General features: G+C 70.1%; 54 protein-coding genes (2 of these 54 only partly in view). 17 read left to right on the top strand and 37 right to left on the bottom strand.

Going from position 1 to position 56,429, the window contains the following annotated elements:
- The 5 genes from ACFY3V_RS08215 to ACFY3V_RS08195 all read left to right on the top strand — a co-directional run.
- Nucleotides 1-26 carry part of the coding region annotated (locus ACFY3V_RS08215; RefSeq protein WP_389771189.1) for a hypothetical protein on the top strand (this coding region is incomplete at its 5' end). The annotated region extends 699 nt beyond the left edge of the window, so 26 of the 725 annotated nt are shown.
- Between the two features lie 156 nt (nt 27-182).
- Nucleotides 183-716 (top strand): hypothetical protein, encoded by a 534-nt coding sequence (locus ACFY3V_RS08210; RefSeq protein ID WP_389771186.1) that lies wholly within the window; start codon nt 183-185, stop codon nt 714-716.
- A 112-nt stretch (nt 717-828) separates the two neighbouring features.
- Complete coding sequence (locus ACFY3V_RS08205) at nt 829-2,004, top strand: sensor histidine kinase (RefSeq protein WP_389771183.1); 1,176 nt, start codon at nt 829-831, stop codon at nt 2,002-2,004.
- A gap of 4 nt (nt 2,005-2,008) precedes the next feature.
- Nucleotides 2,009-2,695 carry a response regulator transcription factor gene (locus ACFY3V_RS08200; RefSeq protein ID WP_362926317.1) on the top strand — a complete coding sequence of 229 codons (687 nt, stop codon included), beginning with the start codon at nt 2,009-2,011 and terminating at the stop codon, nt 2,693-2,695.
- 35 nt (nt 2,696-2,730) lie between these two features.
- Entirely contained in the window at nt 2,731-4,014 is a 1,284-nt protein-coding gene (locus ACFY3V_RS08195) for a hypothetical protein (protein ID WP_389771180.1), read from the top strand.
- 30 nt (nt 4,015-4,044) lie between these two features.
- Here the strand turns inward: ACFY3V_RS08195 and ACFY3V_RS08190 are convergent, their stop codons facing one another.
- A complete protein-coding gene (locus ACFY3V_RS08190; protein ID WP_389771177.1) occupies nt 4,045-4,767 on the bottom strand; it encodes a hypothetical protein in 723 nt (240 codons plus the stop codon).
- Here ACFY3V_RS08190 and ACFY3V_RS08185 point away from each other — a divergent pair.
- The gene (locus ACFY3V_RS08185; protein ID WP_389771173.1) at nt 4,756-5,532 is read left to right on the top strand and encodes an HNH endonuclease family protein; all 777 of its coding nucleotides are present in this window, start codon (nt 4,756-4,758) and stop codon (nt 5,530-5,532) included. The two genes, ACFY3V_RS08190 and ACFY3V_RS08185, sit on opposite strands and share 12 nt — an antisense overlap.
- Before the next feature lie 41 nt (nt 5,533-5,573).
- Here ACFY3V_RS08185 and ACFY3V_RS08180 read toward each other — a convergent pair whose 3' ends face one another.
- Entirely contained in the window at nt 5,574-7,031 is a 1,458-nt protein-coding gene (locus ACFY3V_RS08180; RefSeq protein ID WP_362903391.1) for an RICIN domain-containing protein, read from the bottom strand.
- A 655-nt stretch (nt 7,032-7,686) separates the two neighbouring features.
- On the opposite strand from ACFY3V_RS08180, the gene ACFY3V_RS08175 reads away from it, so the two are divergent.
- Nucleotides 7,687-8,070, top strand: a complete 384-nt coding sequence (locus tag ACFY3V_RS08175) for a VOC family protein (RefSeq protein ID WP_362903393.1) — start codon at nt 7,687-7,689, stop codon at nt 8,068-8,070.
- Between the two features lie 15 nt (nt 8,071-8,085).
- Here ACFY3V_RS08175 and ACFY3V_RS08170 read toward each other — a convergent pair whose 3' ends face one another.
- The 12 genes from ACFY3V_RS08170 to ACFY3V_RS08115 form a co-directional block, all read right to left on the bottom strand.
- Nucleotides 8,086-8,790 (bottom strand): helix-turn-helix domain-containing protein, encoded by a 705-nt coding sequence (locus ACFY3V_RS08170; RefSeq protein ID WP_362903395.1) that lies wholly within the window; start codon nt 8,788-8,790, stop codon nt 8,086-8,088.
- Nucleotides 8,791-8,875: 85 nt separating this feature from the next.
- The gene (locus ACFY3V_RS08165; protein WP_389771168.1) at nt 8,876-10,387 is read right to left on the bottom strand and encodes an FAD-binding protein; all 1,512 of its coding nucleotides are present in this window, start codon (nt 10,385-10,387) and stop codon (nt 8,876-8,878) included.
- A gap of 27 nt (nt 10,388-10,414) precedes the next feature.
- Entirely contained in the window at nt 10,415-11,296 is an 882-nt protein-coding gene (locus ACFY3V_RS08160; RefSeq protein WP_362903398.1) for an amidohydrolase family protein, read from the bottom strand.
- 52 nt (nt 11,297-11,348) lie between these two features.
- Complete coding sequence (locus tag ACFY3V_RS08155; RefSeq protein ID WP_362903399.1) at nt 11,349-11,771, bottom strand: MaoC/PaaZ C-terminal domain-containing protein; 423 nt, start codon at nt 11,769-11,771, stop codon at nt 11,349-11,351.
- Nucleotides 11,768-12,205 (bottom strand): MaoC family dehydratase N-terminal domain-containing protein, encoded by a 438-nt coding sequence (locus ACFY3V_RS08150; protein ID WP_362903401.1) that lies wholly within the window; start codon nt 12,203-12,205, stop codon nt 11,768-11,770. The genes ACFY3V_RS08155 and ACFY3V_RS08150 overlap by 4 nt, the downstream gene beginning before the upstream one ends.
- Complete coding sequence (locus ACFY3V_RS08145; protein ID WP_389771163.1) at nt 12,202-13,935, bottom strand: AMP-binding protein; 1,734 nt, start codon at nt 13,933-13,935, stop codon at nt 12,202-12,204. The genes ACFY3V_RS08150 and ACFY3V_RS08145 overlap by 4 nt, the downstream gene beginning before the upstream one ends.
- Nucleotides 13,928-15,100, bottom strand: coding sequence for an acyl-CoA dehydrogenase family protein (locus ACFY3V_RS08140; RefSeq protein WP_389771161.1), 1,173 nt, complete (start codon nt 15,098-15,100; stop codon nt 13,928-13,930). Before ACFY3V_RS08140 ends, ACFY3V_RS08145 begins: the two co-directional genes overlap by 8 nt.
- 22 nt (nt 15,101-15,122) lie before the next feature.
- Nucleotides 15,123-16,322: an FAD-dependent oxidoreductase gene (locus ACFY3V_RS08135; RefSeq protein ID WP_362903406.1), complete on the bottom strand. Its 1,200-nt coding sequence runs from the start codon at nt 16,320-16,322 to the stop codon at nt 15,123-15,125.
- A complete protein-coding gene (locus tag ACFY3V_RS08130) occupies nt 16,322-17,470 on the bottom strand; it encodes an alpha/beta hydrolase (protein WP_350942200.1) in 1,149 nt (382 codons plus the stop codon). Before ACFY3V_RS08130 ends, ACFY3V_RS08135 begins: the two co-directional genes overlap by 1 nt.
- 54 nt (nt 17,471-17,524) lie before the next feature.
- Nucleotides 17,525-18,025, bottom strand: coding sequence for a VOC family protein (locus ACFY3V_RS08125; protein WP_362903408.1), 501 nt, complete (start codon nt 18,023-18,025; stop codon nt 17,525-17,527).
- Between the two features lie 79 nt (nt 18,026-18,104).
- On the bottom strand, nt 18,105-19,202 hold the full coding sequence (locus tag ACFY3V_RS08120) for a zinc-binding dehydrogenase (protein ID WP_362903410.1): 1,098 nt from the start codon (nt 19,200-19,202) through the stop codon (nt 18,105-18,107).
- Between the two features lie 31 nt (nt 19,203-19,233).
- Entirely contained in the window at nt 19,234-20,736 is a 1,503-nt protein-coding gene (locus tag ACFY3V_RS08115; protein ID WP_389771157.1) for an aldehyde dehydrogenase family protein, read from the bottom strand.
- 164 nt (nt 20,737-20,900) lie between these two features.
- Between ACFY3V_RS08115 and ACFY3V_RS08110 the strand changes: the two genes are divergently transcribed.
- Nucleotides 20,901-21,902, top strand: a complete 1,002-nt coding sequence (locus ACFY3V_RS08110) for an aldo/keto reductase (RefSeq protein ID WP_362903414.1) — start codon at nt 20,901-20,903, stop codon at nt 21,900-21,902.
- Between the two features lie 128 nt (nt 21,903-22,030).
- Here ACFY3V_RS08110 and ACFY3V_RS08105 read toward each other — a convergent pair whose 3' ends face one another.
- Genes ACFY3V_RS08105 through ACFY3V_RS08085 form a run of 5 tightly spaced genes read right to left on the bottom strand, consistent with a single transcriptional unit; the run spans nt 22,031 to nt 26,901 of the window.
- The gene (locus ACFY3V_RS08105; protein WP_350942209.1) at nt 22,031-22,912 is read right to left on the bottom strand and encodes a CoA-transferase; all 882 of its coding nucleotides are present in this window, start codon (nt 22,910-22,912) and stop codon (nt 22,031-22,033) included.
- Entirely contained in the window at nt 22,909-24,495 is a 1,587-nt protein-coding gene (locus ACFY3V_RS08100) for an AMP-binding protein (protein ID WP_362903416.1), read from the bottom strand. The genes ACFY3V_RS08105 and ACFY3V_RS08100 overlap by 4 nt, the downstream gene beginning before the upstream one ends.
- Nucleotides 24,496-24,508: 13 nt before the next feature.
- Complete coding sequence (locus tag ACFY3V_RS08095; protein WP_362903418.1) at nt 24,509-25,288, bottom strand: alpha/beta hydrolase; 780 nt, start codon at nt 25,286-25,288, stop codon at nt 24,509-24,511.
- Entirely contained in the window at nt 25,285-26,133 is an 849-nt protein-coding gene (locus ACFY3V_RS08090; RefSeq protein WP_362903420.1) for an alpha/beta hydrolase, read from the bottom strand. Before ACFY3V_RS08090 ends, ACFY3V_RS08095 begins: the two co-directional genes overlap by 4 nt.
- Before the next feature lie 6 nt (nt 26,134-26,139).
- A complete protein-coding gene (locus ACFY3V_RS08085; RefSeq protein WP_362903422.1) occupies nt 26,140-26,901 on the bottom strand; it encodes a CoA-transferase in 762 nt (253 codons plus the stop codon).
- A gap of 227 nt (nt 26,902-27,128) precedes the next feature.
- Here ACFY3V_RS08085 and ACFY3V_RS08080 point away from each other — a divergent pair, with 227 nt between their 5' ends.
- The 6 genes from ACFY3V_RS08080 (at nt 27,129) to ACFY3V_RS08055 (ending at nt 32,032) form a co-directional block, all read left to right on the top strand.
- The gene (locus ACFY3V_RS08080) at nt 27,129-28,019 is read left to right on the top strand and encodes a DUF6282 family protein (protein WP_362903424.1); all 891 of its coding nucleotides are present in this window, start codon (nt 27,129-27,131) and stop codon (nt 28,017-28,019) included.
- Nucleotides 28,020-28,115: 96 nt separating this feature from the next.
- Nucleotides 28,116-29,045 carry a hypothetical protein gene (locus tag ACFY3V_RS08075; protein WP_389771149.1) on the top strand — a complete coding sequence of 310 codons (930 nt, stop codon included), beginning with the start codon at nt 28,116-28,118 and terminating at the stop codon, nt 29,043-29,045.
- Entirely contained in the window at nt 29,042-29,809 is a 768-nt protein-coding gene (locus ACFY3V_RS08070; protein ID WP_389771146.1) for an HpcH/HpaI aldolase/citrate lyase family protein, read from the top strand. The genes ACFY3V_RS08075 and ACFY3V_RS08070 overlap by 4 nt, the downstream gene beginning before the upstream one ends.
- On the top strand, nt 29,806-30,216 hold the full coding sequence (locus tag ACFY3V_RS08065; protein ID WP_362926304.1) for a lipocalin-like domain-containing protein: 411 nt from the start codon (nt 29,806-29,808) through the stop codon (nt 30,214-30,216). Before ACFY3V_RS08070 ends, ACFY3V_RS08065 begins: the two co-directional genes overlap by 4 nt.
- Nucleotides 30,213-31,085, top strand: coding sequence for an amidohydrolase family protein (locus ACFY3V_RS08060; protein ID WP_389771141.1), 873 nt, complete (start codon nt 30,213-30,215; stop codon nt 31,083-31,085). The genes ACFY3V_RS08065 and ACFY3V_RS08060 overlap by 4 nt, the downstream gene beginning before the upstream one ends.
- A 164-nt stretch (nt 31,086-31,249) precedes the next feature.
- On the top strand, nt 31,250-32,032 hold the full coding sequence (locus tag ACFY3V_RS08055) for an amidohydrolase family protein (protein ID WP_389771138.1): 783 nt from the start codon (nt 31,250-31,252) through the stop codon (nt 32,030-32,032).
- Between the two features lie 207 nt (nt 32,033-32,239).
- On the opposite strand, the gene ACFY3V_RS08050 is transcribed toward ACFY3V_RS08055, so the two are convergent.
- The 10 genes from ACFY3V_RS08050 to ACFY3V_RS08005 form a co-directional block, all read right to left on the bottom strand.
- Entirely contained in the window at nt 32,240-33,127 is an 888-nt protein-coding gene (locus ACFY3V_RS08050) for an SDR family oxidoreductase (protein ID WP_350942227.1), read from the bottom strand.
- A gap of 13 nt (nt 33,128-33,140) precedes the next feature.
- The gene (locus tag ACFY3V_RS08045) at nt 33,141-34,700 is read right to left on the bottom strand and encodes an ABC transporter substrate-binding protein (protein ID WP_362903438.1); all 1,560 of its coding nucleotides are present in this window, start codon (nt 34,698-34,700) and stop codon (nt 33,141-33,143) included.
- A gap of 184 nt (nt 34,701-34,884) precedes the next feature.
- Nucleotides 34,885-36,075 carry an epoxyalkane--coenzyme M transferase gene (locus ACFY3V_RS08040; RefSeq protein WP_350942230.1) on the bottom strand — a complete coding sequence of 397 codons (1,191 nt, stop codon included), beginning with the start codon at nt 36,073-36,075 and terminating at the stop codon, nt 34,885-34,887.
- On the bottom strand, nt 36,072-37,109 hold the full coding sequence (locus ACFY3V_RS08035; protein WP_389771133.1) for a peptidyl-alpha-hydroxyglycine alpha-amidating lyase family protein: 1,038 nt from the start codon (nt 37,107-37,109) through the stop codon (nt 36,072-36,074). The genes ACFY3V_RS08040 and ACFY3V_RS08035 overlap by 4 nt, the downstream gene beginning before the upstream one ends.
- Nucleotides 37,106-38,362, bottom strand: a complete 1,257-nt coding sequence (locus tag ACFY3V_RS08030) for an amidohydrolase family protein (RefSeq protein ID WP_389771131.1) — start codon at nt 38,360-38,362, stop codon at nt 37,106-37,108. Before ACFY3V_RS08030 ends, ACFY3V_RS08035 begins: the two co-directional genes overlap by 4 nt.
- Before the next feature lie 82 nt (nt 38,363-38,444).
- On the bottom strand, nt 38,445-40,925 hold the full coding sequence (locus tag ACFY3V_RS08025) for a CaiB/BaiF CoA transferase family protein (protein ID WP_389771128.1): 2,481 nt from the start codon (nt 40,923-40,925) through the stop codon (nt 38,445-38,447).
- Nucleotides 40,922-41,950 (bottom strand): ABC transporter ATP-binding protein, encoded by a 1,029-nt coding sequence (locus ACFY3V_RS08020; protein WP_362903448.1) that lies wholly within the window; start codon nt 41,948-41,950, stop codon nt 40,922-40,924. The genes ACFY3V_RS08025 and ACFY3V_RS08020 overlap by 4 nt, the downstream gene beginning before the upstream one ends.
- Nucleotides 41,943-42,974, bottom strand: a complete 1,032-nt coding sequence (locus tag ACFY3V_RS08015; protein ID WP_362903450.1) for an ABC transporter ATP-binding protein — start codon at nt 42,972-42,974, stop codon at nt 41,943-41,945. The genes ACFY3V_RS08020 and ACFY3V_RS08015 overlap by 8 nt, the downstream gene beginning before the upstream one ends.
- Complete coding sequence (locus ACFY3V_RS08010) at nt 42,971-43,828, bottom strand: ABC transporter permease (RefSeq protein WP_389771123.1); 858 nt, start codon at nt 43,826-43,828, stop codon at nt 42,971-42,973. The genes ACFY3V_RS08015 and ACFY3V_RS08010 overlap by 4 nt, the downstream gene beginning before the upstream one ends.
- Nucleotides 43,825-44,760, bottom strand: a complete 936-nt coding sequence (locus tag ACFY3V_RS08005) for an ABC transporter permease (protein ID WP_389771120.1) — start codon at nt 44,758-44,760, stop codon at nt 43,825-43,827. Before ACFY3V_RS08005 ends, ACFY3V_RS08010 begins: the two co-directional genes overlap by 4 nt.
- A gap of 405 nt (nt 44,761-45,165) precedes the next feature.
- On the opposite strand from ACFY3V_RS08005, the gene ACFY3V_RS08000 reads away from it, so the two are divergent.
- Entirely contained in the window at nt 45,166-46,503 is a 1,338-nt protein-coding gene (locus tag ACFY3V_RS08000) for a helix-turn-helix domain-containing protein (RefSeq protein ID WP_350942242.1), read from the top strand.
- Nucleotides 46,504-46,581: 78 nt separating this feature from the next.
- On the opposite strand, the gene ACFY3V_RS07995 is transcribed toward ACFY3V_RS08000, so the two are convergent.
- The 8 genes from ACFY3V_RS07995 to ACFY3V_RS07960 all read right to left on the bottom strand — a co-directional run bounded on the left by ACFY3V_RS07995 (nt 46,582) and on the right by ACFY3V_RS07960 (nt 54,741).
- On the bottom strand, nt 46,582-47,508 hold the full coding sequence (locus ACFY3V_RS07995) for a VOC family protein (protein WP_350942243.1): 927 nt from the start codon (nt 47,506-47,508) through the stop codon (nt 46,582-46,584).
- Between the two features lie 77 nt (nt 47,509-47,585).
- Complete coding sequence (locus ACFY3V_RS07990; RefSeq protein WP_389771116.1) at nt 47,586-48,578, bottom strand: carbohydrate kinase family protein; 993 nt, start codon at nt 48,576-48,578, stop codon at nt 47,586-47,588.
- Between the two features lie 40 nt (nt 48,579-48,618).
- Nucleotides 48,619-49,485, bottom strand: coding sequence for a formyltetrahydrofolate deformylase (gene purU, locus ACFY3V_RS07985; RefSeq protein WP_362903458.1), 867 nt, complete (start codon nt 49,483-49,485; stop codon nt 48,619-48,621).
- Nucleotides 49,482-50,723, bottom strand: a complete 1,242-nt coding sequence (gene metK, locus ACFY3V_RS07980) for a methionine adenosyltransferase (RefSeq protein WP_362903460.1) — start codon at nt 50,721-50,723, stop codon at nt 49,482-49,484. The genes purU and metK overlap by 4 nt, the downstream gene beginning before the upstream one ends.
- A complete protein-coding gene (locus ACFY3V_RS07975) occupies nt 50,720-51,841 on the bottom strand; it encodes a hypothetical protein (RefSeq protein WP_389771112.1) in 1,122 nt (373 codons plus the stop codon). Before ACFY3V_RS07975 ends, metK begins: the two co-directional genes overlap by 4 nt.
- The gene (locus tag ACFY3V_RS07970; protein ID WP_362903464.1) at nt 51,841-53,331 is read right to left on the bottom strand and encodes a hypothetical protein; all 1,491 of its coding nucleotides are present in this window, start codon (nt 53,329-53,331) and stop codon (nt 51,841-51,843) included. Before ACFY3V_RS07970 ends, ACFY3V_RS07975 begins: the two co-directional genes overlap by 1 nt.
- Nucleotides 53,321-54,304, bottom strand: a complete 984-nt coding sequence (locus ACFY3V_RS07965; RefSeq protein WP_362903467.1) for a methylenetetrahydrofolate reductase — start codon at nt 54,302-54,304, stop codon at nt 53,321-53,323. Before ACFY3V_RS07965 ends, ACFY3V_RS07970 begins: the two co-directional genes overlap by 11 nt.
- Nucleotides 54,301-54,741 carry a methylenetetrahydrofolate reductase C-terminal domain-containing protein gene (locus ACFY3V_RS07960; protein ID WP_389771107.1) on the bottom strand — a complete coding sequence of 147 codons (441 nt, stop codon included), beginning with the start codon at nt 54,739-54,741 and terminating at the stop codon, nt 54,301-54,303. The genes ACFY3V_RS07965 and ACFY3V_RS07960 overlap by 4 nt, the downstream gene beginning before the upstream one ends.
- A gap of 696 nt (nt 54,742-55,437) precedes the next feature.
- On the opposite strand from ACFY3V_RS07960, the gene ACFY3V_RS07955 reads away from it, so the two are divergent.
- Nucleotides 55,438-56,295, top strand: a complete 858-nt coding sequence (locus ACFY3V_RS07955) for an SAM-dependent methyltransferase (RefSeq protein WP_362903471.1) — start codon at nt 55,438-55,440, stop codon at nt 56,293-56,295.
- A 37-nt stretch (nt 56,296-56,332) separates the two neighbouring features.
- A protein-coding gene (locus ACFY3V_RS07950) for a multicopper oxidase domain-containing protein (RefSeq protein WP_389771103.1) crosses the window boundary here: on the top strand, nt 56,333-56,429 show its start. The gene runs 251 nt beyond the window's last position; 97 of the gene's 348 nt are visible here — the first part of the coding sequence; its start codon is at nt 56,333-56,335; its stop codon lies off the right edge, out of view.

Below are 56,429 nucleotides of genomic sequence, written 5' to 3'. Positions count from 1 at the left end.
CCACGGTCAATGAGCGGCCTACATGATCACGGTGTGATCAGCACTGTCGGCGGGTGACAGGCACTCGCCGACGTCGAAGACCACAGCGCGGATCATGATACGAGCCTATTGGAGTTCCAGGTGTGTCGGTCGGTTCACCATTGGTCACGACGGATCGACCGGCCGGTAAGGAGCCTGGACAATTGCCTGACATGATGGGGATTTCCGGCTTCGAGCCGACCTTTCTCGTCGGACTCGAAGCCGTCCGTGAGCGACACGGGCCAGGTCTGGCCACACTTGGTGGCCGACGTCTGACGGGATTCGCGCTCGTGCGTTTTGTCGAGGACGGGGACTGGTACGCCGATTGCCCGATCGTCCTGGACTTCGACGGTGTCCAGGTCGAGATCTGCCACTCGAAGTTCGATGAGCTGTCGATCGGCTGGAACACCATCGACACGACGGTCGCCATCAGTGGCTGGGAGTGGGACGAGCTCACCCCGGTGTGGTCCAGCGCCGACGAGCGGCTTGAGCCGTTCGTCGGCCTGGAACTGCGCGAAGTCGCTCTGCTCGAGTGGCGGCCGTCATCATGTCATGACCTGGCGGACGGCACCCTCGCTGTGGAGTTCGCCTTCGATGCCGGTCGTTTCCACATCGCCAACGCTCTTGATGAGAACAGCATCGATGTCGGCGATGCCCATCCAGAATTCGTGCGGCACCGATTGGTATCTGACGCGTAGCCCTCCCAAGAGAGGTGCCCGGACCAAGGGGTAGGACCCTGCAGGCTGCGTGGCGGGAATGATCACTCTTGAGAGTGAGGGCAGCGAGCGGACGGATCCGGATAATGGGCGGATGTTTGCGGCGGGCCGGACCGACAGGATGGTTGACGGGGCGCTCGCGGTGGGCGTGGTCCTGGCCACGGTGATGCCGCTTGTTCTGCCCGATCCCGATCCGTGGTGGATCATCGGGCTGGGGCTGCTGGCGTCGGTGCCGGTGGTGTGGCGCAGGCGGGCGCCGATGGTGGTGGCGGTGGTGGTCGGGGCGGCGATGTCGGTGTTGGTGACATGGGAGAAGCCGTTGCTGCCCTTCGGGCCGCTGCTGGCCGTCTACACGATCGCCGACCTGAGTCCCACGTGGAAGAGGCTGGCGGCGATTCCGGCGATCGTGGCGACGGTGGGGACCTCGTTGGTGCTGCCGGGGGAGAACGGCGAGACCTTCCGGCTGGTGGGGACCGCCTTCGTGGCCGCCTACGCGCTGGGCACCAGTGTCAGGGCGAGCCGCTCGCGAGCCGCCGAGCTGACCGAGCGGGCGCGGCGGCTGGAGCAGGAGCACATCGCGGCGGCGGCCGAGGAACGCACTCGGATCGCGCGCGACATGCATGACATCATCACCCATTCCGTTGGGCTGATGGTGGTCCAGGCCGAAGCCGGGCCGGTGGTGGTGCGCGGCGACCCGGACAGGGCCGAAGCGGTTTTCGACGCGATCGCCGACATGGGAAGAGGTGCGCTGGCCGAGCTCCGGGGGGTGCTCACCACGCTGCGGACCCCTGGCGAAGGCGGCGGACCGGTGTGCGGCCATGACGGCGACGGCGGACCGGTGTGCGGCCATGCCGACGATGGCGGACTGGTGTGCGGCCATGCCGAAGAGCGCCTGAGCGAGTCACTGTTCCAGCCGCGTCTGGCCAACCTCCCCGCGCTGCTCGACCGCAGCGGTCTCGATGTGGTGAGTACGACCGCCGGTATCCCGCGCCCGGTCGCCGAGAGCGTTGAGGCGGCCGTCTACCGGATCGTTCAGGAGGCGCTCACCAACGTGCGCAAGCACGCCGGCACGCGTTCCGTACACCTCGCTCTGACCTGGGGGGAGCGCCTGACGGTGGAGATCGCCGACGACGGGCGAGGGCCGGGCGAGCGCGGCGGGTACGGGCTGGCCGGGATGCGAGAGCGGGCGGCGGCATGCGGCGGGACGCTCAGGGCCGAGGCGGGACGGGGCGGGGGGTTCACGGTGAGAGCCGAATTTCCGCTTGAATAGCCGCATGTTGCGGGTGCTCATCGCCGACGACCAGGACCTCTTCCGTGCGGCGTTCGGGCTGATCCTGGGGGCGCAGCCGGACATGGAGGTGGTCGGCGAGGCCGCCGACGGTGAGGAGGCGATCGCCGCGGCCCGGCGGCTCCGGCCGGACGTGGTCCTGATGGACGTGCGCATGCCGGGCAGGAACGGCATCGAGGCGACCAGGGAGATCTGCGCCACCACCGCCGCCAAGGTACTCGTGCTGACCATGTTCGATCTCGACGAGTACGTCTACGACGCGGTCCGGGCGGGGGCGAGCGGCTTCCTGCTGAAGGACATCCGGCGCGACGAGCTGGCCCACGCCGTCCGTACCGTCGCCTCGGGTGAGGCCCTGCTGGCTCCGGCGGCGACCAGGAGGCTGCTTGAGGACCTGGTGCGCAGACCCGCCCACGGCGTCGCACCCCGGCTGACGGCCAGGCTGGACGCACTGACCGAACGCGAGCGCGAGACGCTGAGGCTGGTCGCGCACGGCCTGTCGAACGCGGAGATCGCCGCCGCGCTCGTGGTCACCGAGCACACGGTCAAGACACACGTCAGCCGCATGCTCACCAAGCTGGACCTGCGGGACCGGGTCCAGGCCGTGGTGCTCGCCTACGAGTCCGGGCTGGTGGTCGCCGGCAGGAGTGACAACGGAGATCACACCCGCGAGTGACGCGCACGCGGGGTGGGGAAAGCACGATCATCGGCATGGAACGCATCCTGCTCACCCTCGCCTCCGCCGTCCTGACGCACTTCGGCACCGGCCTCCATCCCGTCTGGTGGCTCACCTGGCTCGCGCCGCTCCCCGTCCTGTTCCTGGCGCGCCGGGCGGGCGGGGGTACGGCTTTCGTTGCGGGGACACTGGTCTGGCTCGTCGGCCAGGCGCGGATGTGGCCGTACTTCACCGGACCTCTTGAAATGCCACCCGCTCTGGCCGCCGCCTTCATCGTCGGCCCCGCGCTCTGTTACGGCTTGGGCGTGCTGCTCTTCCGCACCCTGATCGTGCGCGGCAGGCCGCTCCTGGCGGCGTCGGCCGTACCGGCCGTCTGGGTCACCGCCGAGTACGGCATGAGCCTCGCCGCGCCGCACGGGGCCTGGTGGAGCCTGGCGTACACGCAGGCCGACGTCCTGCCCGTGCTGCAGACCGCCTCGGTCACCGGGGTCTGGGGCATCACCTTCCTCCTGCTGTTCGTGCCCGCCTCCGTCGCGGTCCTGCGGCCACGCGCGGTGATGGTCTCGGGTGTGCTGGTCGCGCTCACGCTCGGCCACGGTCTCGTACGGCTCGCGACGCCCGCCGACACCGGGGGGCGGAAGGTCGCGCTGGTCGCGACGGACGACTCCGAGCAGCTCGTCCGCCGGTACGGCGAGGCCGTGGACGCCGCGGTGGCTCGCGGGGCGGAGATCGTGGTGCTGCCCGAGAAGGTTTTCAAGACCGTCGACCTGCCGTTCGCCCGCCCGGGCGTGGAGGTGGTCGCGGGGATCGCCATGGAGACCAACAGCGCGGTGAGCTACCCCTCCGGCGTGCGCTACGACAAGCACCACATGATCCCCGGGGTGGAGCGCGAATTCCGGCCCGGCACCGGCCTGGCCTTCCTCGACGGCAATCGGCTCGGCCTCATCATCTGTAAGGATTTGGACTTCCCCGGCCTGGTCAGGGAGTACAGCAAGGCCGGGGTCGCCGCCCTGCTCGCGCCGGCCTGGGACTTCGGCGAGGACGCGCGGCTGCACAGCCGCATGGCGGTGCTGCGCGGTGTGGAGAGCGGCCTGGCGGTGGCCCGCGCCGCACGCGGGGGATGGCTCACGGTCAGCGACGGCCGCGGCCGGATCCTCGCCGAGCGGCACACCGGCACGACGGGCATGACCACGGTCATGGCCACCCTGCCTCAGGAGGGTTCGGCCACCCTCTACACCGTCCTGGGAGACTGGGCCGCATGGGCCTCGGCAGGATTGCTGCTGCTCGCACTCGGTGCGTCGGCCCGGACGAATCCGTGAAGTCGGAACGCCCTCTTTCGTGCCTCCGTTCTAGTGATCGTCGCAACACCCCGGCTTGAAGGGGGTGCGATCTTGCTCTGGCAGGTAAGGGCTGAAATGGTCGGCGACGATCCCCGCGATCGTGGCGGCGTCGCGGGAACCGTCGACTTCGATCACGCGGATGCCGAGCCGGTGGGCGGTGCGGACGGCGTCCTCCGCGACGAGGCGGTCCCGGGTGAGGCGGTTGGCCTGTGCGCGGGCCGGATCGCTGACGCGGTGCCCGAGTGAGGCGGCGCGCGGTAGTTCTTGGGACTGGCGTCGGCGGAATTCCGGCGTGGGCACCATGACGACCATCCGGCGTGGTGAGTCGATGATGGGGGCGACGAGTTCAGGGCGGAGTCCCCAGCCTTCGGCGATGATCGGGTGGCCTGAGACGAGCGCTCGCAGGTCGTCCAGGGCCCATTCGAACCGGTCGGGGAAACCGGCCAGGGTCGTGGTGGCCATCTCCTCCGGGGTGGTGTGGACCCACATCTTGTCCGGGTCGGGCTCGGTGGCGGGCTCGCCGAGGGCGACGCGACGGGCGATCCGACGATCGTTGTGACCGCGGGCGTCGTGGTGGTCGTAGTGGTAGACGGTGATGCGATATCGGACGGCCAGGAGCCGGGCCACGGTCGACTTTCCGGCCCATTGGCCACCGCCGATCCACAGTGCGCGGCGCAACGTGCCGAAGGGATCCCGGACTTCGCTGTCCGCAGGGGAGTCATGGCTGGTCATCCGGTGTCCTCCTATGGTGAGGTCGGCGTCGACAACCTCATGTCACTCGCCCACACGGACATGTTCCTGCCGATTGCCGGGTCGGGGAGGTCGTCGGGTATAGGTAAAGTCATGATCTACCTGAGACGTGCAGCGCACACCGCCGTACTCACCTTCGTGCTCGTTCCGATCACCGCCGTCCTCACCACCCCGCAGGCGGCGGCCGAACCGCGTAAACGATCACAGGCGGAGTCCGCGGCCCTCGCCCGGCGCATGCTGGCTCAGCTCAAGGTCGCCAGGCCGCTGTCCATCCGGGGCTACGGCCGCGAGCGGTTCCAGTCCCGATCGGCGCACCGCAAGAGCAGGTGCAACACGCGGGAGCTGGTCCTGGCCCGCGACGGGCGGAACGTGCGCCGCAACGCGGCCTGCCATCCGGTCAAGGGGCGCTGGTACAGCCCGTACGACGGCAAGTGGCTGAAGAGCGAGAAGTACGTGGACGTCGACCACCTGGTGCCGCTCGCCTACGCCTGGCGTTCGGGCGCCAAGCGATGGAGCCAGGCCAAGCGGCGCGCGTTCGCCAACGACCTGGTCCGCCCCGAACTGCTCACCGTCAGCCACTCCGCCAACATCGCCAAGGGCGGCAAAGGTCCGCAGAGCTGGCGCCCGCAACGTCGCGCCCACTGGTGTCAGTACGCGACCTCGTGGATCACGGTGAAGCGCCACTACCGGCTCTTCGTGACCCGCAAGGAGAAGGTGGCCCTGCTCAACATGCTCCGCACCTGCTGAGGTTGGCGTTCGCCGGGGCCACCTTCACGTCGAGACGATCGTCAGACGGCCGTGCGCGACCACTGCTGGTTGGTGCCGCTGTTGCACGGATACTGCTTGAGGATCACGCCGTCCGCGGTCGATGCGGCGGGCACGTCCACGCATTTGTTGCTGTGTCGTGCCCGGAGCTGGAAGTAGGTGCCGTTGCTGACCATCTGGAAGTGCTGGTTGTTGCCGAGGCCGCAGGTGTACTGGACGAGCTCGGCGCCGTCGGCGGTCGAGGCGCCCACCACGTCAAGACACTTTCCGCTGTGGCGGCTGACGATGCGCCAGTAGCCGCTGCCGACGTCCTGGAACTGCCACTGCTGCCACGCGTTGCCGTTGTAGGTGTACTGGCCGACGCGCGCACTGTCGTTGGTGCTCGCTCCTTGGACGTCCATGGCCTTGCCGCTGTGGCGCGCGTTGATCCTGTAGGTCACCGTCGGCGGAGGGGTGACGTCGCCGACGGCGTCGCCCCAGGCGTACCGGACCCGGTTGGCGCCGTGGCCGTTGCGGACGGTCACGCTGAGGTTGGTGCCGCTGCCGCCCATGACGTACATCGAGTACCAGTCGTAGCCGATGGTGCCCGGCTTGCCGCCGAGGGCGGGCCAGTAGGTGCCGCCCATCTGGTTGTCCCGCATGACCTGGGCCATGGCGCGGAGGTAGCGTACGAAGTTGTCGGTGCTGGTCGGGTCGGCGTAGTTGAGGCCGGTGGACATCGGCGCGCCGAACTCGGTCGCGACCGCGCGGTGGGCGCAGTTGCCCAGACGTGTCTGGATGTGGTTCCGGAACTCGTCGTAGGTCATCGGGCCGTAGAAGAAGGCGTAGTAGTGGAAGGACAGCAGCGTCGAGTTGAAGCGGCTGTCGTTGCAGATGTCCCGCAGGTCCTGGCTGAAGCCGGTGCCGCCGATGAGCACCCGGCCGGGCACCGCCGAGGTGTGATAGCCGAGCCAGTTCGCCGCGACGTTGCGCCACTCCGTCGACGAGTAGCCGTGCGGCTCGTTCATCGGCTCGAAGTAGACGTTGCTGTTCGAGCCGTACGTGTTGATCACGCTGGACCACATCGTGTTCCAGGCGGCGAGGTTCGTGATCCTGCCACCTGAGGCGGCGCCGTCCTCCCAGTAGGCGAGGATGACCTTGAATCCGCGTTCGGCGGCGGCGTCGATGGCGCCGCGGTAGGAGTTCCACCAGGTCGTGTTGGCCACGGTGTGAGTGTTGATGGGCAACCGGATGGTGTTGATGCCCATGATGTATTCCATGTGGTCGTAGAGCGAGTTGGCCTTCGCGCGAACCGTCGCGTTGCTGTCGGACTGGCTCAGTCCCTGCACGACGAGCGTGCCGGTGCTGAAGTTGTCACCCAGTACGGCCCAGTTCATGCCTCGGAACTGGCTGGTCTCGGCATTGGCCGACGGTGCGGAGACGACGAGGCTGGTCGCCGCGGTGAGCGCGGTCACCACGAGGGTGATCAGTAATCGGCGCAACGACCGAATGCGCCGCGAGGATCCTGACGAGTAACCATCAGACGCCATGATCAGTGCCATGAATGTCCAATCACTGGAGGGGGAGGGACGCCGCGGGTGTCCTTCCCGGGAATCAGTAAGGAGACGGAGAGGGGCGACATCACAGCTGCGCGCTCACGGCTGGGCTCAGAGGTAAGGGGGCGTATCGGCGGACGCACGGAGAATTGTTAGCGATAACATCTCTTCGTGCATCTCGTCCCTGTGGGCTTGGCGGTGGGGGGATTGGTCCTTGATGAAGGCCCGACGATCGGGTCGCATTCGTGTTTCTATTGTATTTCCGCAAAGTGTCAGGGTTCGCAAGGTGGGATGTCAATATCTCGTTATCAGAAATTCGTCCCCATGCGGTCGACATTCCGCGGCGGCGACGATGCCGGTCTCCGGGTCGGAGACGGCTGTATCGCCTGTTCAGCCCTCTTCGGTGCTTGGCGGCCGGAATCTCCGTGGCCACTCACGACGAGGGCGCCCTCGTCGTCCGGACGGCCACCACGCGACCGGCGAAGCTCGGGCACCACCGCCTGGGAACGCGCCGCGGAGTCCGGCGGGGCACCCGAGCGGCCGTTACGGCCTCAAGATCACCGGAGCCTGCCTGCGAGGTGGGACGGGCATACTGTCGGCCATGGCTTCTCTTGTGCACCACGTGAGCATCGACTGTGCGGACACCTACCGGCTCGGAACCTTCTGGGCCGAGGTGCTGAACACCAAGATCGGCGAAGACGACCACCCCGGTGACCCCGAGGCACTGGTCGAGACGGAGGGCGTCTCGCTCCTGTTCATCGCCGTCCCCGAGGGCAAGACGGTCAAGAACCGGATCCACTTCGACATCCAGCCCACAGACCGCACTCGCGACGAGGAGGTCGAGCGCCTGCTCTCCCTCGGTGCCACCCTGGTCGCCGACCGCCGCCGTCCCGACGGCACCGGCTGGGTCACCCTCGCCGACATCGAGGGCAACGAGTTCTGCGTCGAGCGCAGCGCCGCCGAGCGCGCCGCCACCGCGTCCTGACTCGGGGACAGCCCGTCACTCCCGGGTGGTGATCTCCTTCGCGGTGGCGAGGAGGCGTTTGGCGGTGTGTTCGACGTCCAGGTCGACCATCGACACGATGCCGAGGCTCGCCTCGAGTGAGCGTCCCTCGCCGTCGTAGAGCGGCACGGCGATGCCGACCGCGCCCGGTGTCAGGTTTCCGCGCGACACCGCGTATCCGCACTTCCGCGCCTCGACGACCGCGGCCGGGTCGTCGGCCCTGGGCGGCCGGGCGAGCATGATGGCGAGGCCGCTCGCCCCCTGGTCGAGCGGATGCCGGGCACCGCTGCGCTGGGACAGATGGAAGATCGCGTCGGACGGCTCGACGACCGCCAGCACCACGGCGTCGGCCCCCTCCGACATGACGCACTGCGTGGTGACGCCGAGCTCTTCGGCCAGCGTGCGCAGGTAGGGGATGACCGCGCGCTGGAGCTGCGGGTTGGCCTGCCGGGCGAGCTGGATCACGCCCAGCCCGAGCCGGTAGCGCCCCGAACTGCCCTCGGCGGCGAGGCGGTGACTGCGGAGCGTGGTGAGCAGCCGATAGACGGCCTGCCGGTGCATGCCCAGCGCCGTGGCCAGCTCCGCGACGGTCATGTCGCGGTCTTCCGCGGCGAGCAACTCCAAGAGCCTCAGGCCGCGATCCAAGGTCTGGGATCCGTTGCCCTGACCGGCGCCGTCTCCGGCGCGATCTCCAGCGCTCACGCCGAGCCACCTCCACCGCTGTCGGTTTTCCTAATGCGCACTGTATCTATATTGAACAAAGCCGATGTCACTTGTCGCATGGGAGTCAACTTATGACGGTCCGATCGGCTGCGGCATTACGTCCGGCTATCCGGCCGAACGCGAGACATTCGGCGATACTGCCGCCGCCTGTCGGATAAAGCAGGCCATGTATTGATCCTAGCTCACCGGCGGAGTAGAGATTGTCTATCGAACCTCCGCGAATCGCGGCCACGCGTGCTTTCGCGTCGCGGCGCGGACCGCCGACCGTATGCGAGCCGCCCGGCCATAGCGGAACCGCGAAATAACGGTCGCCGCCGAGCGGGGTCAGCGTGACGGGGTCGCGGCCGAAGTCGGCGTCGACGCCCGCCGCGCAGTGCTGGTTGTAGCGGGAGACCGTCTGCTCAAGCACGACCGGATCAAGTCCGCAGGATCGGGCCAGATCAGGGATTGACCTGGCCGAATGGATCCAGCCACGCCGCAGTTCCGCCTCGTTGTCCGCACTCCAGGCGTAGTCTCGCACCGGTCCGGCGGGGCCCGAGTAGGTCGGGACCAGTGTCGCCCGCTCGAAACGGGCTTGATCGAATATCCACCACGTCGGAATCCTCGGGTAAGTGAGCTGATCGGCGTCCATCGCCAAAAGCGCCAGATGGGCGGCGTGCTGCTTTCCCGGTTCGCGGATGAATCGCCGGCCCGAACCGTCGACGAAGATCGAACCCGGTGCGGGCTCGCCCTCGGCTGGCCCGAACCGGCCTGATCCCCACAGATCGACGGCCGTTCCCCCGGTGTATCCGTCGCCGGGGAATCTCGCTACGAAATGCCCTGGCCAAACATTCATGTGCCACAGTTCGGCGCCGATTTCCGTCGCCATGACGATGCCGTCCCCGGTGTTGTGCTCGGTGCCGTAGAAATGCACCGGAGTGACCGGAAGGTAGTGTGTTTTGAGCCGTTCATCGGCCTCGTAGCCGCCGACCGCGAGCACGACGCCGCGGCGTACGCCGATCCGTCGGACCCCGTCGGCGCCGTCGGTCTCCACCCCGACGACCGCGCCTCGCGCGTCGGTGAGCAGCCACCTGGCCGCCGTCGCGTACCGGACCTCGATCCCACGCTCGGTGACCAGGCTCCGCAGGAAGCCGTGCATCGGGCAGCCGGTGTAGCCGTCGGGCCCGCTCGTGGGCTGCGCCTTGTAGACGCGGATCGACTCGTGGCCGGGCAGGGTGGGGTGCTCGCCGCGGATGTCCAGTTTGAGGTACTTGCCGCCGTGCCGGTCGAGCCAGGCCGGGGTGGCCGCCGTCTCCTCCGCCCAGGTGCGGATCAGGTCGGGGTCGATCGTGGCCAGCTCGCCGTTGACCGCGTACAGCGCGGACAGGTACTCCACCGCGCCGTCGACGTCCTCGGGCACGAGGAAGAAACCGGCGGCGTAGCGGCTGTTGGGCCGGTGGTCGTCGGCGGGCTGCTTCTCGATGACGAGCACTTCCGCGCCCTCGTCGTGAGCGGTCACCGCGGCGACCGCGCCGGCGTCGCCCAGACCGAGTACGACGACGTCGACGGTCCGATCAAAGGGACCGGTGTGGTGCATCGCGACCTCCTTGGCCGGGGGCTGTCGTCACGACTGTCCGGTGAGTCCGAACAGCTTGGCCGCGTTCTCCTTGAGGATCTTCGGGCGGATCTCGTCCCGGATGTCGATCTTGGCGAAGTCGGCCAGCCAGCGCTCCGGAGTGATCATCGGGAAGTCCGACCCGAAGAGCACCTTGTCCTTGAGCAGCGTGTTCGCGTACTGCACCAGCTGGGGCGGGAAGTATTTCGGCGACCACCCTGACAGGTCGATGTACACCTTCGGCTTGTGCATGGCGACCGAGAGCGCCTCGTCCTGCCAGGGGAACGACGGGTGCGCGAGGATGATCTGCAGGTCGGGGAAGTCGGCGGCCACGTCGTCGACGTGCATCGGGTTGGAGTACTTCAGCCGCAGCCCGCCGCCGCCCGGGGTGCCCGCACCGGCGCCGGTCTGGCCGGTGTGGAACAGCGCGGTGAGCCGGTGCTCGGCGATGACCTCGTAGAGCGGGTAGGCCATCCGGTCGTTCGGGAAGAAGCCCTGCGTGGTGGGATGGAACTTGAAGCCGCGGACGCCGTGCTCCTCGATCAGCCGCCTGGCGGCCCGCACGCCCGCCGCGCCCCGATGCGGATCGACGCTCGCGAACGGGATGAGCACGTCGCCGTGCAGTGCCGCCTGTTCCGCGATCTCCTCGTTGGTGGGCGTCTGCTCCCGGCCGCTGACGTGCATCGAGTCGACGCCGAAGACGATCGCCGCCATGTTCCGCTCGCGGTAGTACTCGGCGATCATGGGGACGGTGAACCTCTTGACCGCACCGGCCTTGAAGTAGTCGGCCATCGCCGCGAAGTTGTCGTTTCCCGGCTTCGGCGCCTCGTGGACGGAGAGCTGCACGTGGGTGTGCACGTCGATCGCGTCGAGCGCGGCGATGTCCATCATGTCGCCTCGCCTTCGTCGGAGCTGATCGCGGTGGCGGTGTCTGACATGTTCGTCACGTCGCCTCGCCCTCGTCGGTGACGATCGCGGTGGCGGTGCCGGACAGCACCTCCACGCCCGCCGCGTTCACCGCCGAGACGGTGAGCTCGGCGCGTCGTTGCCCGTCGACCGTGTCCACCGAGGTCACGGTCGCCGTCGCGGTGATCGTGTCGCCGGGCCAGACGGGCGCCTTGAACCGGGCCCGGTAGCGCCGGATGTTCTCGTGCCCGAACCAGTCGGTCAGCACGCGGCCGGCCAGGCCCATGGTGAGCATCCCGTGCGCCATGACGGTCGGGTTGCCGGCGATCTGGGTGGCGAACGGCTCGTCGGTGTGCAGCGGGTTGAAGTCGCCACCGGCACCGGCGTACATCACGATCTGCGTCCGCTTGAGGTCCGTCACGACGACCCGGCGTACTTCCTGGTCGGTGGTCACGGTCATCGGCCCGCCTCCGGGGTGTCGTCGCTCTTGGGGGTGACCGTAACGGAGACCGTGGTCGAACGGGCGACCAGCTCTTCCTCGGCGTCGAAGAAGTCGACGTGCCGTTCGGCGAAGTTGAGCACGCCCTTCCCACCGGTCTTCTGCCACGTCTTTCCCTCCCGCTTGCGGGCCGTCAGCGTCTCGCCGATCCGGAGCGGGCGGAAGTACTCGAACTCCTGCTCGGCGTGCAGGCCGCCGCCTCCGCCGGACGACACGCCGGGTCCGGACCCGGAGCCGTTCCAGGGCCGGTCGGGGCGCATCCGCAGCCCCCAGTCCGGGTCGAACTGGGCGAAGGCGATCGGGAAGGTCGGCGGGACCACGTCGGCGTCCTCGCCCAGGGCGCGGGCGAAGGCCCGCACATGGCCCTGTTCGATCGGGAACGGTATGCCGGTCACGAGGCTGTCTCCTCTGCTTGCAGGTGGCGGGTCGCCACGTCACGGGCCGACGCGCGGTTGATCTTTCCGGCCGGGCTCCGAGGGAGCGAGTCCACCCTGACGATCCGGCGCGGGCGCTTGTAACCGGCGAGCCGCTCGGCCACGTGCCTGCTCAGTGTCTCGTCCTCGATGTCGCCGAGCGCGCTCGCCGGGGCGACGACGGCGGTCACGATCTGGCCCCAGCGGGGGTCGGGAACGCCGACGACGACGGCGTCGGTGATCTTCGGGTGGGTGAGCAGCGCCTCTTCGACCTCCTCGGGGAAGACCTTCTCTCCCCCGGTGTTGATCACGCCGTCGCCCCGGCCGAGCAGGATCAGCCTGCCGTCGGCGTCCAGCGAGGCGAGGTCACCGGGCGCCGAGTAGCGGACGCCGTCGATGACCCGCCAGACCCGCGCCGTCCGGTCCGGGTCCTTGAGGTACCCGACCGGCTGGGGTCCGGCGCTGGCCAGGATGCCGATCTGCCCGGTGCCCGGGGTGATGTCCTCGTCGTTCTCGTCGAGCACCCGGGCGACGGGGGCGAGCGTGAACCGCCCGTCCACCAGGTCGGCCTCCGAGCGAGCCAGGGCCATCCCGAAGGGGCCGCCCTCCGAAGCCGAGATGTTGTCGATCAGGGTGAGGTCGCCGCCGTGCCGCAGCAGTTCCCGCTTGACGCCGACGCTCCACACGACGCCGGAGCTGGTCATCTTGCGCAGGCTGCCGATGTCGTACGGCTTGCCCGCGCTCTGGGCGGCGGCGAGGGAGTCCACCAGCGGGCGGCCGAACGCGTCGCCGACGATGACCATCTCGGTGACCGCGTTCTGCTGCACGGTCCGCCACACCTCGTCCGCGTCGAGGGATTTGGAGGTGCAGAAGCAGATCGTGCCGCCGCCGTACAGGGAGCGCAGCGTCTGCAGCAGGCCGGTGCCGTGGATGAGCGGCGACATCGGCAGCACGACGGGGGCGGTGAACCTCTCGTGCAGTTCGCGTACCCGCGCCCGCACGTCGTCCGGTGTCCTCGGCGCGTCCATACCGTGCTGGCGGAAGACCGACGCGATGATGCCCAGCAGCCCGTCACGGTCCCAGACGACACCCTTCGGCCGGCCGGTCGTGCCGCCGGTGAGCAGGATGATGCCGTGCGGAGAGTCGGTGTCCGTCTCCCGGTGGACCGGGCCGTGCTCGGCCGCCCACTCGAAGGACAGCGCCGGTGCGGGCGGCTCGCCTGCCGATCCGACCTCCATGAGCAGGTTCAGGCCGGGAAGGTCGTCCATCCGCCGAACCTGGTCGGCCAGGCCGGTGTCGTAGACGAAGGCGACCGCGTCGGTGTAGTCGAGCACGTAGTGCAGCTCTGGGGCGAGATAGCGATAGTTGATGTTGACCGGCTGCGCGCCCAGCTTGAACGCGGCGAGGATGGTCTCCAGGTACGCGAACGAGTTGTACAGGGAGATGGCGACGGTCGAGCCGACGCCGACCCCGTGTTCCGACAGCACCCCGGCCAGGCGGGCGGCGCGGGCCTCCAGCTCGGTGTAGCCGATCGACCGGTCGCCCTGGATCATCGCGGGCCGATCCCCCGCGGCCTCCGCCGCGGCGCGCAGGGCCGTGGCGATGCTCATCTTCCGCTCGGTGAAGGAGCCGGTGAGGGAGTCGGTGAGGGAGTCGGCGGGCGAGCCGGCTGGCGAGTCGGCGGGGGAGGAGGTGGGGATGGGATCAGGCAAAGTGGCCTCCGATTCGGGTGTGACCGCGTAGCAGATCGCGCGAGATGATGAGCCGCTGCACCTCGTCGGTGCCTTCGAAGATGCGCATCGCCCGGACGGCGCGATACCAGCCTTCGAGGGGAAGCTCCTTGGTGTAGCCCATTCCGCCGTGGATCTGCAGTGCCCGGTCCACGACGCGGCCGACCATCGCGGTGCAGAAGAGCTTCGCCATCGCCGACGCGTGTCTGGCGTCGGCCCCCCGGTCGACGTCCCAGGCGGCCCGGAGGGCGAGCCATCGGGCCGCTTCGAGCTCGGTCTCCGAGTCGGCGATCATCCACTGGATCGCCTGGTTCCTGCCGATCTTGCGGCCGAAGGTCTCGCGCAGGCCGGCGTAGTCCACCGCCATCGTCAGGCAGCGCTCGGCGATGCCGACGCAGTGCGCGGAGATCACGTAACGTCCCTTGCCGACCCAGCGCATGGCGAGCTGGAAGCCGCCGCCGACCTCGCCGAGGACTTTGCCGGCCGGCACCCGTACGTCGTCGAAGGAGAGCGAGGCGGGCTGGTGCCAGCTGCCCATCGTGCTGATGGGCGAGGAGGTCCATCCCGCCTCCCGGTCGACGAGGAACGCGGTCGCCCCGTGGTGGGCACCCTTGTCCCGGTCGGTGAGCGCGATGACGATCGCGTAGTCGGCGTCGTGGCCGTTGCTGATGAAGGTCTTCTCGCCGCTGATCAGCCAGTCGTCGCCGTCCCGCCGCGCGTACGTGCTGATCGCCCCGGCGTCCGATCCCGCGCCCGGCTCGGTCAGCGCGAAGCAGCCGAGGCGCTCGCCCTCGATCGTCGGCTTCAGGTACTCCTCCTGCTGGGCGGCGTCCGCGCCGTACAGGATGTTGTCGGCCTCCCCGCCGAAGCGGAATGGCACGCAGGTCTTCGCGAGCTCGATGTGGATCAGCGACTGGGTGACCGCGGGGAGCGCCATCCCGCCGTACTCCTCGGGTGTGCTGAGTCCCCAGAAGCCGAACTCGCGTGCCTTGGCCCGCAGCCGGCGCTCCTCGTCCCTGGGCAGCCTGGCGCCGCCCTCGCGCACCAGCCTGAGGAAGTCCTCCTCAAGCGGGAGGAGCTCCTTGGCGACGAAGGCGCGCACGGTGTCGCGGATGTCCCGCTGTTCGTCACTCAGCTCGAAGTCCATCGGGTCTCCTTCGGTACGCCGGTCATCGGGCCCGAGGCGGCAGGTCGTGGGCGCGTACGTTGGAGATCATCGCGGCGTCCATCATCCAGGTGTGGGCCCGCAGCGGGTCCGCCACGATCTCCGACATCTGGAGCTGGAACCTGCGCCGCTCGGACTCGTCCTGCTCGGCCATCGCGGTGGTCGTGCGGTGGGTGATCTCCTGCACCGCCTCGACCGCGGCCTTGCGCCTGCGGTGCGCCCAGGCGTCCAGCACGTCCGGGGCGGCCTCGCCGCGGAGCACCGCGCTGAGCTGGACGGACAGGTCGAACGCGTCGTGGATGCCGCCGTTGAGCCCCATGCCGCCCATGGGGCTGTTGACGTGCGCCGCGTCGCCGAGCAGCAGCACCCGGCCCCGGCGGAAGGTGTCGGCGACCCGCTGGTGCACGGAGTAGACCTTCCGTTCGCGCAGCGGCAGCTCGGGGTGGTCGCCGAAGACGCCGCGCAGCCGGTCGGCGACGTACCGGTCGGAGACGGCCTCCTCGCCGGTGACGTGGGGCGGCACCGAGACGACGAGCCGCCAGACATCCGGCACCCGGAGGATCAGCAGGTGCTCCACCGGGTCGGCGATGTAGTTGACGTCACAGATCCCCGGCAGCAGCGTCTCCACCGGATAGTCGATGCTCAGCACGAGATAGCGATGCTCGTAGGTGAGCCCCTCGAACGAGCTGCCGAGCGCCTTGCGGACGGTGCTGCGCGCACCGTCGGCGGCGAGCACCCAGCGGGCCGCGACCTGCTCCCCCGACGCGGTGGTCAGCAGCGCGTCGTCCTCGCCCTGACGCACGTCCGTCACGCCCGTGGCCAGCCGCAGGTCGACCGGGGCGGGACACTCGCTGATCGCGTCCTTGAGGATCTGGGTGTACTTGTACTGTTCGAGCTGCAGTCTGAAGGGATAGTCGGTCTCGTCGGCGAGTGTGCCGAAGTCGAACTCCGCGATCAGCCCGTCGCGGCGGTCGTGCACCTGGTACTTCCGCGCGACGATGCCGGCCTCCAGCATCGTCGTGACGACGCCGAGGTCGCGGGCGATCTCGATCGTCGGCGGGTGGAAGGTCGAGGCCCGCCACTCGGTGCTGAGCCGGTCGCTCTCCTCGAAGACGGTGACGGACGCGCCGCGCCTGGCCAGCGCGAGGGCCGCGGTGAGCCCGACCGGGCCGGCGCCGACCACGGCCACGTCGAGGGTGCCCATCAGTTGCTCCACTCGGCGATGTGGTCGCACATGACCCTGGCCAGGTCGGGACGGCCCTGGAAGTAGTGGTCCGCCTCCTTGATCTCGACCAGCTCGCGCCTGTCGTGCGCGACGGCCTCGTACATGGTGCGGGCGTGGCTGGGGAAGGCGGCGCAGTCGGCCGATCCGTACACGACCATGACGGGCGCCTGCACCTGGGGAAGGGCGACGTAGGCGTTGGCCCGGCTGTGGTCGTAGCTCCACTGGCTCAGCCAGGAGCGCAGGCTGGTGAGGTGACCCAGCGACGCCGGCTGGAAGTTGGCCGCCCAGGGGCTGCCCCACAGGGTGCCGGTCCGCCGGTCGGAGGGGTCGAGGGCGAGGTCGAGGAAGCGCGGGTCGGCCGCCGTGCCGTGCACGACGAAGGGCAGGTCGTCGGGTGCGACCTTCTCCCCGTCCGCCGACTCGCGGATGTGTCCGCGCAGCGCTTCGAGCTGTTCGGTGACCCAGCCGGAGATCCGGCGGTTGCGGTCGATCTGGGCGCGGCGGTAGCGCTCGACGAACTCCTCGCCGTAGGCCGGCCCGTTCGCGGGGTTGAACATGTCGAGCGAGTCGTCCCGGTCGAAGGGCCGCTGCTCGTCGGTGACGGCCGGGTCGAGTCCTTCGGTGTAGACGACCGCCCGGCCGGGGTGCGCCATGGCCATGACGACCTTGTCGGCCGGGATGAGCCCGGCGCCGGCGAGGTCGACGGGGTCGCCAGCCGGGGTGTGGGTGATGGTCGGGTTCTCCGCCTGCGCCTGGTAGAGCGCGGCGAGGCCGCCGCCGCCGGAGTTTCCGACCAGGACGATCCGCTGGTAGCCCAGCTCGCGAAGGTGCCGGATCGCCGCGCCGATGTCCAGGAGGCAGTTCTCCATGATGAGCGCGGAGTCGTTGCCGACGTAGCGGGTGGCGAGCCCGACCGCGGCCACCCCGCGGTGGGCGAGCTCTTCCAGGGCGTAGTGACCGATGAAGTTGGACGCCGGATGCACGATCAGCACGGCGGTCGTGGGGGGCCGCAGATCGTTTTTCCAGAGGGTGGCCCAGATCTTCCCGCTCATCCGGGCGACACCGGAGTTGATGTCCAGGCGTCCGCCGGGCGTCATCGGTATGGGGAGTAGTTCGCGGGACAGCACGAGGCGGCTCCTGATCAGCGCGGATGGGGCGGGGATGGGGTCGGTGGCCGTGCGCTATCCGCGCGCGGTCCACTTCCGCAGCGTCTCGACGCCCGCGCGCGCGTCGGCGTCGTCGAGGGGGCGGGTCTGCAGTGTCAGCTCGATCCGGACCCCGTTCGGGTCGAAGAGGTAGAGGGACTCCCAGACCCCGTCGTGGTCGACGATGCCCACCGTCTCCACGCCCTTGGCCGCGAAGTGCGCCTGCCACTCGTGGAGCTCCTCCATGGAGTCGACGTTGAGTGCGATGTGCCGGACCCAGGAGGGCACCGAGTCGGGGCCGGGGTTGGGCATGTCGTCGACCTCGAAGAAGGCGATGGCGCTGCCGTCGCCGAGCCCGAAGAAGGTGTGCAGGTAGGGGGTGCGGGCTCCGCTGGAAGGCACCTCGTTCAGCTGGATCGCGGTGAGCAGCTCGCACTTGAGGACCTCGGTGTAGAAGTCGTGCGTCGCCTGGGAGTCCCACGTCGGATAGGCGATGTGGTTGAGCGAGCGGGGTGCGCGGAGATCGGCTGTCGCCATCATCTGATCCTCAGTGTGTCAATTATCGGACAAGTAGTCCGGAATTTGAATTGATTGTCTGTTCGTGCATGTCAACTTGTCAACTGCGCTCCGAAGGGATCACCACGCCGCGCAGCGCCTCTCCGGCCAGCAACCGGTCGTAACCCTCCTGCGCGTCGGCGAGGCCGAACGTGCCCGAGACGTACTCGTCCAGCGGCAACCGGCCGTCCAGATAGAGGCCCGCGAGCAGGGGCAGGTCCCGTGAGGCCACGCAGTCTCCCCAGATCGAGACCCGGATCGACCCGCCGGTGAGGAACAGCCGTCTCAGCTGCACCTCGGCCAGGTCCCCCTGCTTCGGGGCGCCGACGATCACCAGCCGTGAGCCGGGAGCCCGCAGGCCGTCCGCCGTCGCGAAGGTGGCGGGCCCGCCCACCGCGTCCAGGACGACGTCCGCGCCCATGCCGTCGGTGAGTTCGCGTACGCGCTCTCCGGGCTCCTGTCGGGACGCGTCGATCAGGTGGGTGGCGCCGAACCGCTCGGCGACGGCGAGTTTGCCGGGATTGGTGTCGATCGCGATGATCCGCCGCGCCCGCGCGTACGCGGCCCCGGCGACGGCCGCGATCCCCACGCCGCCGCATCCGATCACCACCACGTCGTCGGCCGGCCCGGTCTCCGCGGTGTTGACCGCCGCGCCGAAGCCGCTGGGCACGCCACAGCCGAGCAGCGCGGCTATCCGAGGCGGCACCCTCGGGTCGATCGCGATCGCCTGCCGGGCGGGTACGACGACCCGTTCGGCCAGGCCGCCGATGCCGAGCACCGGGGTCGCGGCGGCGCCGTCGCCGAGGCCGACCTTCGGCCGGCGGGGCAGCCGCGACGCGCACGCCGAGAGCCGTCCCGCGTGGCAGTGCTTGCAGGTCCCGCAGGCCACCATCGGCGCGACGACGACACTGGCACCCGCCACGACGCCCGTCGCGTCCGGCCCCAGGGCCTCGACGACGCCGGCCACCTCATGGCCGACCAGGTAGGGGAAGTCGGTCCCCGACGTGCCGTGCATGAAGTGCACGTCGCTGTGGCACAGCCCGCAGGCGGTCACCCTGATCAGCACCTCGTCGCCGGTCGGCTCCCGTAGCGGGATGTCCTCGACGTTCAACGGCCCGTGCGCCTCTCGGACGACGGCGCCTCGGTAGTGAGCGGGCATGGATCACTCCTCGGATCGGGGTGGCTGAAGGTCAGTACCAGCGGGGCGCGTCGGCCGCGGCGGTGTCCACGATCACCGTCTTGAGCTCCGTGTAGGCCTCGTGCCCCACCCGGCCGAGTTCTCGGCCGACGCCTGACAGGCCGACGCCGCCGATCGGGGCGTCCAGCGCCAGCGCCCCGTAGGAGTTGATCCAGAAATAGCCCGACCGCACGGCTCTGGCGGTCGTGAGCGCCCGGTCCAGGTCACGGGTCCAGCAGCCGCCCACCAGGCCGAACGGGGAGTCGTTGGCGAGCGCGACCGCCTGCTCCGCGCCGCTGAACCGCTGGACGGTGAGGACCGGTCCGAAGACCTCGTCGTACACGATGTCGGGCACCCGCGGCAGTCCCGAGGGGATCTCCAGCACGGTGGGCGCGACGAACGCGCCGTCGGGATGGACGTCGGCCGGCCGGCCACCGCCCGCCAGCACGCGCGCGCCCTGGTCCACGGCCGTGTCGATCATCGCGCGGACCCTCGCCGCCTCCCCCTCCGAGATGAGCGCGCCCAGCTGGGTGTCCGGCGCGAACGGGTCGCCGACCCTGATCGAGCGCGCCACGTCGGCGACCCGTTCGACGAACGCGTCCGCGACCGGGTCCTCGACCAGGAGCCGGGAGCCGGAGAAACATCGCTGACCGGCGTTGCGGAAGATGCCGCCGACCGTGGCGTGCAGGGCGGCGTCCAGGTCCGCGTCGGCGTAGACGATGTTCGCGGACTTCCCGCCGAGCTCCAGCAGCACCCGTTTCACCCCGTCCGCCGCCGAGGCCATCACCTGCCGGCCGACCGAGGTGCTGCCGGTGAACGACACCATGCTCACCCCGGGATGCTCGACCAGCCGGCGGCCCACCTCTCCCGCGCCCTGGACCACCTGGACGAGACCGTCGGGGAGTCCGGCGGCGGTGAGGATCCTGGCGAACACCGGCGCCGCGAGCGGGCTGAGCTCGGGCGCCTTGATCACGATCGCGTTGCCCGCCGCGAGGGCCGGGCCGGCCTTCTGTGCCGCGAACATGAGGGTGGTGTTGAAGGGGATGATCGCCGCCACCACCCCCACCGGCTCCCGGAAGGTCATCCGCAGCGTGGACCCGTCCGCCGGCAGGGTGATGCCTTCGAGGCCGGACGCCCAGCCCGCCGCGCCGCGCAGGTGGGCCGCCGCCACGAAGACGTCGCCGCGCGCCTCCGCCAGCGTCTTGCCGTTGTCCAGCGCGACCAGGTGGGCGAGTCGCGGGGCCCGCGACTCGATCAGGTCGGCGGCCATCCGCAGGATCCGCGCGCGTTCGTGCGGGGAGGTGCGCGCCCAGGCGGGCTGGGCCGCGACCGCGCCGGCCACGGCCTCGTCGACGAAGTCGGCCGTCGCCGCCTCGACCTCGGCGATCGGCGAGCCGTCGCCCGGATGACAGGTCGTGAAGACCGGCCCGCCGCCACCGCGCAGAGCCCCGCCGACGAAGCTGTGCGCCGCCGGTAACTCCGCGACGGCGAGGTGCTCGGACAGGTTTGTGCTCATCGAGGAGACTCCTTGGGCGGATCCGTGGCGTGGCCCAGGTGCATGTGCGGTCAGAAGCGCGACTACCTGCCGGACCAGTGCTCTTTACCTCATCTGCTCACGAACGCTACCATCAAAATTCAAATATAGGACTCGTCGTCCGATAAATGGAATCAGGAGATCTCGTGGAGTTCACCAACCTCGGTCGCAGCGGTCTGACGGTCAGCCGGCTGGTGCTCGGCACCGACAACTTCGGCACCCAGACGACCGAGGAGGACGCGTCCAAGATCATGGATCACGCCCACGAGCTGGGGATCAACCTGATCGACACGTCCGACGTGTACGGCTGGCGGTTCGGCGAAGGACTGACCGAGCAGATCATCGGCCGATGGCTGTCCACCGGCGGGGGCCGCCGTGAGCGCACCGTGCTCAGCACCAAGCTGTACGGCCGGATGTCTGAGTGGCCGAACCACGCCGGCCTGTCCGCCCTGCACATCCGGCGCGCCTGCGAGGCGTCGCTCCGGCGGCTGCGCACCGACTACATCGACATCTACCAGATGCACCACATCGACCGATCGACTCCGTGGGACGAGATCTGGGAGGCGATGGACGTGCTCAAAACCCAAGGCAAGATCGTCTACGTGGGGTCGTCCAACCAGCCCGGCTGGCACCTCGCCGCCGGGCAGGAAGCCGCCGCCCGGCGCGGCCGCCCCGGTCTGGTGAGCGAACAGACCATCTACAACCTGCTCGAACGCACCGCCGAGCTGGAGGTCCTGCCCGCCTGCGCGCACTACGGCGTCGGCATGATGCCGTGGTCGCCGCTCGACGCCGGCCTGCTCGGCGGGATCCTGCGCAAGGAGCGGGAGAACCAGATGGGCACACCGCTCCCCGGAGCCAAGGTGGCGACCCACCGGGGCAAGCGGCTGATCAAGCTGGACCGGCACCGCGCCGCCATCCAGGCGTTCGAGGACCTGTGCGACGAACTCGGCGAGAGCCCCGCCGACGTGGCGATGGCCTGGCTGCTGGGGCGGCCCGGCGTGACCGCGCCGATCATCGGGCCGCGTACCCTCGCCCAGCTCGACGCCGCCACCCGCGCCTTCGAGGTGTCCCTGGACGACAAGACGCTTGAGCGCCTCGACACCATCTTCCCCGGTCCCGGACCCGCGCCGGAGGCCTACTCCTGGTAGGCCCCCGGGCGGGCGCCCGGTTCAGCGGAACGCCTGCCCGAGGCCCGGGGGCCGGCTCCGCGGAGCATCTGCCGGAGCCCCAAGGTCTCCCGTTCAGCGGAACGCCTGTTGGAGACCCGAGGTCCGGTTCAGCGGAACGTCTGCTGGAGACCCAGGAGGCGCCGGGCGCCCAGCTTGTCCAGATACTCCTGGTGGTCGTCGACCGAGAACACGTACTTCTCCAGATACTCCTTGGTCCGGTCCTGGGCGGCGAGGTCCCGGTACTCCACCAGCTGCTCACGGTCGTAGGCGTAGTGCCCCGGCGAGGACAGCGGGTGCGAGCCGTAGGGCGCGTGCGCGACGCTGTCGACGATCGCGCCGGGGATGGACACCAGGCGCGGATCTGGGGCCGGGGCGTACTCGTCCAGAATCTCGTCCGAGCTGATGACGACGTGGTCGCACGCCTTCGCCATCACGTCCTCGAACCGCCGCTGGCCGAAGACCTGCGCGTTGCCCTTACGGTCGGTGACCTGCGCGTGGAACAGCCCGTAGTCGGCGCGCAGGGCGGGGATGGTGGTCACCGTCTTTCCGGTGTACGGGTCGGTCGTGGACCGGATGTCCTTGTTGACCTTGGGCAGGTCGGTCCCCTCGTAGAGCGCGGGCAGCGGCAGGAACGGCAGCCGGCTGGCTCCGGCCCGGAACCCGTAGACGATGTAGGCCTCGTCCGCCTCGACGATCTCGATCGACCGGCTCTCCGCGGCGCGGCGGTAGTTCGGCGCCATGCCGAGGAACTCCAGCCCCACGTAGGAGACGTGCAGCCGCCGGACGCAACCGGCGGCGATCAGCATGTCCACCGGCGGGCCGCCGCTCGGCGTCGGGATCAGCTCCAGATCCTTGACCCCGCGCCGGATCAGCGCGTTCACCAGCGCCATCGGGCTGTTGTGGGAGTGCACGCCGCCCAGCGCGATCGTGGCTCCGTCGGGGATGCCGGCGACCGCCTCCTCGGGGGTCGTCACCTTGTTCGCGCTCATCGCCTGAACTCCTTAACCGGACCGGCGTCGCCGCCGGTCGTCACCTCGCCGAGCAGGCGCACCTCGGTGACGCGCTTCAGCTCGGCTCTCCTGATCTTGCCGCCCTCGTCGACCGGCAGGTCGGTCACGAACTCCACCTCGCGGGGCCGCTTGTAGCCGGCGAGCCGTTCCGCGCAGTAGTCGAGGACCTGCTGCTCCGTCAGTTCCTCACCCGGCGCCCGCTGCACCAGCGCCTTGACCGACTCGCCGAACCGCTCGTGCGGCACCCCGATCACCGCGGCGCGGGCGACGCCGGGGCAGGCCTGCAGCACCGCCTCGACCTCGCCGGCGTACACGTTCTGCGCCCCCGACCGGATCACGCCCTGCGCCCGGTCGGCGAGATAGATGTAGCCGCGCTCGTCCCGCCAGGCCATGTCGCCGAGCCGGAGCCAGCCGTCCTTGAGCACCGCGCGGGTCACCTCCGGCTGGCTCCAGTAGCCGGAGAACACGCTGGTCGCGCGGATCCGCATCTCGCCGGTCTCCCGTACGGCCACCTCGCGGTCCTCCGCGTCGAAGATCTTGACGTCGGCGAACGCGGCCGGTCTGCCCACCGGGACGATGGAGGCGGCCTCGGTGCGCAGGAAGTTGCGGTGGTCGTCCGGGGTGAGCAACGCCACGAAACCACCCGCCTCCGTCGCCCCGAACGCGTGGTAGAACTCCAGGTCCAGCGCCTGGGCCAGGGACCGGATCAGGCTCCAGGACACCGACGCGCCGCCGTACCCCACCAGCTTGAGCGCGCCCGCGCGGCGCAGGTCGAGGTCGGGCAGCGCCCGGACCAGGTCGACCAGCATGGTCGGTACCAGGAAGGCGTGCTCGACCCCGAACCTGTCGACGTCGTCGACGAACGCGGCCGGGTCGAAGCGCCGGCGCAGCAGCAGCGGGACGCCGAGGTAGGCGGTGGTCGTCACGAAGGACGCGCCGACCCCCAACGTCAGCGGCACCGAGATCCAGGTCGGGCCGCCGCGTGGCACGTTCACCTCGCACAGGTAGTTGGCCGTGCTGGCGAGCTGCTGGTCGTGCGTGGCCATGCAGCCCTTGGACGCGCCGGTGGTGCCGCTGGTGTAGCGCAGCGAGCGCAGGTCGCCGCCGGTGCCGGTTTCGGGCACGTCGCCCGGGTCACCGGAGGCGACGAGGCTCACGAACGACCCTTGGTCGTCGTCGCCCAGGCCGATGGTGTAGACGCCGCGGATGCCCGGCACCCCTCTCGCGGCCTCGACCGCGGCAGGGGTGTCGCAGATGACGAGGGACGCGCCCGAGTGGGTGAGGATCCTGGCGATCTCGGGCGCGGTGAACCGGGTGTTGATCCCCACGGTGATCAGGTTCGCCTTCCACGAGCCGTGGAAGGCCGTCACGATGTGGTGGCAGTTGGACATCACCAGCGCGACCCGCTCCTGCGCGCGGTATCCGAGCCCGATCAGCGCGTTGGCCAGCCGGTTGGTCTCGATGTCCAGCTCGGCCCAGGACAGCTGGGCCTGGTCACAGATGACTGCGGGCAGCGGGCCGCGTCGTACCGCGTTCTGCCGCAGAAGGTTCTCGATTCGCATGGGTGTCCGTTCGTCAGCGGCCGAGTGCCCGCTCGACCAGGTCGGCGATGAGGTCGGGGCGCTCGATGTGGACGTTGTGCCCCGCGCCGGGCAGCACGGTGACCTGATGGCCGAGCACCTCGGCCATGTCCGCCGGGTCGATGCCGGGGTCGTGGTCGCCGCAGGCGAGTTCGACCGGGCAGGTCACTGTGAGCATGCGCGCGGCGAGTTCGGGGCCGGTGGCCGGGGCGGCCCTGGTGATACCGGGGTCGGCGGAGAGCGCGTAGCCGCCGTCGCGGGCCGTGACCCCGCCGGCGCGGTCCTCGTCGGTGAACGCGGGGCCGCGCAGACCCGCTATCCGCCCGAACAGCTCGCGAGCCTCTTTCTCCTCGGGAAAGATCCGGACCGGCCGGTCGGCCGTCGCGGACCGCCGGGCCAGCTCCTCCTCGGTCCAGGCGACCTTCATCGCGATCACCGTCAGGGACTCGACCGTGACGCCGTGGGTCCCGTCCGCGACGGTCATCCCGACCAGCCCGCCGAGCGAGTGACCGACGACGTTCAGCGACGCGTTCTCGCCCAGGACGCCGGCGAGCGCGGCGGACACCGCGTCGGCGTACCCCTCGGGCGAGTAGTCGTCGCGATGGCCCGAGCGGCCGTGTCCCGGCAGGTCGGCGACGAGCCATCGGTATCGGGTCCCGCGCTCGCGCAGCCGCTCCAGCACCGGTTTCCAGACGGCTCCCGACGCGCCGGAGCCGTGCAGGAAGAGCACCGCAGGGCCGTCGTCGCCGCCGGACTCGAGGTGGAGGTCGCTCATCGTGCCTCCGCCTTCGTCCGCGCGAGAAATCCGAGCGCCACCTCGACGAACTCCGCCGAGCGCTCGATCTGCGGATAGTGGCCGCTGCCGTCGATCGTCTCGGTCCGCGCGTCCGGGATCTGCGCCGCGAGCTCCTGCCAGGTCGGCGCCGGCACCAGCCGGTCGTGCCGCCCCCGGACGAGACAGGTGGGCACGGTGATGCCCCCGTAGTCGCGGGCGGGCGGGCGAACATGCGGCCGTCGCTCGCCGCCGTCACGTCCCGGCGCGCGCAGATTGCCCGCCGCGGCGGTCTCCCACGCCCCGGGGACCATGCAGTACTCGTGGCGGCGGCGCAGGTAGTCTTCGCTGTCCTTCCAGCGCGGGTCGTGGAAGAGGACGTCCATCGACGGACGCAGGCCGTCGAGCGTGCCGTCGAAGTCCTCGAGCACGGCGCGGGCCTCGGCCGCGGGGGCGGCCAGACCGGTGCCCACCACGACCATCGACCGGATCGGCCACTCGGGTGACGGCCGGTTGGCGATGTCGAGCAGCAGCCGTCCGCTGAGGGACGTACCGATGAAGTCCGCGGAGTCGATCCGCAGGGTGCGCAGCACGCCGGCGACCTGCCGTCGCATGAGCCGGCGCTGGCCGCCGAAGTCGCGAAGTTTGTCGCTGTGACCGAAGCCGACGAAGTCGAGCGCCAGCACGCGACGGTGCTCGGCGAGCGCCGGGATGCAGTTCTCCCAGGCGAGCTGTGCGGAGGCGCCGTACTCGCCGCCGTGCAGGAGGATCAGCGCGGGACCGTCCCCGGCCTCCAGATAGTGGGTCGTGCAGCCGTCGGCGACGACGTGGCGATCGTGGAAGCTCATGGGGGCTCAGGCCACGGACGGGTAGCGGCGCAGCACACCGTCGCGGTCGACCTGGGTCCGGAGCAGGGTGAGCTCCTCGTCGCTGGGCGCGCCGACGGTCTGCACGTCGTCGGCGATCAGCAGCTCGAATCCGGTCGCGGCCTGGATCTTCTCGATGCTGCTCCACGGGTGCACCTTGATCAGGCGCATCCGCTTGCTCTCCGGCTCGAAGTCGAACACGCCCAGGGGGGTGAACACCCGCCGGGGCCCGTCGGACTCCGGGCGGAAGACCTTGGAGCGGGCGTCGCCGCCGTCGAGCCAGCCCGCGCCGCTGACGAAGTCGACCTTGTCGACGAAGATCTTCGGCGTGTGGTGCTGGGTGTAGATGTAGCTGGTCTTGAAGCCGCCGAGGAAGATCAGGCCGATGGTGCCAGGTCCGCGCACCTTCGGCTTGTCCCAGTCGCCGATCATGGCCATGTTCAGGTTTCCGTGCTTGTCGATCTGCATTCCGCCGAGGAACGCGAAGTCGAAGCGCATCGCCGTCTCGAAGTCCACGACGTCGTCGAGGCTGAAGTGGTATTCGCTGGTCACGAGGTTGCGGTAGTCGGCCGACGACTCGGTCAGCCGCTGGATCTTCGGGTTCATCGCGCCGCTGCCGCCGCAGAAGAAGGACAGGTTGGGCGCGTGCGTGAGCTGCGCCAGGCGCAGCCCGGCGGCGGGAATGTGCGATGCGGCGCCCACGGAGCCGAAGGCACCGTCGGCCATCTCGTGCGAAATGGAGATCGCCATCATCTCCGCCCAGGTATAGGTCGCCTCCGGCACGTGGCCCCCAATCGGGTTTGAGCGACAGCGCAGGTCGTCGCGCTGGAACATCTCGCCGGGACAAGTGCTTGTCAGAACAGCGAGTCGCATTTATCGTACAGTAAGTCCGTAATTTGTAACAATGCTATCGTGGTGGTGTTTCTGTCAAGGGTCGCCATGCCCTCGTCGGTGGCTACCGCGCAGGAGGGACAACGATGACCCGACCCGCGATCGAGCGAGTCCTGCACGGCCTCGTCGACCTGCACTGCCACTCCGGCCCCAACCCGCTGCCGCGCAGGTTCGACCACGTCCAGGCCGCCGAGGACGGTGCGCGGCTGGGCATGCGCGCCTTCCTGGCGAAGTCCCACCACCACAACACGGTGATGGACCTCCTCGCGATGGGCGACCGGCTGAAAGGCGTGAGCACCGCCGTCTACGGCGGCATCGCGCTGAACAACCAGGTCGGCGGCATCAACCCGCACGCGGTGGAGATGTGCCTGCGGATGGGCGGGCGGTGCGTCTGGTTTCCCACCATCTCCTCCGCCGCGCACGTCGACCACCACAACTCCGGCGGCGGCTTCCCCAAACCGACGATCCCCCTCACCACCACCCAGGTCGACGTACGCGGCCCGGACGGCGAGCTCATCCCCGAGGTCGGCCAGGTCATCTCGGTCGTCGCCGAGACCGGCGCGCTGCTCTCCGCCGGGCACATGGCACCCGACGACATCAGGGAGGTCTTCACCGCCGCGCGCGACGCCGGAGTCCGGCGGTTGGTGGTCAGCCATCCGAATTTCGTGATCGGCTCCGACCCGGCGCAGTGCCGGGAGTTCGTCATGCTCGGCGCCTACATCGAGCATGAGACCAGCATGTACGACCCCGAGGTGGCGAACGTGCGGTGGGGTCCGGAAGTACTGATGGACTGGATCGAGCGGGTCGGGCCCGAACACACCGTGCTCGCCTCCGACCTCGGCCAGGTCGGCCGCCCGATGCCTGTCGACTCCTTCATCCGGGTCGGGTCCGCGCTGCTCGACCTCGGACTGCCGGAGAAGGACCTGCGGCAGATAGTCCGCGTCAACCCCTCGTACCTGCTCGGCCTGGACGACTGACGGTCCGCACCCCTCGCACCCGCTCGGCCCGGACGAGTGACGGTCCGCCCTCTTCGACCTGCTCGGCCCGGACGACTGACTGTAAGGACGAACCACATGTACGGCCCCAACGACCCTCGCGCCGCGCTCAACACGGCGCCGGCCACGACGAACCCGAACGACCCCATCGCCGCGCTCGCCACCTACGAGTTCCTCGCGCTGCCGCCCGACGAGGTCACCGAGCTCGGCAGCAAGACCTGGTACGTCCGCGGCCAGAACTTCGTGCTCGCCTTCACCCGCCTGGTCCCCGGCGACGCGCTCCGCCGCGACGCGGCCGCGCAGCGGGAGGAGTACGTCGTCGTCCTCCCCCACGACGACATCACGATCGACGTGACGGCCGGCGCGGAAAGCCGGACGGTGACCGGGAGCGGCGTGGTCATCGTGCCCCCCGGCGACAGCGAGCTCACCGCGCACGGCGACGCCGACCTGGTCCGCCTGTTCGACGTCCGCACCGCCGACCTCCTCGCACGCTGCGGCAACGCCTCGGAGTACGCCGAGCCACACCCACGCGTCGCCCTGCTGGAGCCGTGGCCGGAGCCGCCCGCCGGCCACCGCCTGCGCGTCTACCGCAACGCCGACTTCCCGCTGCGACCCGGCCGGTTCGGCCGCATCTTCCGGTCCAGCGCCTTCATGGTCAACTTCGGGGACCCCAAGGACGGCCCGCGCGACCCCGACCGGCTCTCCCCCCATCACCACGACGACTTCGAGCAGTGCTCGCTCACCGTCGCCGGTGACTACATCCACCATGTCCGGACGCCCTGGACGTCGAAGCGCTCCCAGTGGCGCGCCGACGAGCACGCGGCCGTCGGCAGCCCCGCCGTCGCGATCATCCCGCCGCCCACCGTGCACACCAGCCAGGCGGTCGGCGACGGCGTGCACATGCTCATCGACATCTTCAGCCCGCCGCGCGCCGACTTCTCCGCCAAGGCCGGATGGGTGCTCAACGCCGACGAGTACCCGGCCCCCGACCACATCACGACCGCATGACGTTCTTCGCGACAGCCTCCGCGCAAACGCCGAGGCTGGGCACCTGGATCAAGCTGGCGACCGTCGAGAGCGTCGACATCATGGCCGACGCCGGATTCGACTTCGTGGTGATCGACCTCGAACACTCTCCCATCGACCTCACCCTCGCCGCCCGGATGATCAGCGCCGCCTCGGCGTACGGCGTCGACCCCCTGGTACGCGTGCCCGACCACCAGGCCGGCACCATCCAGCGGGTCCTCGACGCCGGTGCCCGGGGCATCCTCGCCCCCCGCGTCGACTCGGTCACCGACGCCGAACGGGTGGTGGCGGCCACCCGCTTCCCGCCCCTCGGCCAACGAGGAGCGGGCGGCACCAGCCGCGCGGGCAGGTGGGGGCTGATGTCCCGAGACGAGTACGTCCGGGTCGGCAACGAGGACGTCGTCTGCGTCCCCCAACTGGAGAGCCCCGCGGCGATCGACGCCGCCGCCGGCATTCTCGCCGTGCCGGGGGTCGACGCGGTGTTCCTGGGCGCCGGTGACCTCTCCCTCGCGCTCGGGGTCCGCATGAACGATCCCGTGGTCAAGGAGTCGCTCGACCGGGCGCGGGCCGCGGCCGCCGCGGCGGGCAAGCCCTGCGGCGCGGCGTGTGTGGACGCGTCGTCGGCCGTCGGGACCGCCGCCCTCGGCCACCAGTTCCTCATCATGGGCAACGACGCCACCATGCTCGCCCGCACGGCCCACTCCATGACGCGGGCGTTCCGGGAGCAGATGGGCGCGACCTCATGATCGTCGGAACCTGGCGGCTGGTCGACTACGTCATGGAAGGCGAGCCCGACGACGGCGCGCGCTCCCTCGGGGACAAGCCGCTCGGCCTGCTCATCTACGGCCCCGACGGCTACATGTCGGTGCAGTACATGGCCGGAGACCGCCCGCTCCTGCGGACGGAGAACTGGCGGTGGACCACCGACGAGGAGAAGCTCGCCGCCGTACGGACCTTCGGCGCGTACGCCGGACGCTACGAATGGTCCGGCGACCGCGTCGTCCACCAGGTCGAGACCGCGATCTATCCCAACTGGATCGGCGCCACCCTGGTCCGCCTCGCCGTCGTGGACGGTGACCGGCTCATCCTGCGCGCCGAGCGAACCCCCGGCAGGCCGCCCACCCCCATCCTCACCTGGGAGCGCATCCGATGACCCCCGCCCTGATCGACGCACACGCGCACCTGGTGACCAACGACCCGGCCTACCCGTTCAACCCGCCCGGCGGCTCGGTCAGCGACGCCGTACGCGACGATCCGATGACCGCGGAACGGCTGCTCGCCGCGATGCGCGACCACGAGCTGTCGGGCGCGGTCGCCGTCCAGCGCGCCCACGTGTTCGGCTACGACAACAGCTACGTGGTGGACTCGGCGGCCCGGCACCCCGACCGGCTCGCCGCCATGTGCGTCCTCGACGCGCAGGCCCCGGACGCGGCGCGGACCGTACGCCACTGGGCGGAGCGCGGCGCCGCGGCCGTCCGCCTCACCTCGCCGGGCGGAAACCAGCACGGCGGCACCCCCGGAACCGAGTGGTTCGCCGGAGAGCGGGCCCGCGAGGTGTGGCGGCAGGCGAGCGAACTCGGCCTGTCGATGTGCCTGCACATCTACCGCTGGAACCGCGACGAGAGCCTGCGCGCGCTCGCCGCGGTGGTCCGCGAGTTCCCGGACACACCGGTCGTGCTCGATCACATCGCGAGCGTCGAGACGGATCGCCCCGCGCCCTATCCGGGGGCCGGCGAGTTGCTCGCGCTCGCCGACCTGCCGCAGGTCCACGTCAAGGTGACGACGCTCAACTTCGCCAGAATCATCGCCGCGGGCGGTGCGCCGTCGGTCGTGGTCGAATGGCTCGTCTCCCGGTTCGGCGCGGAGCGGGTGCTGTGGGGTTCGGACGTCACCCAGACCGCCGGCGCCTACGCGGACATGGTCGGGATCGCGCGCGAGTCGGTCTCCGGCCTGTCAGCGAGGGACGCCGCCCTGGTCCTCGGCGGGACGGCGGCCTCGCTCTACCGGATCGCGACGCCGTGACGGGTGACGGCTTGTCCGAGAGCGGGGTGCCTCGTCATGACGCCGTGGCGGATGACGGTCTGCCCGAGGGTGGGGTGCCTCGTCGTGGCGCCGTGACGGGTGACGGTCTGCCTGAGGGCGGGGTGTTTCGTCGCGACGTCCCGCCGGAGAGTGGGGTGCCTCTCGTGGACACCCATGTCCACCTGTTCACCCGCGCGCTGCCTCTCGCGGCGCGGGCCTGGACCCGGCCCGAGGGGGAGCTGACGGCGGACACGTTCGTGTCGATGATGGACGAGCACGGCGTCGGCTACGGTGTGCTGTCGGCGATGAGCCTGCTCGGCGACCTGAACGACTACACGATCGAGGCGTTGCGGGCGCACGAGCGGCTGCGCGGGACCGTCATCGTCGAGCCCACCGTCGATCGGTACGTCCTGGACCGGATGAAGTCCGACGGTGTGGTGGGCGTCAGGTTCCAGTGGCGACGGCTCGCCGACCTGCCGGACCTCACCGAACCGGCGTACCGGCGGCTGCTGTTCCGGGTCGCGGACCTCGACTGGCACATCGAGCTGAACATCGAGGGCGACCGGTTGCCGCCGGTGCTGGAGCGGCTGACCGCCTCGGGGGTGAAGGTCGTCGTGGACCACTTCGGCGACCCGGACCGGGTCGCCGGCTACACGGGCGCCGGTGGTGCGGCGCTCCTGCGCGCCCTCGACACCGGCAGGGTGTGGGTGAAGCTGTCCGCGGGCTATCGCTTCGGCGTCGGCGAGGACACGCTGGCCGGTCACGCGGCGACCCTGATCGGGGCCGCCGGGCCGGAGCACGTCTTCTGGGGGAGCGACGCCCCGTTCGTCGGCGCCCGGCATCCGGTCACCTATCGTGACGCCGTCGACTCCTTCGCGCGGCTCGTCCCCGATCCCGAGATCCGCAGGCGGATCTCACTCGCCTCGCACGCGTTCTACTTCGGCTGAGCACGAGGTCTCTTTCGGTCGAGTATGTGTACTTCTTCAACCGAGCACGCGCGCTCCTGCGACCGAGGAGGCGTACTTCTTCGGCCGAGCGCGGCCGGCATGCGCCGACCGTCGCGACCGGACCGCACGGTCGAGCCGCACAACTGAGCCGCACGACCGAACCGCACAACAGAGCCGTCCCAGCCAGGCTGGGACGGCTCTCGCCGGTCACTTCGGGGGCGGCAGGTGGCTCTGCAGGTGCTCGGAGAACCCGGCGAAGTCGGCGGCGAGTTGCTCCGCGCTCCACCCGCCGTCGCGGTGCGTGACGAACGCCTCCTTCGGGTGCGCCCAGATCGCGAACCTGTCGCCGCCGAAGCCGATGTACTGCCCGGTGACGCCGGCCGACTCGTCCGAGGCGAGGTAGACGACGAGCGGCGCCACGTCCTCGACCTTGCCGATGCCGCGCCGGCGCAGGTCGGCCGGGACCGGGCCGCCCGCCTCGACCGCGGCGACGACCTCGGTCAGCGACGGGATGGTCGCGGCCATCCTGGTCAGCGCGGTGGGCACGATCGCGTTCACGGTCACGCCCAGCTTCGCCGTCTCGGTCGACCACACCCGCACCATGGCGATGATGGCCGCCTTGGACGCGGCGTACGCCGTCTGCCCGAAGCCGCCGTACTGGCCGGCGGGTGAGCCGACCAGGATCAGCCGGCCACCGCCGCCCTGCTCGCGGAATCGGCGCACCGCGGCGCGACCGCAGGTGAAGGTGCCGCGGACGTGGCTGTCCACCACGAGGTCGAACTCCTCGTCCGTGACCTTGGCCAGCGTACGGTCGCGCAGCGCGCCGGCGTTGGTGCACATCACGTCCAGGCGGCCGAACTCCGAGACGGCCCGCTGGACCAGGGCGTCGGCCGACTCCGCGGTGCCGACGGCGCACACCTCGGCGACGGCACGCCCACCGGCGGCGGTGATCGCCTCGACGGTCTCCTTGGCGACATCGGCGTCGATGTCGTTGACCACCACGGCGGCACCGGCCGCGCCCAGCGCCTCGGCGTACGCGCGGCCGAGGCCACGCCCTGATCCGGTGACGACGGCCACCTTGTCGTTGAGCCGCATGGGCTTCCTCTCTCTATTGCTTGCTGATCTTCACTGAGCTGTAGTGGTAGTCACCGACCACCGGTACGTCGAGGCCGGTCACCCCCTTGCGGAAGGCCGCCACGTAGGTCACGCCGCACACCGGGATCACCGGGGGTCCGGCCGCCGCGACCTCCTTGATGATCTGGTGCATCGGTGCCGCCCGCTCCGTGACGTCGTCGCTGGCCCGTGCCTTCGCCAGCAGTTCGCCGATCCCGTCCTGGGAGAAGCCGCCGGGGTTGTACGCGCCGCCCTTCGTGTAGAAGTCCGCGACGAACTGGCTCGGGTCGGGCCGACCGGCCTGTACCAGCGCCACCGTGGCGGTGAACTGGCCGGTCCGGCGAGCGGTGATCATCTGCTGGAATTCCAGGACCTTGATCGTGGCCTTGATCCCCACCTTCTGCAGCTGTGCCTGCAGTGCCTGGGCGAGGATCTGGTACGACGTGTTGGGGCCGACCTCCAGCGTTATGTCCATGCCGTTCGGCAGGCCGGCCTCGGCGAGGAGTTTCTTGGCCTTCTCCGGGTCGTAGTAGGAGGACACGTCGCTCAGTTCGGGCACGTGGGCCCAGAAGCCCTCCTGGTACGGCTGCACCGCGGAGACGCAGGCGCCCTCGTACAGGTTCTTGCTGATCGCGTCGCGGTCGATGGCGTACATCAACGCCTGCCGCACCTTGGGGTTGTCGAGCCCCTTGACGGAGGTGTTCAGCAGGATTCCGTTGAAGGTGGTGTTGGGGCCCCTGACCACGGTCAGGCCGTCCGCCTCGGCCTCCTTGATCTGGCCGGGCGTGATCGAGGTGCCGTCGGCCTGGCCCGACTTCACCGCGCGCAGGCGGGTCGTCTCGTCGGAGTAGACCGTCATCTCCAGGCCGCCGATGGTCGTCTCGGCGGCGTTCCAGTAGCCCTCGAACTTCTTGAAGGTGACCTTGCCCACCTGCAGCGTGTCGATCTCGAAGGGGCCGGTGCCGACCGGCTTGGTCGGCAGGTCCTCGGCGTCGAGCGCACCGGGCGCGACCACGATGCCGGCCTCACCGGCGAGCACGTTGATCATGTAGCCGGCCGGCTCGGAGAAGGTGAGCTTCACCTCGGACGGGCCGGTGACCTCGACCTTGTCGAGCACCGACAGCGTCGTCACGAGCGCGCCGCTCTTCTTGTACGCCTCCAGCGACGCCTTGACGGCCTTGGCGTCGAACTCCTCGCCGTTGTGGAACTTCACCCCTTCGCGCAGCTTGAGGGTGATCACCTTGTTCTCGTCGGAGAACGTCCACTCGGTCGCGAGCCCCGGCCCGATCTCACCGGCCGCACTCCGGCGGATCAGGTGCTCGTAGACCACGTCGAGGAACACCGGGTCAAGCGGCGCGGCCTTGCGGGGATCGAAGGAGGTCGGGTTGCCCGGCACGGCCCACCGCAGGATAGCCGCGTTGTCGAAGGCACCGGAGTCACCGGAGGCGCCGGAGGTGTTCGACGTCGGCCGGTCGGTCGTCCCGGCGCCACAGCCGGAGAGGGCGAGACCGGTGGCGAGAAATGCGCCGGCCGTTTTTACTGCTGCTCGTTTCACGGCTTATGCCTCCATATTTCAGAAGCGAGCTTGACTGGTATGACTGGCGACCCGCGGCGCTCTCCGGCTCCGTCGTCGACGTGCCGGCCCGCGTCCGCGTGTGCCGTGGTTCTCGGTGCCCCGTCTTCAGCCGTGACGCTGAATCACGCCCCCACCAGGTCCTGGACTTGTGCTGTGGACCGGCCTACAACCGGCTACCGGCGATCGCGGCGCCCTCCGCGAGCGCGGCGAGCTTCGCCCACACGATCTCCTCGTGGCCCACGCGCGATCCGATCCCGCAGTCGGTCCCCGCCTGCAGGTTCTCCTTGCCCACCACGCTGGCGAAGTTCGTCAGCCGTTCGGCGACGAGGAGGGGGTGTTCGACCAGGTCGGTGGCGTGGCTGACCACTCCGGGGGCGAGGATCTTGCCCTCGGGCAGTTTCACGTCCTCCCACACCCGCCACTCGTGCGCGTGCCGGACGTTGCCGGACTCGATGGCGTAGGCCTGGGTGTTGACCTTGATCAGCAGGTCCGCGATGTGTTCGAGGCCGATGTCCTGGGTGTGCGGCCGGTGACCGCTGCCCCAGCAGGTGTGCATCCGGATCTGCTCGGAGGGCAACCCGTCGATGCTGTGGTTGATCACCTCTACCGCGAACTCGAGGTAACGACGCAGGTCCTCGACCGTCCAGGTGGGGTGGAACTGCCAGGTGGTCGCGAACTCGGGCTCGTCGATCTGCAGCACCAGGCCGGCGTCGGTGACCGCCCGGTACTCCTCGCGGAGCGCCTCGGCGACCGCGAACATGTACTCCTCCTCGCTCGCGTAGTGCTCGTTCCTCGCACCCGCGCCCAGGCTGAGCGGTCCCAGCGCGGCGATGAAACCGTCCACCTCCTTGCCTTCGACCGCCGTCTTCATCGCGGCGATGTCGGCCGCGATGGCGTCCTGGCCGATGTAGGTGATCGGGGAGGTGCACACCCGGCCCGACGTCGGCGGCTTCGGCGCGGCGCCCGGGGTCGAGAAGCCGGGCCGCACCGGCCCTCCGGATCCGGCCAGCCAGAGGCCGGAGGCGTAGGTGCCGGGGAAGTCCGCCTTGTCGCGCGCGGCGACGTACTCGCGCTTGGGCGGGACGTTCGGGTCGATGGGCAGGGTCTCCCAGCCGGTCACCCGGGCGTGGATGTAGCCGCTGTAGGCGGACAGGTTCGCGGCCTTGACGTACTCGCCGTCGTTGACGACGTCGAGGCCGCACTCCATCTGACGGGCGACGACCTCGGCCACCGCGCTCGGCAGCCGCGCGTCGACGGCCTCCTGATCGCCCTGGGCGATCAGCTCGTCCAGGTCCTTGGGACGCGGCAGGTTGCCGCCGTGCGTGGTGAGAATCCGACCGTTTTCGCGCCTCATGCGTGTCTCCTAGCCAAGGTGTCTTCTCCCGCGCCGACGCGCAGGAACTTCTGCAGTTGGTGCCGTCCGCTCGACGGCGCGACCCAGCCGGGTCTGATGGCGAAGCTGTACGTCACCTCCGCGACGTACAGGTCTCCGTGGGAGTCCAGCGCGACCCCGTGCGGCGCGATGAAGTTGCCGGCCGCGGTGCGGTCCGTCGTGGAGTCGCCCCACCGCTCGACCACGGCGCCGTGCCGGTCCAGCACGGTGAGCCGGGCGGGCTGGTCCTCCAGCGCCTCGCCGTGCACGAACGACCTCTTGCCTTCCGGCCGCCACAGCTCGACGACGAACACCGAGCCGTCCGGGGCGATGGTGAGGTCGCACGGGCGCCGGATGTCGGTCCACTCCTCGATGAACTCCCCGTCCGGGGTGAAGATCTGGATCCGGTCGTTCTCGCGGTCGCCGACGAACACCCGCCCGTCCGCCGCGACGTCCAGGCAGTGCGGCAGGTGGAACCGGCCGGGACCGGTGCCGGGCTCGCCCCAGGAGCCGATCAGCTCACCGGACGCGGTGAACCGGTGCACTCGGCTGTTTCCGTACCCGTCGGTCACGTAGAGGTCGCCGTTCGGGGCGACGGCGAGGTTGGTGGGCCGGTTGAACGGCCCGCCCGCGTACCGAACGCCCTCGACGCTGTGCACGTGCACCGGCCGACCGGAGACGAACCCGGTGTCCGACGCCGTCCCGGCGGTGCCCAGCGTCATGAGCAACTCGCCCTCGGGGGTGAACTTGCGGACCGTGTGGTCGCCCGCGTCGACGCAGTAGACGCCGCCGTCCGGTCCGACGGTCAGCCCGTGCGGCGTGGTGAACAGGCCCTTTCCCCAGCTGCGGACGAAGGTGCCGTCCCGCTCGTACACGATGACCTGGCCGTCGAAGCGGGTGAACAGGTAGACGCGGTCGGCCGCGTCCACGTCGACCGCGGCCACGTCGGCGTGCCGCAGGTCGTCGGGCAGCCGCTCCCAGTCGGCGTCGACCTCGAACCTCCGCCCGCCCGTCATGACGCCGCCCCGGAGGTGGAACGCGGCGCCGGCAGCCAACCCCATGGGTGGGTGCCCCAACCCGGCGCGATCAGCTCGCCGGCCCGTACGGTCTGCACCGGCCGCAGGCCGAAGCCGCCGTGGAAGACCTCCTGTTTGGTGTCGACGAACTCGAAGTCGCCTTCGACCAGGTCGAGCACCGTGAGGTCGGCCTCCCTGCCGGCCGCGATCGCGCCGAGCTCGTGCTCCGCGCCGATCGCCCGCGCCGCGTTCGCCGTGGTCATCCGGACCACCTCGGACAGGCTGTAGCCCACGGCCATGAACTTGGCCATGCACTCCAGCAGCGAGTGGAAGGTCTCTCCGGCCGCGGTCAGGTCGCTGCTGATGGTGTCGGGGAGCAGCCCGAGCGCGCGCTGCTCGCTCGCGACCCGGTAGCCGAAGTTGCCCCTGCCCAGCGCGGAGTCGAGGGTGATCCCGCGCTCGCGGGCGGCGAGCAGGGCGGGCATCATCCGATCCGCCGCGTCCATCACGCCGCCGTGGTTCGGCGTGCACAGATGGGTGAGAATGTCTCCCGCGTCGAGCTGCTCGATGGCGAACCGGGTGGCCGGTTCGAGCAGGTGCGGATCGGGGCGCCGCCGCGCGGACAGGTCGCCGATGTGCACCATGAGCGGGAGCCCGTGCTCCCTCGCCACCGCCTTGGTCGCGGACACGATGTCCTTGCCGTGCGTGGCGACGAGCGGCCCGACGAGCCGCAGCTTGATGCCCTGGACCAGCCCGGGATTGGCGGCGACGCACTTCGCGATGGCGACCGGGTCGATCTCTGCCAGGTCGTTGACGTCGATCATCGTGGGCATGGTGTGCGCGTAGCTGCCGATGTTCAGGTACGGGACGACCCGTGTCCTGGCGTTCGGCTGGATGTAGGCGGAGAAGACACCGATGTTGGCGACGCCGACGGATCCGGCGTCGACCAGTGTGGTGACTCCGGAACGCACGCCGATGGCGTCGGGGTCGCAGCCCTCCATGCCCACACCCGGGGTGATCGCGCCGTGCGCGACGTGCGTGTGGATGTCGATCAGCCCGGGGACGACGTAGCGTCCGGGGCCGCTCGCGTCGATCACCCGGCGGGCCGAGTCGGCGGGGATGTTCCCGCCGACCTTGGTGATCCGGCCGCCGGTGACGGCGATGTCCATGACGCCGTCGAGTTCCTGCCCGGGGTCCAGAACCCGGCCGCCCTTGATCAACAGGTCGTACCGGGTGACCGGGTCGTCGCTCATCAGAGTCCTCCTGTCGGTGCCGCGATCGCGGCACGTCCCGCTCAGCGGGCCTGGATGTGCTGTTCGGTTTGCCGGTCGGCGGTCAGAAGTGGTCCCAGCCAGGGGGCAGCGCGGTCATCTGCACGGCCCAGCCCGCCGCGAGTGCCTCGGCCGAGTCGGCGAGCCCGATCCGGTCCAGCACCTCGCGCGCGTCGGCGCCCGGTCGGCGTACCGGGTGGCCCAGGCGCGGCGGGTTGCCGTGCACCCGGATGGCGATGCCGGGCATCACCACCTCGCCGACCTCCTCGGAGATCTGGCTGACGGTGAGCCCTCTCGATCGGGCCCACGGGTCGGTCATCAGCTCCGCGAGGGTCGTGACCGGGTGCGCGCCCAGCCCTGCCGCGGTGAGGCGGTCGGTCCACTCGCGGGCGGTGCCGACCTGGAAGGCGGTCTCCAGGGCCGCCGCCACCGCGTCGTCGTCGGACCCGTCCAGGCCGGACAGGGCCTCCTCCAGGCCGGGGACCTCGCGGAGCGTCGGCAGGCTCTCCCGGGTCGCCCCGAGGAAGAACCATCGGTCGGCCGCCCGGTGGAACCGGTGCCACGGGTCGACCCCCAGAGCGGACGGCCCGCACGGCTCGGCCGCGCGGCGGTGCCGGTCGTGCGCCGCGGCCGGGAGCCCGGGTGCGGGGCGCACCGCGAACCTCGCCTGCTGGTAGCCGCCGGTCTGGGTGAGGGAGGTGCGCACCTGCTGGCCTTCTCCGGTCAGCTCGCGATGGTAGAGACCCACCGCGCTCGCGAAGGCGGCCATCGCGCCGGTGCCGTAGTCCAGGAGGTTGTACGGGCCCAGCACGGCCGGTCGGCCGTCGCCGCCCGTCCTGGTCATGATCCCGGTCGCGGCCTGGCCCTGGGTCTCGTACCCCCGGCGGCCGGTCCAGGGTCCGCCGTGGCCGTAGCAGCTGACGGAGACGTAGACGATGTCGGGGCGGCGGGCCCGGACGTGCTCGTAGCCGAGGCCGTAGCGTTCGGCGGTCCGCTCGGGGAAGTTGTGGGTCAGCACGTCCGCGTCGTCGATGAGGTGCCAGAGGATCTGCTGTCCCTGGCTCGACTTCACGTCCACGAGGACCGTCCGCTTGCCACGGTTGACGAACCCGTGCGCGCCGACACGCCGCTGCGGTGAGTTGATCTTGACGACGTCGGCCCCGAACTCGACGAGGATCCGTCCCGCGCTCGGCCCGGCCAGGATCTGGGTGAGGTCGACGACCCGCAGTCCCTCGTAGGGCAGACGGACCGGCTCGCCCTCGCTCCCCACCGGCTCGTCGCGCGTCGGCTCGTTTCCTGCCGACTCGTTCCCCGCCGCCTGGTTCGCCGTCGGCTCGTCGCGCGGCGAGCCGACGGGCGGCGACGTGAGTTCGGCGATGATCTCCGCGCGGTCCGCGTCGGGCAGGTGCCGTGGCCTGCCGGGCAGCGCGGGGGTGGCGGACAGCCATACCGCCGAGCCGGGCATCACCGTCGCGCCGAGTTCCGGATCGTCGACCACGACGGCCTGCCCGGAGGCGAGCGCGTGGTCGCTCTCCAACCATTCGCCCAGCGTCCTGACCGCGGCGAGCGGCACGCCCGCCGCATTGGCGAGCTCCTCCCACTCGCCCGCCGGGCGGGTCCGGAACAGTGCGGTGAGCCGGTCGTGCAGTAGCCGGCGCAGTGAGGGGTCGCGGTCCATCCGGGTGCGGTCGGTCAGGCCCTCGCCCGTCCAGGCCGTCACCCCGGCCGCGTCGAGGAACCAGGTGAGGAAGCGAGGTGTCGCGCCGATCGGGTTGAACTGCACATACCTGTCGTCCGCGCAGCGGTAGGTGCCACTGCCGTTGGAACTGATCGCCCGATCCGGCGGCAGCCCCTGCGCGACCGGGTAGGCGCCGCTCCCCCCGATGGCCTCGAACATCGCGTCGAACAGCGGCACCTCGACGCGGTCACCCCGTCCGGTGCGGTGCCGGGCGGTGAGGCTCGCCACGATCGCGAAGGCGCCGCAGAACGCCGCGAAGTTGGACGCGACGGGTACCGCCGTGTAGGTCGGCCGGGTGTCGTCCCAGCCGTCCGGCGCGTGACCGGCCCGGATCCGGCAGTTGCCGGTGGCGGCCGCGACGACCCCCTCCCAGCCGGGGACACCGGCGCGCGGATCGTCGGCCGCGAAGCCGGGCATCGAGCAGTAGACGAGCCGCGGGTTGCCCGCGCGTGACTCCTCCCAGCCGAGACCGAGCCGGTCCATCACCCCCGGCCGGAAGTTCTCGACGAGAACGTCGGCCCGCCGGACGAGGTCGCGGGCGACGCCCAGGTCCGCCGCGTTCTTCAGGTCGAGGCTGATCCGCCGCTTGCCCCGGTTAAAGAACGCGTCTTCGGCACCGGGAGTGACGCCAGGACGGTCGACGTGCACAACGTCGGCCCCCTGGTCGGCGAGCATGAGCGCGGCCAGCGGTCCTGCGACGTGGTGACCGAAGTCGACGACGCGGATCCCGTGCAGCGCTCCTGGGGCTCCTGGGGCTCCTGGGGCTCGGGAGGCTTCTGAGGTTTGGAAGGCTCGGGAGGCGCTCATCGCGAGGTCTCCTGGGTCTCGCCGATCAGCGCGTCGTTCGGCGGCGGCCGGTGCAGCACGCACGCGACCCGGTGCTCGGCGCCGATCTGCAACAGCGGCGGGTCCAGGTGAGCGCACTCGTCCTGGACGACCGGGCAGCGGGTGCGAAAGCGGCAACCCGAAGGGGGGTTCGCCGGATCGGGAAGCTCGCCGCGCAGCACGGTGCGGCGCCGCGAGCGCTGCACGTCGGGATCGGGCACCGGCACCGCCGACAGCAGCGCCTTGGTGTACGGGTGCCGCGGGTCGGTGGCGATCTGCTCCGCGGACCCCTCCTCGACGATCCGGCCCAGGTACATCACCGCGATCCGGTGCGACAGGTGCCTGACCGTGGCGAAGTCGTGGGACACGAGGACCACCGCCTGCCCGGTGTCCTCCTGGATGGACAGCAGCAGGTTGAGGATCTCCGAACGGGTGGACAGGTCCAGCGCGGAGGTCGGCTCGTCGGCGACGAGAACGCTCGGTGAGAGCGCCAGCGCGCGGGCGATGCAGACCCGCTGCCGCTGCCCACCGGACAGCTCGTCCGGATACCTGTCGACGAACGCCGGATCGAGGGTGACCCGGCCGAGCAGCTGGGCGGCGTGCTCACGCATCTGGTCCCGGCCGATCCGGCCGTGGACCAGGAGCGGTTCGGCGACGGCGTGGCCGATCGTCTTGGTCGGGTCGAGCGCGCCGTACGGATCCTGGAAGATGACCTGGAGCTTGCCGCGCATCTCCTTGAGCTCGCTGCCGCGCGCCCTGCTGACGTCCTTGCCCTCCACCTCGACCGTGCCCCGGTCCGGCTTGAGCAGCCGGGCCATCAGCCGGCCCACCGTCGTCTTGCCCGATCCGGACTCGCCCACGATGCCGACCGTGGTGCCGGCCCGTACCTCCAGGTCGACTCCGTCGACGGCCTGGACGCTCTCCAGCGTCCGGCCCAGCAGGCCGCGGCGCAGCGGGAACGACTTGCTCAGGCCGCGTACGCGCAGAACCACACGATCCTCAGCCACGGACGGCCCCCTTCAGAATCAGGTCGCCGGAGGCGACGCGTCCGCATCGCGTGTGGCGTTCGTCGTCGATGACCGCGTCGGCCTGTGGTCGCCGGCAGAAGTCCTCGACGCTGTGCGCGCAGCGAGGCTCGAACCGGCAGCCCTCGGGGAACTGCCCTGCGGAAGGGACCCGGCCCGGGATGACCGTCAAACTGCTCCGGGCCCGGCCCGCCTGCGGCACGGCGGCGAGCAGCGCGCCGGAGTACGGGTGCCGAGGATCGTAGAAGAGCCGGTCGACGGGGGTTCGCTCGGCGACGTGACCGGCGTACATGACGACCACGTCGTCACAGAAGTCCGCGACCACGCCGAGGTCGTGCGTGACCAGCAGGACGGCCAGATCGAGGTCGCGTCGCAGGTCGCGCAGCAGCTCCAGGATCTCGGCCTGGATCGTGACGTCGAGGGCGGTGGTCGGTTCGTCGGCGATCAGCAGCTTCGGGTCGCAGGCGATGGCGGCCGCGATCATGACGCGTTGCTGCATGCCGCCGCTCATCTCGTGCGGGTAGGACCTGAGCCTGCGCTCGGCGTTCGGGATGCCGACCCGGCTCAGCAGCTGTCCGGCCTGCTTGAGCGCGACCGACCGCCGCTCGCCCAGGTGCAGCCGTCGTACCTCGGCGATCTGGTCGCCGACGGTCATCGTGGGGTTGAGGCTGCTCATCGGCTCCTGGAAGACCATGCCGACCGGTCCGCCGCGGATCCGGCGAAGCTGCCGCCGGTCGCAGGTGAGCAGGTCCACCCCGTCGAAGCGGATCGCGCCCGCCGAGACCCGGACGGCCGCGGGCAACAGGCCCAGGATCGCCATGGAGGTGAGCGACTTGCCGCAGCCGGACTCGCCGATCAACGCGACCGCCTGCCCCTTGCGCACCTCGAAGGTGACGTCCTCGACCAGGCCGGGCTGTCTGGAGCCGCCGGGCAGGTCGATGGTGAGGCCCTCGACGGAGAGCAGCGGCTCGGTGGCGTCGCTTCGCTGCGCCGGTCCTGCTGTCATGTACGCCTCCTGAGTCCGACGGCGTCACGGATCGAGTCACCGATCGTGTTGAACGCGAGCACGGTCAGCACCATCGCGATTCCGGGCGGCACCACCGAGAAGGGGGAGTGGAACTGGTTGGTGTACGCGGCCTTGAGCATCGAGCCCCAACTCGCGTCGGGTGGCTGTACTCCGAGACCGATGAAGCTCAGGCTCGCCTCGACGAGGAGCGCGACGCCCATCAGGATCGTGACCTGGACCAGCAGCGGGGCGGCGATGTTGGGCAGGATGTGCACCCAGAGGGTTCGCCGGGTGGACGAGCCGATCGCCACCGCCGAGTCCACGAAGGTCTCCTCCGCCACGGCCATCGTCGCCCCGCGTACGACCCGGAACAGGCCGGGGGAGAAGATGATGCCGATCGCGAGCATCGCGTTGACCAGCCCCGGGCCGAGCACGGCGACGATGGCCAGCGCCCCGACGAGGGCGGGGAGGCTGAGGACGGTGTCGGCGAGCCGGCCCGCGACGCTGTCGACGACGCCGCGCCGCACACCGGCCCACAGCCCGAGCGGCAGGCCGATGAGCAACGCGACGCCCACCGAGATGAGCGGGGCGACGACGGCGATGCGCGACGCCTGGATGATCCGGCTCGCGACGTCACGGCCGAACTCGTCGGTGCCGAGCAGATGCGTGAGGCTGACGTCGGCGAACCTGTTGCCGAGATCCTGAACCTCCGGGTCGTGCGGGTAGACGAGCGGCCCGGCGATCGCGAAGAAGACGAGGACGACGACGAATCCGACGGCGACCGCGCTGGACGGCCGGCGCAGGATCGAGCGGAGGACATGGCGCGGACGGGCGCTCCGGGTGGCCATGGTCATGCCGTACGCACCTTCGGGTTGATCCAGCCGTAGGCCAGGTCCACGATGAGGTTGATCGCCACCACGATGACGGCGCTGAACAGGACGTAGCCCTGGATCATCGGATAGTTCCGTTGCAGCACCGAGTTGATGGCGAGGGAGCCGAGTCCGGAGATGCCGAACACGGCCTCCACCACGATGACTCCGCCGAGGAGCCGCCCGGCCTGCAGGCCGAGCACGGTCACCACCGGGATGGCCGCGTTACGCAGGATGTGCCGCCGGACCAGCCACATGCCCGAGGCGCCTCTGGCCCGTGCCGTGCGCACGTACGGGCGAGTGAGCACGTCGGCCACGCAGCCCCGGGTGTGCCTGGCGAGCTCCGCCGCCGTGGCCACCCCGAGCGCCGTGGACGGGAGGATCACGTAGGAGAGCCACTCCCCGAACCCCTCCCTGAAGTCGACGTATCCGGTCGCGGGTAACCAGGGATTGGCCAGCGCGAACACGGACACGAGCACCATCGCGAGCCAGAAGCTCGGCATCGCGATGCCGAGGGTGGCGAGGGCGGAGACGGCCCGGTCGATCCAGCTTCCCTGGGTGAGGCCCGCGACGATGCCGGCCGTCACACCGAGCACGACGGCGATCATGATCGCCACCAGGGTGATGACCACGGTCGGCGGCGCCGCCTCGATGATCGTGTCCGCGACGGACCTGTTGGTGAACAACGAGTTGCCGAGGTCTCCCTGCAGGACGCCGGAGAACCAGGCGAAGTACCGCTCCAGGACGGGTTTGTCCAAGCCGAGTTCGGTGCGGATCCTGACCACTTCGGCCACGGTGGCGTTCTCACCGGCGATCACTTCCGCCGGGTCGCCGGGAATCAGCTGTACCAGCAGGAAGGTGAGAATCGAAACAAGCCACAAGACCAGCAGACCGCCGCCGAGCCGGCGAATTACCATGCCCGCGCTCACCGCCACCTCCGTCCAGCGCTACGTGGAACGAAGGGTGCGCGGAGCCGGGCGAGACACCCGCAGGCTCCGTTCGTGCAACATCGATCCACTGCGCTGTTGTCCGATAATGGGACAAAATGTGCAATAGTTGTAAACGCCATGCTGCCCTGCGGTTACCTGGGCGTCAAGAGGGAGCCGTTGCGTAAATGGGCGGTTTCTGCATCGTTACCGGGCGCCCGTCGCAAGGCGGTGACCACCGGAAACGCCGTCACGGTCAGAGGGCCGCGGGCGCGGGCCGGTTACCACGTATAGCCGACGGGACGAGGGAGCACTGTGGGCCGCAGCACAGGATGACGACGTACTCTTTGTGCTCACACACATGGCAACCCCGGCGTTCGACCTTAGGATTCGCACATGGCCGCAGAGTCGTCGTTCACCGGCCTCACCAGTGTCACCAGCGGGTCCACCGAGATCAGCCAGGAGAACCGCACCCTGCGTGACCTGGTGGAGATCTACCGCCAGTTGTCCGGCCTGGTTCTCCAGGACGCCGACATCGGCACGGTCGCCCACCTCGTCGCGCACCGGACCGACGTGACGGTGGCCATCATCAGCCAGAAGCTGGGCATCCTCGCCGCGGCCTCACCCGGCCAGAGCGACGACAGCGCCATCCAGTACGTCCACGACCACCTGATCCACCCCCGGCTGGCGCACATGCTCGCCAACGCCGGCAAGTCCCGCCACCCGCTCCGGCTGCCCGATCCGGCGCGCGGCCGAGCCCGCGTCGTGGCCCCGATCTTCGTCGGCGACACCGTGCCCGCCTATCTCGTCTCGCTCGTCGAGGCCGCCCCCGACCAGGGCGAGGACATCGACCTGCTGGTCGCCGAGCACGCCGCGACGATCTGCGGGGTCATCCTGGCCCGCGAGCGCGTCATCGTCTCGGCGGCCAGCCAGGTGCGTGACGACCTCGTCGAAGGGCTGCTGTCCGGGTCGGGCCGCGACAACGACGAGGTCGTGCGCTGGGCGCAGCACCTCGGCTACGACACCGAGCGTGACCACCGCGTCCTGTCGGTCATCCTCGAACCGCCCACGGGCGACCCCCAGCGCAGTGTCCTCATCGCCGACCGCGCCGCGGGTGCGACCGCCCGCCTGTTCGTCGCCCAGTCCCCGGGCGCGATCACCTCGGTACGCACGGACGAGGTGGTCGTGGTGCTGACCGAGAGCGCCACGCCGGGCTCGACCACCCGGGCGGAGCAACTCGGCACCCTGTGCGTGCAACGACTCGGAGCGCTGTTTCCCGACGTCGGCGTCTCCATCGGCGTCGGTGGAGCGTTCCGCGAACCGGCGCACATCGCCCGCTCGTACGAGGAGGCGCGGCGGACCAACGAGGTGATCCGGCGGCTCGGCCGACGCGGCGCCGTGGTCGCCTTCGACAAGCTCGGCATCAGCCGCCTGCTGCTCCAGGTGCCCGACATCGAGACGCTGCACGAGTTCGCCGCGGACATCCTCGGCGAGGTGCTGCGCCACGAGAAGAAGCACCACTCGGAGCTCATCTCCACGCTGACGTGCTACTTCCGGGAGAACAACAGCCCGCAACGCGCGTCGAAACTGCTGCACGTGCATCCCAACACGGTCACCTACCGGATCCACCGGATCGAGGAGATCACCGGCCTGGACCTGAACACCTATCGCGACCGCCTCGCCGCACAGGTGGCTCTGGAGATCATCGACGCCCTCGGCGGAGAGATCATGTGAGGTCCGTGCCGGGCCTCCGGGTCCTCGCTGGGGGGCATGTGAGGTCCGTGCCGGGCCTTCGGGCCCTCGGTGGGGAGGTCATGTGAGGTCCCCGCCGGACTCCCGGCGCCCGGCCTCCGGGGACGGATCGGCCGCCGTCACGGCGGCGGCGGCCGAATAGACGATGCCGGCGCCGGTCGACGAGTCGATGTAACGCGGGATCCAGCTCTCCTCGTCGTCGACCTGGGTCGCCCCCCACCCGTAACAGAGGTTGAAGCCGGTGGAGGTGCGCACGCGGAACAGGAACATGTTGTCCGACAGCCGGCGTCCGGGGCTGACGAAGGCGTCCATCTCGCTCCTGGCCAGGTCCCAGGCGATCTCCACCTCCTCCAGCGTGGTCGCCTCGATCATCAGGTGCTCCAGGCCGAGGGTCTCGCCCCCGTTGAGCAGGGCGATGCTGTGGTGGCGAGGATTGCACCGCAGGAACCACATCTCGCCGAGGTGCGCGCCGAGGTTGATCGCGTCGGACACCTTCATGCCCATCACGTCGGCGTAGAAGTCGAGCCCCCGCTGCAGGTCCGGCAACCGCAGCACGACGAAGCCCAGGCCGAGCGCTCCGGTGACCGTCCGTGACGTGGGCCGGTGCCCCCGGTAGGAGCCCGCCGTCCCCTCCTGGCCGACGAAGAACTCGTGCCGCAGGCCGAACGGGTCCTCGAAGGAGACGAGCCGCTCGACCGAGCGCGCCGCCGCCAGTTGTGCCGAGCCCGCCGTCACCTCGAACCCGGCGGCGGTCAGGTGTGCCGCGACGTCCTCCAACGACTCCTCGGCGCCGATCTCCCAGCCGAGGTAGAGCAGCCGGTCGGAGTCACCCGGGTGGATCGCGAGGCGGTGCGAGCGGTCGCACCAGCGCACCCGGACCGTGCCGTCGGGAAGCCGGTAGGTCTCGAAGCCGAAGACGCGCGGGCCGAAGTCCAGCCAGTCCGCCGCCGACGCGGACCGCACGCCGACGTACCCGATGCTTCGCATGCCGCATCTCCTCGCACTTCGTGGCGCACAGGGTGCGCCACGACAAGACTACGCGGCGGGGAGGACGCGGCACCGCCTCAGGTCAGGGCGGCACGCAGCACCGGTTCGATGTCCGCCGCCGCCTCCTCACCGTAGGCTTCGCGCAGGCGGGCCACGTCGGTGTCGGCGTCGATCGTCCACTCCTGGGCGCCGTTCGTCTCCAGTACCAGCGTGGCGACGAGCGCCCCGAGCTGAGCGGCCCGCTCCGGACCCAGCCCGCCGTTCCCACCGGCGAGGAAACCGGCACGGAACCCGTCGCCGACGCCGGTCGGGTCGGCGATCGTCCTGGCCGGCACCACCCCGACGTGCAGCGCGGTGCCGTCGCGCCCGGCGATCTCCACACCCCGGTCGGACAGGGTGGTCACCCGCAGGCCGACCCGGCCGGTGATCTCGTCGGCGTCCCAGCCGGTCTTGCGGATCAGCAGTTCCAGCTCGTACTCGTTGGTGAACAGGTAGCGGGCGCCGTCGACCAGGGCCCGGCACCGGTCACCGTCGAGGCGGGGAAGCTGCTGCGACGGGTCGGCGGCGAACGGCACGCCCAGCGCCCTCGCCTCCTCGGTCTGCGCGACCATCGCGTCCGGATCGCTCGCACCCACCAGCACCAGCCCGACGCCGTACCGTTCCACGATCGGGGCGAGTGAGATGTTCTTCGTCTCCGTCATCGCCCCCGGGTAGAACGACGCGAGCTGGCACTGGTCGTCGTCGGTCGTGCAGGTGAAGCGCGGAGTGTGGGCCGTCTCGACGGTGAGGACCCCGCCGCAGTCGACGCCGTGCCGTTCGAGGATCGCCCGGTAGTCGGCGAAGTCGGCGCCCACCGCTCCCACCAGCACCGGCCGTTGCCCCAGGACCCCCATCCCGAAGGCGATGTTCGCGCCGACCCCGCCACGGCGGACGACGAGATCGTCGACCAGGAAGCTCAGCGACACCCGGTCGAGCCGGTCGGCCACGAGATGGTCCGCGAAGCGGCCGGGAAAGTGCATCAGATGATCGGTGGCGATCGATCCGACCACGGCGGTCGTCCCTGGGGGCACGGTTACTCCTCGATGTGGATTCTGTTGCGGGCCGACGGGGTCAGAAGACGATCGTGGTGCGGCCGTTCACCAGGACACGGTCCTCGCAGTGCCAGGTCACGGCCCTGGCCAGCACGGTCCGCTCGATGTCGGCGCCGCGTCGCGTCAGCTCACGCGCGCTTTCGCGGTGCGAGACCCGGACGACGTCCTGCTCGATGATCGGCCCCTCGTCGAGCTCCTCGGTGGCGTAGTGCGCGGTCGCTCCGATGATCTTCACGCCGCGCTCCTTCGCCTGCTCGTACGGCCCGGCGCCGGCGAAGGCGGGCAGGAAGGAATGGTGGATGTTGATCACCGGTACGCCGATCCGGTCCAGGAAGTCACCCGAGAGGATCTGCATGTAGCGGGCGAGGACCACCAGATCGACATTGCCCTTCAGGAGGTCGAGTTGGCGCCGTTCGGCCTCCGGTTTGGTCGCCCTGGTCACCGGGATGTGCTCGAACGCCACCCCGAACGAGGACACCTCCTCGGCGAGGTCCGGGTGGTTGGAGACCACCTGGCACACCTCGATGGGCAACTCGCCCCGGCGGGCCCGCCACAGCAGGTCGAGCAGGCAGTGGTCGTAGCGCGAGACGAAGAGCGCCACCCGGGTCGGCACGGAGGCGGCGCGGAACCGGAAGTCCGCGTCGAGCCGCGCCGCGACCTCCTGCCGGAACTCGCGCTCCAGCCGGGGCAGTTCCTTGTCCAGTCCCGGCAGGTGGAACACGATGCGCAGGAAGAACCGGCCGCCCGCGGGCCCGGTGGAGTCCTGGTCGGACTGCACGATGTTGGCTCCGCGCCGGTACAGGAACGACGAGACGCAGGCGACGACGCCCGGCCGGTCGGTGCAGGACACGACGAGCCGGCCGACGTCGGGGTCCGTCCCGTTCACAGCGTCGCGGGGACGGCGTCGGCGGACAGCGCGGCGGCCCGGCGGAGCGCGTCGGCCCGATCGGTCCGCTCCCACGGCAGGTCGAGGTCCGTACGCCCGAAGTGTCCGTAGGCGGCGGTCTGGCGGTAGATGGGACTGTGCAGTCCGAGGTATTCACGGAAGGCGGCGGGCCGCAGGTCGAAGTGCTCGGCCACCAGCGTCCGGATCAGCGAACGGCTCACCCGCTCGGTGCCGAACGTCTCGATGAGCACCGACACCGGCCGGGCCACCCCGATGGCGTACGCCACCTGCACCTCCGCCCGGCGGGCGAGACCGGCGGCGACCACGTTCTTGGCGACGTGACGCGCCGCGTAGGCGGCGGACCGGTCCACCTTCGAGGGGTCCTTGCCGGAGAAGGCGCCGCCGCCGTGCCGGGCGAATCCCCCGTAGGTATCGACGATGATCTTGCGTCCGGTGAGTCCCGCGTCACCCACCGGGCCGCCGATCACGAACCTGCCGGTGGGGTTGACCAGCAGGCTCCGGTGGAGCGCGTCGGCGTCGTACAGCTCGGCCGGCAGCTCAGGGGTGACGACGTGCCGCCAGAGATCCTCGCGGATCCGCTCCAGGGAGACCTCCTCGGCATGCTGGGTCGAGATCAGCACCTGCTCCACGCCGACCGGGACGTCGCCCTGATAGCGCACAGACACCTGCGTCTTGCCGTCCGGGCGCAGGTAGCCGAGGGTCCCGTCCTTGCGGACCGCGGCGAGCCTGCGGGACAGCCGGTGCGCCAGCGCGATCGGCATCGGCATGAACTCGGAGGTCTCGTCGGTGGCGTAGCCGAACATCATTCCCTGGTCACCGGCACCGGCCCGGTCGAACTCGTCGCCGGAGCGGTCCCGGCGATGCTCGTGCGCCAGGTCGACGCCCTGCGCGATGTCGGGTGACTGCTTGTCCAGCGCCACGAGAACGGCGCACGAGTGGCCGTCGAAGCCGTAGGCCCCGTCGTCGTACCCGATCCCGTTCACGGTGTCCCGGACGATCTGCGTGTAGTCGAGCGACCGCGGGGCGGTGATCTCTCCCGCCAGGACGACCATGCCGGTGGTGATCAGGGTCTCGCAGGCGACCCGGGAGTAGGGGTCAAGGGTCAGTGCCGCGTCCAGCACGGCGTCCGACACCGCGTCGGCGATCTTGTCGGGGTGTCCCTCGGTCACCGACTCGGAGGTGAACACGTAGTCGTCGTCGATTCCCAATTGGGTCATTGCTCAGGCTCCTCGGGCGATGGTTCGAGCGGGTTCAGGTGGTGGGCGGCGCCGGTCGGTTCGGGCCGTGCTGTGGCGGCGCCGGTCAGTTCGGTCCGCACCATGGCGGCGCCGGCGACCATGGCCGCGAGCTTGGCCCTGGCGACGGGCGCGGAGACGTTCCGCAGCCCGCAGTCGGGGTTGACGACCAGCCGGTCGGCGGGAACGAGGTCGAGCGCGCTCCGGATCCTGGACGCGACCGCCTGCGGGGTCTCCACGTCGGAGGACTTGACGTCGATGACGCCCAGCCCGATGGTGCGGTCCCAGCCGAACTTGTCGATCACCGGCAGGTCCGCGTACCCCTTGCGCGCGAACTCCAGGACGAGCTGGTCCACGGCGGCGTCGAGCACGGCGGGGAACAGGAAGTCGTAGTGACCCTCCCACGAGGGGCGCGCGTAGCGGTTGCCGTAACAGACGTGCAGGGCCCAGGTGACGTCGACGCCCTCGGTGACGACGTTGACGGCCTTGATCGCCGTCTCCACCTCGCCGGGGTAGCCGGCCAGAAAGGGCTCGTCGATCTGCAGCAGCCGCGCGCCGCGCTCGGCCAGGGCACGCGCCTCGGCGTTGAGCACGCGCGCGATCGCCATCACGAGCTCGCCGGGATCGTCGTACGCCTCGTTCCGCACCCGCCGCGAGAGCGAGAACGGCCCGGTGAAGGAGAACTTGACCGGATCGGAGGTCTGCTCGGTGGTGAAGGAGAAGTCGTCGGCCAGCATCAGCGGTGCCGTGGCCGAGGGGGGCAGCCGCTCGACGACCCTGGCCTCGTAGTAGTCGAAGTAGAAGTCCTTCGACGTCCGCGGGATGTCGATGCCCGGCATCCTGGCGAGGAAGTAGTCGATGTCGTTGTCGCGGCGCAGCTCGCCGTCGGACACGATGTCGATGCCGGCGATCTCCTGGTCCCGGAGCGCCGCCTTGATCGCCATGTCGTGCAGGTCCTGGAGCTGCGCGTAACTCATCCGGCCGCGGTAGTAGTCGGTCTTCAACCGCTCCATCCACTCGGGAACCGGGTAGGAGCCCACGACGCTGGTGGGGAGCAGGGGCAGGCGGCCCATGAGGTCGGCCTGGTGGAGCGCGGACATCAGTCCCTCACCTGCGCCGTCATCGTGACGATGTTCCCGCCCGCCCGATGGGCGAAGGGCGCGTAGTGCACGTCGAAGCCGTTACGCCGGCCCACATGTGCCAGCAGCGGCCCGTTCACCCAGTTGACGACGGACCCCTCGTACTTCCCCGGGCCACGGAAGTTGGTCCGATAGGCGTGTACGTCGGTGACGAACAGGTCGTGGCAGACGAGCCTGCCGAACGGATGCAGGAGCCGCAGGCTGTCGGCGAAGCTCGCCACCGCCCCGTTGCTGACGTGCATGCGGATGTCGGCGCCGGATTCGAGCAGGGGCCGCAGCAGCTCCCCGCTCATGGACGGCGCGAGGGAGTAGAGGTCGAGGCCGGCCAGCGGGACGTACCGCTCCTCCAGCCTGACCGTGCCCCACACCGTCCGCCAGAAGGAGACGGCGGCGTCCACGTCGGCGAAGCGGGTGGGGTCGGTCTCGGCCAGCAGCCCCGGCCCCAGCCGCAGCAGCCTGTGCACCAGGGCCGGCAGTTCGCCCACCGAGGCCCCCACCGACTCGGCGAGCTCGGCCACGGTGGCGTCGTCGAGGTAGGCGCGGGTCTCCACCCGGTAGGTTCGGCCGCCCAGCTGGGCGACCTCGTCGGTCGGCAGGTTGTCGTAGACGTTGGAGATGTAAACGAGGAAGACCTTGTACTTCAGGAAACCGAGCGAGGTGCACGGCGTCGTCGCGTCGAGCACGAACGAGCTGATCCGCGCCCGATGCTCATCGACCGCCTCGCGGGCCAGATCGAGCACATGCTGGGAGTAGTCGCACATCATGTAGTGCAGGCGCCGGTAGTAGCCGCGCCCGTGCCCGGCGTCGAGGGCGCGAAACTCGTCCAGGAAGACCTTCGCCTGGCTGCCGTTGCCCACCCCGAGCTCGACGACGTACAGCTCCTCGGGCAGGGCGTCGCCGTCGGCCAGCGCATCCCAGACCTCGAAGAGGTCACCGATCACATCGCGCGCGGCGTCGCGGTTGTGCGCGTCACTCTCACCGCCCGGCAGCGCCTGCTCGTACCCCCGTCCGGTGGACTTCTCCCACAGGTCCAGGTCCTTCCAGTAGCGGGCGTTGAAGTCCCAGACGCAGCTGCGGCTGCCGGGACCCCAGTCCTCCAGCAGGACGCGGCCGTTCGCGCTCCCCCGCCGCAGCGCCGCGGTGACCTCCTCAAGGGAGATGACGGCACTGCGCCGTACGTCGACGGCGATCTCCACGGCGTCGTCCCTGGTGCCCAGGGGCACGATGGCGGGGCCGGGCCTCGCGCTCGGCTGCGGGCACTGCAGGATCGGCCGGACGTCGACCACCTCGCGGAAATTCGACTTGTACTGGACCCAGTCGCACACGAACCGGACCTTGTCGAGGTCCGTGGAGCCCTCCCGCAACGCCTCGACGACGGGCGCGAGCGAGGTCATCAGGTCCAGGGAACTCGTGCCGCTGAGTTTGGAGTGAGGCCGGAAGTCAACGAGCATGACCGATGCCCTCCATGGAGTGGTGGCGGTTGTGATCGGAAAGCGCGGTCGGCGGCCGGGGGACACCGGCCCGCCGCAGGATGTCGGGCACGCCGTGCTCGTAGCCGAGCGCCATGAGATGGACGCCCGCGACATCGGGGATCGTGGCGAGCCGCTGCACGGTCTCCACGCACATCTGGATCCCCTCCTCGGCGACCCGGTCGGCGGGTACCCCGCGCAGCCTCCGGTCGACCTGGTCGGGAACATGCACGCCGGGGACGGAGGTGCGCATGTACTCCAGGGCGCGCAGCGAGCGGATGGGGCCGACACCGGCGATGATCTTGCAGCGTTCGGTGACGCCGAGATCCCGCAGGTCGGCCATCCACCGCTCGAATATGTCGAAGTCGAACACGTACTGCGTCTGGACGAACTCCGCACCTGCGGCCACCTTCTTGGCCAGCCTGCGGGCCCGGAACCCCAGCGGAGGCGCGAACGGGTTCTCGACCGTGCCGATCAACCAGGCCGGACGGGGGGAGACGGCCCTGCCGGAGATGAGCACGCCGTCGTCCCGCAGGGTTCGCGCGGTCCAGACGAGTTGCACACCGTCGAGGTCGAAGACCGGCTTGGCCTCGGGATGGTCACCGAACCGGGGGTGGTCGCCGGTGAGCAGCAACACGTTCGGGATGCCGAGGGCACCGGCCGCGAGGAGGTCCGACTGCAGGGCGAGACGATTGCGGTCGCGGCAGGTCAGCTGCATCACCGGCTCGACCCCGGCGCGCTGGGCGAGCAGGCTGCCCGCCAGGCTCGACATCCGGGCGTTCGCCCCCTGGTTGTCGGTGACGTTCGCGGCGTCGACCCAGCCCCGCAGGAGCTCCGCCTTACGGGTGACCGCCTCCGCGTCGGCCCCTCTGGGCGGGCCGATCTCGGCGGTGACGGCGAACCTGCCGGCGGCGAACGCGGCGCGCAGCCCACCTCCCGCTGGCTCGGCGCTCATCGCGGACTCAACCCCAGCTCGCGCCGCAGCAGCGGGCGGGGGTCATCCGGGCCGGGCGCCACCCCCAGCCCGTCATCGCGGCCCTGCCAGTAGTTCACCCACGAGCTGCGGTCCCACGCGCGGTGATCGACCGGACGCTGCAGCAGGTCGAGGTCGGCGCCGTGCCCGCCGCCCTGCGCCCGCTCGATCGCGGTCACCCAGACGCAGACCAGATCGGGATGGACCTCACAGCGGCCGGAGGCGGACACCCCGCCACATGGGCCGTTGCGCAGTTGCTTCGGGCAGGTCATCGGGCAGGTGTAGCCGGTGTCGGGCAACGCGCACTGACCGCACATGCGGCATCCGTACAGCTGTTCCTTCGCCACCCGCTCCGCGCGGGTGAACCAGCGATAGGCCCGCTGCCTGCGTTCGAGCCAGGCGCCGACCCTCCGGTACACGGGATTCGCGGCGAGGAAAGGGTGGAGGGCGTAACTGAGCCGAGCCCCGATTCGGGGGATCACAGGGCGAGGCCATCCGCCGCCGGGTGCGTTCCGCTCGTCGAAGCCCACGATCTCCTCCTTCTGGATATGCAGCCGGAAATCACCGTTGACCTGGCCGGAAAAGACGCGGCCGGATCGTTCGGCGAATTTCGTTCAACCGCTGAGATCGAGGCTGCCAGAGCGTGCGACGGGTGTCTTAGGCCCGCACACCAACACTGGGAGGACGTTCGTTGTGATGGCCCACAACCCGCTCGGCGCCGTCACGACACCTTCCGCGGTGGGGCACGCTCCTTCTCGTCGGGCTCGTCGGGCTCGTCGGGCTCGTCGGGCTCGTCGGGCTCGTCGGGCTCGTCGGGGTCAGGGGCGACCGCCGGGTGTCGCGCGGACTCATCCGCCCCTACGGCGGGGTCGCGTCCACAGAGGTGGTGGACAGGTGCGCGACACCATGACCTCGATCGCGCAGAGGCCGACGATACGTATAGGGAAAGTCGGCTGATTGAGCGATTCGCGGTTTTTGTAGAGCTATGAGCGCATCACGATTTCAGCGCTTGTGGGTGAGCTTGTCGCTACATACTGCCTTTAGAGGGATTCGGCGTTATTATCTGCAAAGTCCTCCGCGATCAAGCGGACCCCGATCGAAGCGAAGGTGGCGAGGTGTCCGAACGCGGCGAAGACGGGAACGAGACGACGCTGAACAAGGGGCAGCTGCCTGCGGAGATCGACACGACGAAGCCCAGCATCGCGAGGGTCTACGACTGGTTCCTGGGCGGCAAGGACAACTTCGCCATCGACCGGCAGGTCGCCGAGGCGGCGATGAAGATCTCCCCGGGAGCCCAGCAGGCAGGGCAGGACAACCGGGCCTTCCTGCGGCGGGTCGTGCACCACATGGTGGCCGAGGGGGGGATCAGGCAGTTCATCGACATCGGCTCCGGCCTGCCCACCCAGGGCAACGTGCACCAGGTGGCGCAGGAGGTCGATCCGGCGGCCCGGGTGGTCTACGTGGACAACGACCCCATGGTGCTGGTCCACGGGCGAGCGCTGCTCGCCGCCGACGACAGCACGACGGTCATCCAGGCGGACGCCCGCGACCCACGGTCGATCCTGGAGAACGATCAGGTCAAGCAGTTCATCGACTTCAGCGAGCCGGTGGGGCTGTTGATGCTGAGCATCCTGCACCACCTGCACGACGACGACGATCCCGCGGGAGTGGCGGCCACGCTGCGCGCCCCGCTGGTGTCCGGCAGCTTCGTGGCGATCTCGCACTTCTGTAATCCCGGTGAGGCGCACCCGGCGGCGTCCCAGCAGGCCACGACGGTCGAGAAGCTCTTCAACGAGAACCTCGGCACCGGCCGCTGGCGCACCCCGGACGAGATCACGGAGTACTTCGGCGACTTCGAACTGGTCGAACCTGGCCTCGTCCCGCTCCCCGAGTGGCGTGCCGAGCCGAGCTTCTTCGTCAAGAACGCCCTGCTGTACCACACCTACTACGGCGGCCTGGCCCGCAAGGCCTAGATGTATTGACCCGCAGAAGTGTTGACGCGGGTAATCGGTGGCCGGCCTGCCGGTCGTACACGATCTGTTGCCATACACCTTCGACGTGCGGCCCGGCGAGGTGTGGGAGGTGGCGTTTCGCGCGGCCAATCCCG

Source organism: Streptosporangium sp. NPDC000095 (assembly GCF_042899335.1).
Classification (GTDB): domain Bacteria; phylum Actinomycetota; class Actinomycetes; order Streptosporangiales; family Streptosporangiaceae; genus Streptosporangium.
Note: the sequence above shows the minus strand (reverse complement) of the source record. Positions and strands in the feature narration are given on the sequence as shown.

Coding starts and splice junctions, on each gene's coding strand:
- ACFY3V_RS08035 (WP_389771133.1), bottom strand. CDS start 37,109: ATGACGGGCGGGCGGAGGTTCGAGGTCGACGCCGACTGGGAGCGGCTG.
- ACFY3V_RS08125 (WP_362903408.1), bottom strand. CDS start 18,025: ATGGCGACAGCCGATCTCCGCGCACCCCGCTCGCTCAACCACATCGCC.
- ACFY3V_RS08140 (WP_389771161.1), bottom strand. CDS start 15,100: ATGGACTTCGAGCTGAGTGACGAACAGCGGGACATCCGCGACACCGTG.
- ACFY3V_RS08105 (WP_350942209.1), bottom strand. CDS start 22,912: ATGAGCGCGAACAAGGTGACGACCCCCGAGGAGGCGGTCGCCGGCATC.
- ACFY3V_RS08005 (WP_389771120.1), bottom strand. CDS start 44,760: ATGGTAATTCGCCGGCTCGGCGGCGGTCTGCTGGTCTTGTGGCTTGTT.
- ACFY3V_RS08000 (WP_350942242.1), top strand. CDS start 45,166: ATGGCCGCAGAGTCGTCGTTCACCGGCCTCACCAGTGTCACCAGCGGG.
- ACFY3V_RS08015 (WP_362903450.1), bottom strand. CDS start 42,974: ATGACAGCAGGACCGGCGCAGCGAAGCGACGCCACCGAGCCGCTGCTC.
- ACFY3V_RS08060 (WP_389771141.1), top strand. CDS start 30,213: ATGACCCCCGCCCTGATCGACGCACACGCGCACCTGGTGACCAACGAC.
- ACFY3V_RS08070 (WP_389771146.1), top strand. CDS start 29,042: ATGACGTTCTTCGCGACAGCCTCCGCGCAAACGCCGAGGCTGGGCACC.
- ACFY3V_RS07975 (WP_389771112.1), bottom strand. CDS start 51,841: ATGTCCGCGCTCCACCAGGCCGACCTCATGGGCCGCCTGCCCCTGCTC.
- ACFY3V_RS08065 (WP_362926304.1), top strand. CDS start 29,806: ATGATCGTCGGAACCTGGCGGCTGGTCGACTACGTCATGGAAGGCGAG.
- ACFY3V_RS08025 (WP_389771128.1), bottom strand. CDS start 40,925: ATGAGCGCCTCCCGAGCCTTCCAAACCTCAGAAGCCTCCCGAGCCCCA.
- ACFY3V_RS08195 (WP_389771180.1), top strand. CDS start 2,731: ATGGAACGCATCCTGCTCACCCTCGCCTCCGCCGTCCTGACGCACTTC.
- ACFY3V_RS08040 (WP_350942230.1), bottom strand. CDS start 36,075: ATGAGGCGCGAAAACGGTCGGATTCTCACCACGCACGGCGGCAACCTG.
- metK (WP_362903460.1), bottom strand. CDS start 50,723: ATGACCCAATTGGGAATCGACGACGACTACGTGTTCACCTCCGAGTCG.
- ACFY3V_RS08115 (WP_389771157.1), bottom strand. CDS start 20,736: ATGAGCACAAACCTGTCCGAGCACCTCGCCGTCGCGGAGTTACCGGCG.
- ACFY3V_RS08205 (WP_389771183.1), top strand. CDS start 829: ATGTTTGCGGCGGGCCGGACCGACAGGATGGTTGACGGGGCGCTCGCG.
- ACFY3V_RS08075 (WP_389771149.1), top strand. CDS start 28,116: ATGTACGGCCCCAACGACCCTCGCGCCGCGCTCAACACGGCGCCGGCC.
- ACFY3V_RS07965 (WP_362903467.1), bottom strand. CDS start 54,304: ATGAGCGCCGAGCCAGCGGGAGGTGGGCTGCGCGCCGCGTTCGCCGCC.
- ACFY3V_RS08050 (WP_350942227.1), bottom strand. CDS start 33,127: ATGCGGCTCAACGACAAGGTGGCCGTCGTCACCGGATCAGGGCGTGGC.
- ACFY3V_RS07995 (WP_350942243.1), bottom strand. CDS start 47,508: ATGCGAAGCATCGGGTACGTCGGCGTGCGGTCCGCGTCGGCGGCGGAC.
- ACFY3V_RS08165 (WP_389771168.1), bottom strand. CDS start 10,387: ATGCACCACACCGGTCCCTTTGATCGGACCGTCGACGTCGTCGTACTC.
- ACFY3V_RS08100 (WP_362903416.1), bottom strand. CDS start 24,495: ATGCGAATCGAGAACCTTCTGCGGCAGAACGCGGTACGACGCGGCCCG.
- ACFY3V_RS08095 (WP_362903418.1), bottom strand. CDS start 25,288: ATGAGCGACCTCCACCTCGAGTCCGGCGGCGACGACGGCCCTGCGGTG.
- ACFY3V_RS08030 (WP_389771131.1), bottom strand. CDS start 38,362: ATGAGCGACGACCCGGTCACCCGGTACGACCTGTTGATCAAGGGCGGC.
- ACFY3V_RS07970 (WP_362903464.1), bottom strand. CDS start 53,331: ATGCTCGTTGACTTCCGGCCTCACTCCAAACTCAGCGGCACGAGTTCC.
- ACFY3V_RS08085 (WP_362903422.1), bottom strand. CDS start 26,901: ATGGCGATCTCCATTTCGCACGAGATGGCCGACGGTGCCTTCGGCTCC.
- ACFY3V_RS08080 (WP_362903424.1), top strand. CDS start 27,129: ATGACCCGACCCGCGATCGAGCGAGTCCTGCACGGCCTCGTCGACCTG.
- ACFY3V_RS08010 (WP_389771123.1), bottom strand. CDS start 43,828: ATGACCATGGCCACCCGGAGCGCCCGTCCGCGCCATGTCCTCCGCTCG.
- ACFY3V_RS08155 (WP_362903399.1), bottom strand. CDS start 11,771: ATGACCGTGACCACCGACCAGGAAGTACGCCGGGTCGTCGTGACGGAC.
- ACFY3V_RS08120 (WP_362903410.1), bottom strand. CDS start 19,202: ATGCCCGCTCACTACCGAGGCGCCGTCGTCCGAGAGGCGCACGGGCCG.
- ACFY3V_RS08160 (WP_362903398.1), bottom strand. CDS start 11,296: ATGATGGACATCGCCGCGCTCGACGCGATCGACGTGCACACCCACGTG.
- ACFY3V_RS08090 (WP_362903420.1), bottom strand. CDS start 26,133: ATGAGCTTCCACGATCGCCACGTCGTCGCCGACGGCTGCACGACCCAC.
- ACFY3V_RS08175 (WP_362903393.1), top strand. CDS start 7,687: ATGGCTTCTCTTGTGCACCACGTGAGCATCGACTGTGCGGACACCTAC.
- ACFY3V_RS08190 (WP_389771177.1), bottom strand. CDS start 4,767: ATGACCAGCCATGACTCCCCTGCGGACAGCGAAGTCCGGGATCCCTTC.
- ACFY3V_RS08200 (WP_362926317.1), top strand. CDS start 2,009: ATGTTGCGGGTGCTCATCGCCGACGACCAGGACCTCTTCCGTGCGGCG.
- ACFY3V_RS08185 (WP_389771173.1), top strand. CDS start 4,756: ATGGCTGGTCATCCGGTGTCCTCCTATGGTGAGGTCGGCGTCGACAAC.
- ACFY3V_RS08135 (WP_362903406.1), bottom strand. CDS start 16,322: ATGGGCACCCTCGACGTGGCCGTGGTCGGCGCCGGCCCGGTCGGGCTC.